At 69.2% G+C, this 40,610-nt stretch carries 43 protein-coding genes and 1 pseudogene; 23 read left to right on the forward strand and 21 right to left on the reverse strand.

The window, feature by feature from the left end; all coding sequences use genetic code 11:
- A partial coding sequence (locus ACH34W_RS53905) for an integrase core domain-containing protein (protein ID WP_395968555.1) occupies positions 1-106 on the forward strand: 106 nt, incomplete at its 5' end.
- 20 nt (positions 107-126) lie between these two features.
- Here the strand turns inward: ACH34W_RS53905 and ACH34W_RS53910 are convergent.
- Positions 127-711: pseudogene (locus ACH34W_RS53910) on the reverse strand (sigma-70 family RNA polymerase sigma factor); the annotation flags it as partial.
- Between the two features lie 142 nt (positions 712-853).
- Here ACH34W_RS53910 and ACH34W_RS53915 point away from each other — a divergent pair.
- From ACH34W_RS53915 to ACH34W_RS53930, 4 genes are all read left to right on the forward strand, one after another.
- Complete coding sequence (locus ACH34W_RS53915) at positions 854-2,002, forward strand: serine hydrolase domain-containing protein (protein ID WP_395969080.1); 1,149 nt, start codon at positions 854-856, stop codon at positions 2,000-2,002.
- Positions 2,003-2,014: 12 nt separating this feature from the next.
- Positions 2,015-2,551 (forward strand): MFS transporter, encoded by a 537-nt coding sequence (locus ACH34W_RS53920; protein ID WP_395969081.1) that lies wholly within the window; start codon positions 2,015-2,017, stop codon positions 2,549-2,551.
- 101 nt (positions 2,552-2,652) lie between these two features.
- On the forward strand, positions 2,653-3,153 hold the full coding sequence (locus ACH34W_RS53925; RefSeq protein WP_395969082.1) for a carboxymuconolactone decarboxylase family protein: 501 nt from the start codon (positions 2,653-2,655) through the stop codon (positions 3,151-3,153).
- 77 nt (positions 3,154-3,230) lie between these two features.
- The gene (locus tag ACH34W_RS53930) at positions 3,231-3,704 is read left to right on the forward strand and encodes a carboxymuconolactone decarboxylase family protein (protein ID WP_395969083.1); all 474 of its coding nucleotides are present in this window, start codon (positions 3,231-3,233) and stop codon (positions 3,702-3,704) included.
- A gap of 375 nt (positions 3,705-4,079) precedes the next feature.
- Here the strand turns inward: ACH34W_RS53930 and ACH34W_RS53935 are convergent, their stop codons facing one another.
- The 4 genes from ACH34W_RS53935 to ACH34W_RS53950 form a co-directional block, all read right to left on the reverse strand.
- Positions 4,080-5,453: an RNA polymerase sigma factor gene (locus ACH34W_RS53935; RefSeq protein WP_395969084.1), complete on the reverse strand. Its 1,374-nt coding sequence runs from the start codon at positions 5,451-5,453 to the stop codon at positions 4,080-4,082.
- A 6-nt stretch (positions 5,454-5,459) separates the two neighbouring features.
- On the reverse strand, positions 5,460-5,798 hold the full coding sequence (locus ACH34W_RS53940) for a YciI family protein (RefSeq protein ID WP_395969085.1): 339 nt from the start codon (positions 5,796-5,798) through the stop codon (positions 5,460-5,462).
- A gap of 41 nt (positions 5,799-5,839) precedes the next feature.
- Positions 5,840-6,241 (reverse strand): VOC family protein, encoded by a 402-nt coding sequence (locus ACH34W_RS53945; protein WP_395969086.1) that lies wholly within the window; start codon positions 6,239-6,241, stop codon positions 5,840-5,842.
- A gap of 242 nt (positions 6,242-6,483) precedes the next feature.
- Positions 6,484-6,945, reverse strand: coding sequence for a MarR family winged helix-turn-helix transcriptional regulator (locus ACH34W_RS53950; protein ID WP_395969087.1), 462 nt, complete (start codon positions 6,943-6,945; stop codon positions 6,484-6,486).
- A gap of 30 nt (positions 6,946-6,975) precedes the next feature.
- On the opposite strand from ACH34W_RS53950, the gene ACH34W_RS53955 reads away from it, so the two are divergent.
- A complete protein-coding gene (locus tag ACH34W_RS53955) occupies positions 6,976-7,359 on the forward strand; it encodes a nuclear transport factor 2 family protein (RefSeq protein WP_395969088.1) in 384 nt (127 codons plus the stop codon).
- Between the two features lie 50 nt (positions 7,360-7,409).
- Here ACH34W_RS53955 and ACH34W_RS53960 read toward each other — a convergent pair whose 3' ends face one another.
- Both ACH34W_RS53960 and ACH34W_RS53965 read right to left on the reverse strand, forming a co-directional pair.
- Positions 7,410-8,030 (reverse strand): aldehyde dehydrogenase family protein, encoded by a 621-nt coding sequence (locus ACH34W_RS53960; RefSeq protein WP_395969089.1) that lies wholly within the window; start codon positions 8,028-8,030, stop codon positions 7,410-7,412.
- Positions 8,031-8,041: 11 nt separating this feature from the next.
- On the reverse strand, positions 8,042-8,866 hold the full coding sequence (locus tag ACH34W_RS53965; protein ID WP_395969090.1) for an SDR family NAD(P)-dependent oxidoreductase: 825 nt from the start codon (positions 8,864-8,866) through the stop codon (positions 8,042-8,044).
- A 73-nt stretch (positions 8,867-8,939) separates the two neighbouring features.
- On the opposite strand from ACH34W_RS53965, the gene ACH34W_RS53970 reads away from it, so the two are divergent.
- Together ACH34W_RS53970 and ACH34W_RS53975 are read left to right on the forward strand one after the other, a co-directional pair.
- Positions 8,940-9,530: a TetR/AcrR family transcriptional regulator gene (locus ACH34W_RS53970; protein WP_395969091.1), complete on the forward strand. Its 591-nt coding sequence runs from the start codon at positions 8,940-8,942 to the stop codon at positions 9,528-9,530.
- Between the two features lie 101 nt (positions 9,531-9,631).
- On the forward strand, positions 9,632-10,435 hold the full coding sequence (locus ACH34W_RS53975; RefSeq protein ID WP_395969092.1) for a maleylpyruvate isomerase N-terminal domain-containing protein: 804 nt from the start codon (positions 9,632-9,634) through the stop codon (positions 10,433-10,435).
- 118 nt (positions 10,436-10,553) lie between these two features.
- Here ACH34W_RS53975 and ACH34W_RS53980 read toward each other — a convergent pair whose 3' ends face one another.
- Together ACH34W_RS53980 and ACH34W_RS53985 are read right to left on the reverse strand one after the other, a co-directional pair.
- The gene (locus ACH34W_RS53980; RefSeq protein ID WP_395969093.1) at positions 10,554-10,784 is read right to left on the reverse strand and encodes a GntR family transcriptional regulator; all 231 of its coding nucleotides are present in this window, start codon (positions 10,782-10,784) and stop codon (positions 10,554-10,556) included.
- Between the two features lie 32 nt (positions 10,785-10,816).
- Positions 10,817-11,071, reverse strand: coding sequence for a GntR family transcriptional regulator (locus ACH34W_RS53985; protein WP_395969094.1), 255 nt, complete (start codon positions 11,069-11,071; stop codon positions 10,817-10,819).
- A gap of 178 nt (positions 11,072-11,249) precedes the next feature.
- Between ACH34W_RS53985 and ACH34W_RS53990 the strand changes: the two genes are divergently transcribed.
- A complete protein-coding gene (locus ACH34W_RS53990) occupies positions 11,250-11,570 on the forward strand; it encodes a hypothetical protein (protein WP_395969095.1) in 321 nt (106 codons plus the stop codon).
- Positions 11,571-11,866: 296 nt separating this feature from the next.
- Positions 11,867-14,419, forward strand: coding sequence for a TPR end-of-group domain-containing protein (locus ACH34W_RS53995; protein WP_395969096.1), 2,553 nt, complete (start codon positions 11,867-11,869; stop codon positions 14,417-14,419).
- 129 nt (positions 14,420-14,548) lie between these two features.
- Here ACH34W_RS53995 and ACH34W_RS54000 read toward each other — a convergent pair whose 3' ends face one another.
- From ACH34W_RS54000 to ACH34W_RS54020, 5 genes are all read right to left on the reverse strand, one after another.
- A complete protein-coding gene (locus ACH34W_RS54000; protein ID WP_395969097.1) occupies positions 14,549-15,784 on the reverse strand; it encodes a hypothetical protein in 1,236 nt (411 codons plus the stop codon).
- Positions 15,781-16,731: a CU044_5270 family protein gene (locus ACH34W_RS54005; protein ID WP_395969098.1), complete on the reverse strand. Its 951-nt coding sequence runs from the start codon at positions 16,729-16,731 to the stop codon at positions 15,781-15,783. Before ACH34W_RS54005 ends, ACH34W_RS54000 begins: the two co-directional genes overlap by 4 nt.
- A gap of 23 nt (positions 16,732-16,754) precedes the next feature.
- Positions 16,755-17,252 (reverse strand): SigE family RNA polymerase sigma factor, encoded by a 498-nt coding sequence (locus ACH34W_RS54010; RefSeq protein WP_395969099.1) that lies wholly within the window; start codon positions 17,250-17,252, stop codon positions 16,755-16,757.
- 528 nt (positions 17,253-17,780) lie between these two features.
- A complete protein-coding gene (locus tag ACH34W_RS54015; RefSeq protein WP_395969100.1) occupies positions 17,781-18,800 on the reverse strand; it encodes a trypsin-like serine peptidase in 1,020 nt (339 codons plus the stop codon).
- A 374-nt stretch (positions 18,801-19,174) separates the two neighbouring features.
- Entirely contained in the window at positions 19,175-20,158 is a 984-nt protein-coding gene (locus ACH34W_RS54020) for a LysR family transcriptional regulator (RefSeq protein WP_395969101.1), read from the reverse strand.
- 112 nt (positions 20,159-20,270) lie between these two features.
- On the opposite strand from ACH34W_RS54020, the gene ACH34W_RS54025 reads away from it, so the two are divergent.
- The 3 genes from ACH34W_RS54025 to ACH34W_RS54035 all read left to right on the forward strand — a co-directional run bounded on the left by ACH34W_RS54025 (position 20,271) and on the right by ACH34W_RS54035 (position 23,570).
- Complete coding sequence (locus ACH34W_RS54025; protein ID WP_395969102.1) at positions 20,271-21,170, forward strand: polysaccharide deacetylase family protein; 900 nt, start codon at positions 20,271-20,273, stop codon at positions 21,168-21,170.
- A 44-nt stretch (positions 21,171-21,214) separates the two neighbouring features.
- Positions 21,215-22,768, forward strand: a complete 1,554-nt coding sequence (locus ACH34W_RS54030; protein WP_395969103.1) for an MFS transporter — start codon at positions 21,215-21,217, stop codon at positions 22,766-22,768.
- A gap of 73 nt (positions 22,769-22,841) precedes the next feature.
- Positions 22,842-23,570 carry a nitroreductase family deazaflavin-dependent oxidoreductase gene (locus ACH34W_RS54035; protein WP_395969104.1) on the forward strand — a complete coding sequence of 243 codons (729 nt, stop codon included), beginning with the start codon at positions 22,842-22,844 and terminating at the stop codon, positions 23,568-23,570.
- Between the two features lie 229 nt (positions 23,571-23,799).
- Here ACH34W_RS54035 and ACH34W_RS54040 read toward each other — a convergent pair whose 3' ends face one another.
- A complete protein-coding gene (locus ACH34W_RS54040; RefSeq protein WP_395969105.1) occupies positions 23,800-24,285 on the reverse strand; it encodes a MarR family winged helix-turn-helix transcriptional regulator in 486 nt (161 codons plus the stop codon).
- 113 nt (positions 24,286-24,398) lie between these two features.
- On the opposite strand from ACH34W_RS54040, the gene ACH34W_RS54045 reads away from it, so the two are divergent.
- Both ACH34W_RS54045 and ACH34W_RS54050 read left to right on the forward strand, forming a co-directional pair.
- The gene (locus tag ACH34W_RS54045) at positions 24,399-25,082 is read left to right on the forward strand and encodes an NAD(P)-dependent oxidoreductase (protein WP_395969106.1); all 684 of its coding nucleotides are present in this window, start codon (positions 24,399-24,401) and stop codon (positions 25,080-25,082) included.
- Between the two features lie 168 nt (positions 25,083-25,250).
- A complete protein-coding gene (locus tag ACH34W_RS54050) occupies positions 25,251-25,598 on the forward strand; it encodes a DoxX family protein (protein ID WP_395969107.1) in 348 nt (115 codons plus the stop codon).
- A gap of 334 nt (positions 25,599-25,932) precedes the next feature.
- Here the strand turns inward: ACH34W_RS54050 and ACH34W_RS54055 are convergent, their stop codons facing one another.
- Complete coding sequence (locus ACH34W_RS54055) at positions 25,933-26,544, reverse strand: glyoxalase (protein WP_395969108.1); 612 nt, start codon at positions 26,542-26,544, stop codon at positions 25,933-25,935.
- 45 nt (positions 26,545-26,589) lie between these two features.
- Positions 26,590-26,946, reverse strand: a complete 357-nt coding sequence (locus tag ACH34W_RS54060; RefSeq protein ID WP_395969109.1) for a VOC family protein — start codon at positions 26,944-26,946, stop codon at positions 26,590-26,592.
- Between the two features lie 159 nt (positions 26,947-27,105).
- Here ACH34W_RS54060 and ACH34W_RS54065 point away from each other — a divergent pair, with 159 nt between their 5' ends.
- A complete protein-coding gene (locus ACH34W_RS54065) occupies positions 27,106-29,883 on the forward strand; it encodes an ATP-binding protein (protein WP_395969110.1) in 2,778 nt (925 codons plus the stop codon).
- A 6-nt stretch (positions 29,884-29,889) separates the two neighbouring features.
- Here the strand turns inward: ACH34W_RS54065 and ACH34W_RS54070 are convergent, their stop codons facing one another.
- Entirely contained in the window at positions 29,890-30,342 is a 453-nt protein-coding gene (locus tag ACH34W_RS54070) for an iron chaperone (protein ID WP_395969111.1), read from the reverse strand.
- Between the two features lie 498 nt (positions 30,343-30,840).
- On the opposite strand from ACH34W_RS54070, the gene ACH34W_RS54075 reads away from it, so the two are divergent.
- Positions 30,841-31,191 carry an STAS domain-containing protein gene (locus ACH34W_RS54075; RefSeq protein ID WP_395969112.1) on the forward strand — a complete coding sequence of 117 codons (351 nt, stop codon included), beginning with the start codon at positions 30,841-30,843 and terminating at the stop codon, positions 31,189-31,191.
- A 13-nt stretch (positions 31,192-31,204) separates the two neighbouring features.
- Here ACH34W_RS54075 and ACH34W_RS54080 read toward each other — a convergent pair whose 3' ends face one another.
- Positions 31,205-32,089: a helix-turn-helix transcriptional regulator gene (locus tag ACH34W_RS54080; protein WP_395969113.1), complete on the reverse strand. Its 885-nt coding sequence runs from the start codon at positions 32,087-32,089 to the stop codon at positions 31,205-31,207.
- 188 nt (positions 32,090-32,277) lie between these two features.
- Here ACH34W_RS54080 and ACH34W_RS54085 point away from each other — a divergent pair, with 188 nt between their 5' ends.
- On the forward strand, positions 32,278-33,051 hold the full coding sequence (locus tag ACH34W_RS54085) for an SDR family oxidoreductase (protein ID WP_395969114.1): 774 nt from the start codon (positions 32,278-32,280) through the stop codon (positions 33,049-33,051).
- A gap of 69 nt (positions 33,052-33,120) precedes the next feature.
- Here ACH34W_RS54085 and ACH34W_RS54090 read toward each other — a convergent pair whose 3' ends face one another.
- Positions 33,121-34,467, reverse strand: coding sequence for a M14 family zinc carboxypeptidase (locus tag ACH34W_RS54090; protein ID WP_395969115.1), 1,347 nt, complete (start codon positions 34,465-34,467; stop codon positions 33,121-33,123).
- A gap of 32 nt (positions 34,468-34,499) precedes the next feature.
- Here ACH34W_RS54090 and ACH34W_RS54095 point away from each other — a divergent pair, with 32 nt between their 5' ends.
- Positions 34,500-35,108 (forward strand): TetR/AcrR family transcriptional regulator, encoded by a 609-nt coding sequence (locus ACH34W_RS54095; protein WP_395969116.1) that lies wholly within the window; start codon positions 34,500-34,502, stop codon positions 35,106-35,108.
- A gap of 223 nt (positions 35,109-35,331) precedes the next feature.
- Here the strand turns inward: ACH34W_RS54095 and ACH34W_RS54100 are convergent, their stop codons facing one another.
- Positions 35,332-36,441, reverse strand: a complete 1,110-nt coding sequence (locus tag ACH34W_RS54100) for a hypothetical protein (RefSeq protein WP_395969117.1) — start codon at positions 36,439-36,441, stop codon at positions 35,332-35,334.
- A 260-nt stretch (positions 36,442-36,701) separates the two neighbouring features.
- On the opposite strand from ACH34W_RS54100, the gene ACH34W_RS54105 reads away from it, so the two are divergent.
- From ACH34W_RS54105 to ACH34W_RS54120, 4 genes are all read left to right on the forward strand, one after another.
- Positions 36,702-37,148, forward strand: a complete 447-nt coding sequence (locus ACH34W_RS54105; RefSeq protein ID WP_395969118.1) for a MarR family winged helix-turn-helix transcriptional regulator — start codon at positions 36,702-36,704, stop codon at positions 37,146-37,148.
- Positions 37,149-37,244: 96 nt separating this feature from the next.
- Complete coding sequence (locus ACH34W_RS54110) at positions 37,245-38,339, forward strand: NAD(P)/FAD-dependent oxidoreductase (protein ID WP_395969119.1); 1,095 nt, start codon at positions 37,245-37,247, stop codon at positions 38,337-38,339.
- Positions 38,340-38,343: 4 nt separating this feature from the next.
- The gene (locus ACH34W_RS54115; protein ID WP_395969120.1) at positions 38,344-39,336 is read left to right on the forward strand and encodes an aldo/keto reductase; all 993 of its coding nucleotides are present in this window, start codon (positions 38,344-38,346) and stop codon (positions 39,334-39,336) included.
- 35 nt (positions 39,337-39,371) lie between these two features.
- On the forward strand, positions 39,372-40,286 hold the full coding sequence (locus ACH34W_RS54120; protein ID WP_395969121.1) for an LLM class flavin-dependent oxidoreductase: 915 nt from the start codon (positions 39,372-39,374) through the stop codon (positions 40,284-40,286).
- The last annotated feature ends 324 nt before the right edge of the window (positions 40,287-40,610 follow it).

The following is a 40,610-nucleotide window of genomic DNA, read 5'->3' on the forward strand; positions in this document are numbered from 1 at the left end:
CAGCAACACCCAACGAGCAGACGCTCTTGCACCCTGGCTGGACTACTACAACAATCGACGCCGCCACAGCGCACTCGGTGGGCACCCCCCGGCCAGCCGACTGTGACCAACCTATTGGCCGGATACAACTAGAGCGTCGAGGTCGCCGCTGCGCGCGGCGGTGAGGAAGGCGTCGACGACGCGGCGCTGGGCGATCGGGTCGGGTTCGGGTTCGGGCGCGGTGCCCTGGACGCGTCGGCGGGCGCGGCTGGCGAGTTTGCGGGCCGCGACCGGGGTGCGGTCGATGATGGGGCCGATCTCCTCGAACGGCATGCCGAACATGTCGTGCAGGACGAAGGCCAGCCGTTCGGGCGGGGTCAGCGATTCCAGCACCACCAGCAGGGCCAGCCCGACCGAGTCGGCGATCAGCGCCTGGTGTTCGGGGTCGGTGGCCGGTTGGCTCACGATCGGGTCCGGCAGGCGGGCCTGCAGTGAGGTTTCGCCTCGTTGCGTGCGTGAGCGCAGCATGTCCAGGCAGACCCGGCCGACGACGGTGGTCAGCCAGCCGCCGAGGTTGCCGATCTGGCCGGTCTCGGAGAGGGCGAGCCGCAGCCATGCCTCCTGGACGGCGTCATCGGCCTCGGTCAGGGAACCGAGCATCCGGTAGGCCACCGCCTTGAGATGAGTGCGGTGCTCTTCGAACCGTTCGGCCAGGAAGTCGTTTTCGTCCATGATCGCCTCTCGTCGTCGGCTGCCGGTGCGGAAGCTCGCGACACTGACGAACCGCACGCCGGAGATGTGACGCACGCCTCCGGTCACATTCGCCGCCGCCCGTTCGTCATGGCTGCGATCAACGGACGAACGGAGCAGCAATATGAGCAAGTTCGAGATTCACGGGACGGTGGCCGACGGTTTCGAGGCGGTGCGCGAGGAGTTCGCGGTCGCGGTCGCCGCCGAGGACGGCGAGTCCGGTGCGCAGCTGGCGGCTTACGCGGGCGGCCGCAAGGTGGTCGATCTGTGGGCCGGGGACGGGGTCACCGGCGACACTGTGACCGGCGTGTACTCCTCGACCAAGGGCGCGGCCACCCTGGTGGTGGCGCTGCTGGTGCAGGACGGCGTCCTGGACCTGGACGAGCCGGTCTCCCGACACTGGCCGCAGTTCGCCGCCGCCGGCAAGGGCCCGATCACCCTGTGGGAGGTGCTGTCGCACCGGTCCGGAGTGATCGGCGTCGACGGCGGTCTGACGGCGGCCGAGCTCGCCGACGACCGGGTGATCGCCGAACGGCTGGCCGGGCAGCGTCCGTACTGGCGGCCCGGCACCGCCTACGGCTACGGCGGGTTCGTGTCGTTCGCGATCGTGGGCGAGGTGATCCGCCGGGTCACCGGCCGCTCCCTGCAGGAGATCTTCGAGGAGCGGGTCCGCGCACCCCACGGCCTGGACGTCCACCTCGGGCTGCCGGAGGCGCTGGAGGACAGGTACCGGGAGGTGTTGCCGGGCCTGGCGAGCCCGGAGGAACTGGCGGCGTTCTGGGCGAGCGTTCCCGGTCCGCACAGCATCACCGGGATCGGGTACGGCCTCAACTCCACCCCGCCGCTGGACCAGATCGCCTTCATCAACACCCGGCGGGTACGCGCACTGGGCCAGGCTTCGGCCGGAGGGGTGGGCAGCGCGCGGGGACTGGCCGCCATGTACGCGGCGGCGGTTTCCGGGCTGGACGGCCACGCCGCGTTGCTCAAGCCCGACACCCTCGGCGAGTTCGCCATGCTCCACTCGACCGGCGGTGACCTGGTCGTCGGTCCCCATGGCCAGTACGCGCTGGGGTTCCAGGCCAAGGGGCTGCGCTACCCGTTCCTGAGCGCGCGGGCGTTCGGCCACGGCGGCTCGGCGGGCTCGGAGGCCTTCGCCGACCCGGTCAGCGGCATCGCGTTCGGCTACACCCGCCGTCGCTTCTCCTTCAACTGGTCCTACCCCGAACACGACCGGCTGGCCGCCGCGGTCCACTCCGCGGCCACCGCCTTCTAAGGGGACGCTGCAATGCCTTCGCACACCCGAAAGCCATCGCCCGCCCGGCCCCGTTCCCCGCGCGGTGGCCTGGCCCTGCCGGTGATCGCCGCCGCCCAGTTGCTGATCGTGATGGACGGCACCATCGTGACCGTGGGCCTGCCGGTGATCGGCTCCGGCCTGGGCATCGCGGCCGCCGATCTGGACTGGGTCCTGACGGCCTACGCGCTGGCGTTCGGCGGGATGCTGCTGGCCGGCGGCCGCGCCGGTGATGTGTTCGGCCGCCGCCGGCTGTTCCAAGCCGGACTGGTGGTGTTCCTGCTGGCCTCCCTGCTGGGCGGCGTGGCCCAGAACGGCGCCACGCTGATCGCCGCCCGCGTGCTGCAGGGCATGGGCGGCGCGACACCGCCGCCCGACGCGCTCACCCACGGCTACACCGCCGGCCTGCTCGGCGCAGGCGTCTTCTACCTGGCCGCCATCCTGGCCACCGTTCTCCTCATGCGGCCACGCCCCGGCCACAGCAGCCCGCAAGCGACCACGCCCGAAAAGGCGCACAGCTCTCCCGTGTGACCTGGCCGCCCACACATTCGGACCCGACCACCGGTCACATCCGCAGCCCACCATCCGTCAGACAAGCGACACACCGCTGAAGATCGAAAGGAAACCCCATCATGACCGCCACCATCGGCCAGGAGACCTCCCAGTCACGGCTGCCCAACCCCGCCGCGCTCGTCCCCGAGCTGGGGGAGATCGGCCGGGCCCTGTTCAAGGCCACGGGGAACGGCTCGGTCCCGCAGGCCACCATCAGCCTCGTGCAGCTGCGCGCCGGCCAGATCGTCGGGAACACCTACCTGACCGTTCTGCACACCGGCAACCTCCGCAAGGCCGGGGAGTCCGAAGAGCGCATCACCGCCGTGGCGTCCTGGCAGGACGCGCCCTACTTCACCGACGCCGAGCGGGTCGCGCTGGCGCTGGTGGAGGCCGTCCTCACCCCCAACCCGCACGGCGAGCGCGTCTGCGACGAGTTGTACGCGCAGGCGTCCGCTCACTACGACGACAAGGCCCTCGCCACGCTCACCATGGCGATCGGCCAGGTCGGGTTCTTCATCCCCCTCGCCCTCATTGGCAAGCCCCTCCCTGGCGTGGCACCCGCCCAGCAGTGGAGGCAGTAACCCCAACCGGCCTGGGGTGAGGGGCCCTCACCCCAGGACCACCCGACACACCGACACACCGACGAGGAAACCCCACCATGCAAGCACGAATGGGCAACCCCGCCTACCTCGTACCGCCCGCGGGCGAGGCGATCGGCGCCCTCATACAGGCCTTGCAGCACGATATGGACCAAGGCATTGTCCCAGCCGCCACGCTCATGCTGGCCGGCATGCGCGGCAGCCAGATCAACGGCGGCAGCGCCTGCCTGTACGCCGACGCGGCCGAAGCCCGCAAAGCCGGAGTCACCGGCGACCAGATGACCGCGGTCGCGGCATGGCGGCAGTCGCCGTTCTTCACCGACGCCGAACGCGCCGCCCTGGCACTGGCCGAGGCCGCCACCCGCATGAACGACCGGTCCGGCCACGCCATCCCCGACGCGGTCTGGGACGACCTCGTCGAGCACTACGACGAGCGACAGCGCGCGACATTGATCCTCTGGATGGCCACCAGCAACCTGTTCAACACCATCAACAACATCATTAACGCCCCAGCCGGCACCACCTGGAACTGAACACGCCTGCCTGTGCGGCTGCCCCGCCGGGCAACCGCACAGGCAGACCTGCCCAACAGCCCCACAAGACAAGCAACGAGAGCCAGCGCCAACGCCCGGCGGCCTGGTTCTCAGAAAGGGGGGAGGGAGGGGTTGTGAGAACCCTGGTCTCGTTCGCGAGCGTGTTCGCAGTCCGGTTCGAGGCTGTCCCGTTCTAGCCGTCGTCCTCGGCGCTGGGGTCGCGGAGCGGTCGGAGGCTGCCGGGGGTCTCGGGGCCGGTGAAGGGGTAGGTGCCGTGGAAGTTGATGTGTTCCCAGACGCCGGGGGACTCGACCCGGCAAGCGGCTCGCGGCGACCGGCGGTGGAAAGTCGCGTCGTCGGTGCGGAGGGCGGTGGTCAGTCCCAGGTGAGGCGTTGGTGGAGGAGGGTTTGCTGGGCCGGGTTTGCGGTGAGGGCCAGGGCGCGCTGGTCGGCGGCGCGGGCGGCGTCGGGTTGGTTGAGGGCACGCAAGAGTTCGGCGCGGGTGGCGTGGTAGAGCGGGTAATGCTCCAGGGCCTTGCGGTCGGCGTCCGGGAGGGCGTCCAGGTCGGATAGCGCGTTGCGGGGACCGCCGCGCGGGCCCGGGTGGTGGTGCAGGGCTATGGCGCGCTGCAATCGGTGGACGGGGGAGGGCGCCAGGGCCAGCAGCATGTCGTACAGCACGACGATCTGTGGCCAGTCGGTGCGTTCCCACGTGGGAGCCTCGGCGTGACAGGCGACGATCGCGGCCTGGAGCTGGTACGGGCCGGGCCGGCGAAGTGCGGCGGCGCGTTCGATCAAGCGGGTCGCGTCGGCGATGGCCTCGTGGTCCCACAGGCTACGGTCCTGGTCGCGCAGCAGGACCAGGCCGCCGGCGGCGTCGAAGCGGGCGCCGATGCGGGCCTGGTGCAGGCGGATGAGGGCGAGCAGGCCGAGGACCTCGGGCTGCTTGGGCATCAGCCAGGCCAGCTGGGCGGCCAGCCATTCGGCATCGTCGGCCAGGTCGCGGGCATGCGGGCGGTCGCCGGAACTGGTCAGATAGCCCTCGTTGAACAGCAGGTAGATCACCGCCAGGACCTCGCCCAGGCGGTCGGGCAGCTCGGTGTCGGCGGGAGTGCGGTACGGGATGCCCGCCTGGGTGATCTTGCGTTTGGCACGGGTGATGCGCTGGCTCACGGTGGCCTCGGGCACCAGGAACGCGGCGGCTATCTGGGCGGTGGTCAGCCCGCACACCGTGCGCAGGGTCAGCGCGATCTGCGCGGTGCGGGGCAGCGCCGGGTGGCAGCAGGTGAAGATCAGCTTCAGCCGGTCGTCGGGGTCGTGGGGGACCGGCCAGGTCAGCTGGGCGAGCTTGTCGCGGTAGACGGCCTGGCGGCGCAGGATGTCGACGCCGCGGTGGCGGGCGGTCGTCAGCAGCCAGGCGTCGGGATGCTCGGGGATGCCTTCGTCCGGCCAGCGTCGCAGAGCGGTCTCGATGGCGTCCTGGACGACGTCTTCAGCGGCGGCGAAGTCGCCCAGCACCCGCACCAGGCACGCCGTCAGCCGGCCCGCGTGCTCACGGACGACACGGGCCAGCTCGGCGCGCACCTGCTCGTGCGGGTGCGCCGGGTCCTGCGGACGCGCCGGGTCCTGCAGGCGCGCCCGGTCCTGCAGGTGCGCCGGGTCCTGCGGGCGCGCCCGGTCCTGCGGGTGAACGGGATCGTGCCCCTGAACGGAATCGTGCCCCTGAACGGGGTCGTGCGGCACCTTCATCACAGGTCAGGTGATCGGCCGGATCTCGACGATCGGGCAGGCCGGCCAGGACCGCGCGATGGCCATCGCCTCGTCCAGATCGGCGACCTCGATCTCGGCGTAGCCGGACACGACCTCCTTGCCCTCCACGAACGGCCCGTCGGTGACGATCGCGTCCCCACCGGTCAGCCGCATCGTGGTGGCCGTCTGCGCGGGCTGCAGTTTCGCGTGGTGGGTGATCTGCGCCGCGTGCTCGATGAACCAGCGCCCGACCGCCTCGAACGCCTCCTGCCGATCGGCGTCGTTCATCGCCTCAAGCTCGCGCGCGAACTCATCGGTCTCAACGAACATCAGTACGTACTTCACTTATCTCTCCTTCCCAGAATTGTGCCTGGTGGACGGCTTGCCTACGCGGTGGGCAGCGGGCAGTACAGGTCGATGCCGTTGCCGTCGGGGTCGAGAACGGTGGCGTACCGCATTCCCCAGAACGCGTCCCAGGGTTCCTGGACGCCGGTGTGGCCGGCTCCGGTGAGCTCGGCGTACTTGGCGTCGACGGCGGCCGGGGTGTCGCACTGGAAAGCCAGGAAGTTGCGCGGATCGCCCGAGGGACGGCTCCATCCCTTGGTCTGGGCGGAGCCGCGGAACTTCTCGGTGTCCAGCATCAGGTGAATGCCGTTCGGCAGGTCGCAGCCCGCGTGATCGGGATAGGCCGGGTCGACGGTGAACTCCACCCCGAGCCGGCCGTAGAAGGCGATCGAGGCCTGGATGTCGGCCACCACGATGTCGATGGTGTTGAGAGTCGGGTTCATGGCCCGCCCCTTCCGTTCTTGGATGAGTCTTCACCCCCCAGACGAACGGGCGAGGGCCCGATCCGACATCATCGGCCACCAATTTCGAAAAGGCCGGCCGACGGCGCGGCACCCGGTTATCGAAGGAAGAAGTTGAGAAGAGCGTCGGTTCGCTTGCCGAATGGGGCGTGCAAGAGGCGGGCGGCGTTCCAGCGGCCTTGCACGTAGATGCCCTTTGGGTGGCTGAGCGTCAGGCCGGGCGGTCAGCGGGGTGGGCGGATGTCGCGGCGGTGGACAGCGGGCAGGGCGTCGAGGTCGTTGAGGATCTGGTGGAGGCAGGCGCGGGTGGTCGCCAGAGCGTCGTCACCGACGCGTTGGAGGAGTTCGGCCTCCAAGGTGGCGCGGGCCTGGCGGGCCGCGTCGATGGCCATGCGGCCGCGGGAGGTGAGGCGGACGCGGCGGATGCGGGCGTCGGCGGGGTCGGGAACCCGCTCGGTGTAGCCGAGGGACTCTAGCTCGGCAATGGTCTTGGAGGCGGCCTGCTGGGTGACGGCGAGCCGAGCGGCCAGCTCGCCGATGGTCGGCTCGCCCTCGATGAGGTGCTGGAAGACGAAGCCGTGGCTGAAGCGCAGATCGCCGTACCCCTGGCGGGCGAGCGCGTCCTGCACCCGATCAGCGGCGGCGAAGCCCACGAAAAGTGCGAGGGTCTGGACGTCCAATTCCACAACTGAGATTGTACAGCTATGGTTGTGTTTATGGAGGCCAACACGGAACTCGCCCTTCGCTACCACGCGGCCGTCGAGAGCGGAGCCACCGGAGCCGACCTCGCCGCCTACCTGACGCCCGACTTCGTCCATCACGAACTGCCGAACCTGTTCTTCCCCGACGGCAACCTCAGCGACCTGCCCGCGATCCTGGCAGCGGCCGAACGCGGACAGGGCAAGCTCGCCTCCCAGACCTACCGAGTCCACAACACCGTCGCCTTCGGTGACACCGTCGCCCTAGAGATCGAATGGACCGGCACCCTCAAGTCCGGCCCGACGCTGCGCGCCCACATCGCGACCTTCCTCGATTTCCGCGACGGCAAGATCTGCGGCCAACGCAACTACGACTGCTACGAGAAACTCCCCGACCTCTGAGCTCACCCCGACCGGTCCGAACCGATCGAAGCAGGCGCAGACAGTCGAGCTCAGAGGCCTTGGACCAAGCCGGCCAGGTAGGCGGCAGCCCGGCCGACGGGGCCGCGGACTGGCCGGCACGCTCGCTCGTACACCACCCCGGTGGACGCAACCGGGAAGGGGACCTCGCTCAGCATCGACGCGAGCACGGTGTTCGTCGCCGGGGTGAACTTCGATGGTTTGAGCATGACGCGGTTGCCGGCGGCGATCGCGGTGACGACCGGCATCAGCGACAGGTTGACGGGGTAGTTCCACGGCGAGATGACCCCGACCACTCCGAGCGGCTGGTATTCGACGCGGTTGGTGCCGAAACGCAGCATGAGAGCGGTGTGGCGGCGGGTCGGGCGCATGAATCGACGGAGGTTGCGCTCCAGGTAGTCGATGCCCTGAACGACGCCCCCAAGCTCCATCATCGCGGTCTCGTGTCGCGAGCGATGTCCGAAGTCGGTGTTGATCGCCTCCTCGATGGCGCTGCGCCGGGCGATCAGCGCCGCCTTGAGCCTGCTGAGATCGCTGCGCCGCGCCGCCATTGAGGGCGCTCCGTCGCGAAGATAGGCGGCGCGCTGAACTTGGAGAATGTGACCGAAGCGCTCCGCGTCGGTGGGCTGTGAGGCGACTTCTGCGATGGTCATGATGTCGTTCCTTAGCCGTTAGTGAGGGCGACAGGGGGCTGCGTGCGCTGACGGCGGGCCATCCGGCCCATGAACCGGACGATCAGGCGGCGCGGCAGGAATTTGCTGGCGACGGCGAGCGGGCGGCCGTTGGTGATCACCGACGGGGGCGCGGAGCGGCGGTCGAGCGTGTCGAGGGCCGTCTTGACGACGTCGGCGGGGGCGGCTCGTTTCGCGCCGTAGTCGGCCGTCTGGCTGCCGGCGGCGTCATAGAACTCGGTTCGCGTGGCGCCGGGGCACACGGCGAGGACGCGTAGACCGGTGTCGTGGTTCTCTTCCCACAGCGCTTCGGTGAAGCTGAGGACGAAGGCCTTGGTGGCGCCGTAGACACTCATGTACGGGGTCGGCTGGAAGCCCAGCAGGCTCGCGACGTTGATCAGGACGCCGGTGTCGGCGGAGGCCAGCGGGTCGATATAGGCGCGGCTGAGGTCGACCAGCGCGCCGACGTTCAGTGCGATCATGCTCTGCAGGCGGTCTGGATCCTCATCCGTGAACGCGTCGTGGGTACCGAAGCCGGCGTTGTTGACCAGTCCGGTGACGTAGATGCCGCGGGATTCGAGTTCGGCGCGCAGCGTGCGGCCGGCATCGGGCAGGCCGAGGTCGCGGGCGACGACGGTCACCGTGACGCCGTGGGCGTGGGTGAGTTCGTCGGCCAGGTTCTTGAGCCGGTCCGCCCGGCGGGCGACGAGTACGAGATCCGCGCCGCGGCGGGCCAGCTGACGGGCGAACTCGGCGCCGAGGCCGGAGCTGGCGCCGGTGACGATGACGGTCTGGCGGCGGTAATCAATCTTGGTCATGCCATACACTCTAAGCACAACTTTGCACTGAGTGCAAGTTGCTACATCACATGAATATCCGTACCATCGATGCATGGCTCAGAAATCGACACCTCTGCGGGAACAGACCCGCTCGGTGGTCCGCTCGCTGCTGGCTCGGACCGCTATCGAGCTGTTCGCAGCCAAGGGGTACGACAACACGACACTCGACGAGGTCGCCGCCGCAGCGGGTGTCTCCCGACGGACCCTGTTCAACTACTTCCGCAACAAAGAAGACCTCGCGCTCAGCGGCCTGGCCGAGCAGGGCGAGCTGATCGCCGCGCGGCTCGCCGAACGCCCGGCCGACGAGGACCCCTGGACGTCACTGCGCGCGGCGTTCCAGGTGCTCGAGGACATCGACACCACGCCCGAGCGCCGGCTCGAAATGGTCACGCTGCTGTTCGGCAACGAGTCTCTGCGCGCCGGGCACGCCGAGAAGCAGGCTCGCTGGCAAGACCTGTTCGCACCGCTGATCGAGCCGCGACTGCCCGACTCCGACCGCCGCGCCCTGCAGGCACGCGCGATCGCGGCCGCGGCGATCACCTGCCTCCAGGCAGCGAACGAGGAGTGGGCGCGCCTGGGCGGACAGGTCGACCTGTTCGACCTCTACGACGCGGCCGTGGGAGCCATCCGCCGCCCGGCCTGAAGCCCGGCCCCACCGCGCGACGAGCCAGAACGACACCAGGCCCGCCGCTGTCTTCGGCGACCGCGGAAACCCCGCACGAGAACCAAAGAGAGGAAGACGACATGACTGAGCGCCTTCCCGCAGCGGACCTGCGGAACATGGTCGCCGCCCTCCGCGCGGAACGCACCGCAATGCTCGGCTTCACCACCAGCCTCAGCGACGACGAATGGACGGCACCCAGTGCCGCGGCGGGATGGCGCATCGCCGACGTCGTCGCCCACATCGGCGTCACAGCGCGTGGCATCTACACACCCGCCGGGCTACGCGCGGCCTTCGCCACCAGCCTCGAACAGCTGAACGAAGACCCGGTCGCCCGGCGACGCGACTGGAGCCGGGCGCGGGTCATGGCCGAGTACCAGCGCGCCAGCCGGCGAGCCACCACGCTCCTCGACGTCGTGCGGCGCACGCCCGCCACCCGGATGCGGGTACGGCTGGCCGAACTCGGCCGCTACCCCCTGGGTCTGGTGATCGGCGGCGCACTCGTCTTCGACCATCACACGCACCTGCGCCACGACATGGCCCCAGCGCTCGGCCGGCTCGTGCCGCCCACCGATGCAGACAGGATGCGCGCGGTCCTGACGTGGATGATCGCCGTACTGAGCAACCAGGTCGCGCAGGCGCCAATCGCCGGACTCGACGCCCGCATCGCACTGACTCTCACCGGCCCCGGCGGCGGGACCTGGTGGATCGACGAGGCAGGCGTCCTGCCTCCATCCAACGGCGCAGTCGCCGCGCACGTCACCGCCCCCGCGCTGACCTTCCCCGATTGGGGCACACAGCGGTCGTCCTGGCGCGACAGCGACGTGACGGTCACCGGCGACACCGAGCTCGCCGCCCGCTTCCTCGACGCCGTCAACGTCATCTGATCAGGGCACGGGAAGCCCGCTCCCCGGCAGCCCCGAACCGCTCGCCCGTACATGGGTGCTGAGCGATCACGGGCGACCTGGGAATCCGCCGCTGCAGCCGATGCGCCGCTCGGGCACGTTATCCGGTACATCGTCGCCATCGTCGTGGAGCAATGATGGGATGGGCCCCGGCCTCGCGGAGGATGGCCAGCGCATCCGTCACGGTTCGCGCGGAGATGTCGAATTCGTCGGCCAGCTCGCGTGCCGTGGGCAACTTCGTGCCAGGAGGGTACGTTTCGCTTTCGATCCGCTCGCGGACCACCGCGACAAGCTGATCTCGCAACGGTGCGATGCCGTCCAAGCTACCCATGGCGCTACGTTACGTCGCTGCACAAGCTCGGGTTAATCGCCGTCCGGCTGTGCCTGCTCGGGTGCGGGGCGCTGTACGAACGTGCCGCGTCCGGGTGTCGTCTTGACGATCCCTCGCTGCGACAGTTCTTGCACGGCGTGCGCAGCGGTGGCGTGCGCTACGCCGTAGGTCTCGGCAATGGTGCGGACGCCTGGCAGCCGTCGCCCGATCTCGTCCGCCGCGATGCGCCGCTGTAGGTCGTCCGCGATCTGGACATACAGCGGTTCCGGGGCGTCGAAGTCGATCACACGTACACCATAGAACGTGCTCTGACGTGCTAGAACGCTGCATACTGTCCGAACTGGCCAGCACAGAGTAGAACGGTATGGAACGCTGTGGGGTCCAGGCACACAAGCGCCCCGCCCGGACGTCGCAACCGCCCGGACGGGGCTAGGACCGAACGCCCTCTAGGGAGGCGAACGACCCATGACCCCAGAGCGTAGAGCGCAGTTGGAAGCGCTCGGTACCGTCCTGCGAGCGCACATGTTCCGCGCGCGCATGACCTGCGGTGGCTTGTACGTGGAGAACCCGGACGTACCCGGTTGCCGCGTGGTCCACCCGGACGCGTGGTGGTGCGGGGAAGAGCACCCGTCCGCCCGGCTGGTCGTCCGGCCACGTGAGGACGACGCGGGGCGAGAGTGGGTCTGGACGTCGTGGGGGTACCCGCTGGCGGAAGCGCGCCGCGTCATGGATGTCGTGATGGCGGTCAAGACGCTGCTCGACGGTAAGCCGGGGGTGACCCTGTGACCGCACTCGGCGCCGCGATGATCGGTACTTGCGTGCTGCTGCTGGCAGGGTCCGTAACTGCGTACACAGCCGACCGGCGGGCCGACCGGCGCTATGTCGGCAGGCATCGCACGCCGTTCTGACACTTCCCCGTCGGGGCGCGAACGCGGCCCCCGGCCTTGCGAGGTTGGGGTCGTTTGGAACCCGTGCCTGGCCGCCGGCCTTCGAAAGGCCGGCCGCGGCAGCTCCCCGGTGTCGCGTCCCCGCCGTTCGGCATCCCGCACCCATGCGTGATCTTGATGTCCATAATGGGCGTCATGACGGACGCGAGGGTGCGCGAATTGCTGGCGGCGGCGGGCTGGGAACCGTGCGCGGACGGGACGATGGAGCGCGTCTGGCCGGACGGGACGCGCTGGCGTTGCGTTTACGGGCCCACGAAGGCCGGACGGTGCGAAGGTGACATCGCGGAAGGGCTGATCTTCGAGACGGACGAGGACGTCTACATCGTCGACGTGCTCGGATTCACCGATCCGGAGGGCATGGTGCTCGACCGTGCGGACCGGACGGCCGTCGTGCTCGACTTCCTCGCTGCGGCATCGGCGGGCAGGAGCTTCGTCAGGAACGTTCTGAAGCCGCTGATGGTCCATGCGGCGGTGTTCAGGGAGCGGTCGTTGCGGCCCGTCGGGCTCATAGTGGAGGGAATGCCGCGCCGCCCGGCGGGTCCCCTCGGCGCGGCGGTCGCCGCCGCGGACGGGTCACCCGATCGCTGGCTGGACGTCGCGTTCTCCGCGCTGGATGCGAGGTTGCTGCATGTGGCGCTTGAGGCGTTCGACCGGGCGCTGGCCGCCGGGGCGGAGCCCGGGCTCGCCGAGCTGTGGAGGGGCTGGCTGCTCATGGAGGCCGATCCGGCGAAGGCCGCCGAGGCTCTGGAACGGGCCGCTGACGGCGGCATGGCGGGCCCGGCGATCTGTCTCCTGGGGAGCATCCGGCCGGTGGACTGGGAGCGCGCCACTCGGGAGGACCCCGCGTTCCTGGCCGGCTGGCTGACACGAGGGCTGAGGCTCGCCAAGTCCGGACATCTCGACGACGCGCTGCGGGTGCTCGACCAGGCCGCGTCCCTCCACCCTGACGCCGAGGTGCGCTACTACCGTGGCTACGTTCGGACTTTGCTCGGGGACGATGACGCCGCGCTCGACGATCTCGCCGAGGCGATCCGCCTCGACCCGTGCATCACCGAGGAGATCCTCAGCGACCCTGACCTCGACGGCCTGCGCGGCCATGAAGGCTTCCAGCGGCTGACCCGTCCCCGGGCAGACGAGAACGAGCAGGATCCCCAGGCCACCGGCGTGCTGCAGCGGTTCGCGGCGAAGGTCGCCGCTCAAGCCCCGGACGGCTGGCGCCGAGCCGAGCTCGCTCTCGACTGGAGCATTAGCGACTGGGGAAGCGGCTGGGGCGGAAGCGGCAGTTTCATACTGGCCGACGGCACCAAAGATCACAGCGCCCTCCCGTTCGATGTCCTCCACAAAGGGCTGCCCTCCACGCATGGCCGGGCAGGGGTGATCAGGATGGCCGTGCACGCCTCGGGCTGGTTTGAGGCCTCCTTCGGCCTGGACAAGGATTCGGGTGCGGCCTTCGTCCTCGACGAGGAGGCACTGCCGAACGACCCCGGCAATGATCAGGAAGGACCCGCCGATGCGACCCAGGCGGGCGATCCCGACGAGGCCGTCCGGCTGCTGGGCACCTACCTCCAGCGCCGCGAGGCGATCCTCGGCCGCCCCGAGGAACTGCCCCCGCCGGCGGAGGATCGCGAGGAGGAGTTCGCCGACCTGGGCCACTCGCTCCCTGCCGACCTGCGCGCCCTCTACGAGGTGGCGGACGGCGACGGCGACGCCGGGCTCATCGACAACGGCTACGAGTGGTTCTCCGCGTCGGATCTGTCCTTCCTTCACATGGGCGGCGACCACTACTGGATGGACGGCGTGCTGCCCGACACCCGCCCGTGGAGCACCATCCTGGACCCAGGCCCGCCCTGGTCGGTCCGGCGCTCGCTCGACCGGGCCGGCTGGATTCCGTTCGCCGACGCCGGCAACAACGACTACCTCGCCGTCGACATGGACCCCGGGCCGGGCGGGCGGCCCGGCCAGGTCATCCGGATCGGCCTGCGGCGGAGCCACCCCGCCTACGTCGCCGACTCGGTCACCTCGCTGCTCCGCCGCCACGTCGAGGCGCTCGACCGGGGCGACTGGGTGCACGAGGACGGCGATCTGAGGATCGATCTGGGCGAAATGTCCTACGAGCGGGAGCGCGAGAACGAACCTGGCGAGGCCACTCTCTGGGGCGACCGCGACGCAGTGAATCCCAGCGTGAACACCCAGGTTCTGGGTGTGACGGGCGGGGGTGACATCGACCTCGAAGCCGTCCGCGGCACCCGGTTGCTGCAGATGAAGCTGGCCGAGTGCCGGTCGGCCGACCTCAGCCCGCTGCGGGACACACCCGTCGAGGCACTGACCCTCCTGGACATGGAGGCCGTAGACCTGTCGCCGCTCGCGGGCCATCCGACGCTGCGCGCGGTGACCGTGCGCGTGCATCACGCGGTCGACCTCGAACCGTTGGTCACCGCTCCCCGGCTCCACACGCTGGATCTGGGCGGAGCGCAGGCGCTAGACCTGGCTGCGCTGGGCCGGATTGACCGTTTGCGATACCTGTCGATGTCGTACGAGCAGTGGCTGGAGCTGTGGCGGCGAGACATCACACTGCCCGGCCTGGCGATGGCCGTCCTCTCCGGCTCCCCATCCCCGAGCACAGTCGCCCAGTGGGCACAGCGTCTTCCCAAGGGAGAACGCGTCCAGCACTACATCGGCCAGTACTGACAAAGGCCAGCCGCACCCGGCGCGATCGCTCGCACCGGTCCGGCCAGCGTCAACGGTAGGGCTGCGGCGCGTGTCGTCTGGCACCCGCGCGTCGCTGCGGTTTCCGCAGGTTGAACGGGGGCTCGGGCTTTACTGTCTGCGGGCGATGAACGGGCGCGGGTGCGGGTCTTCGCCGACGCTGCCGACCGTCCAAACACCGCCACCGGGGATGGCGGTCACCGACGAGAGCGTTCCGGTGCCCTGAGCGGGTACGGTGTCGCGGGTCCACCGCTTGCCGGTCCAGTGCAGCGCGTACATCCCGTAGGACGGCGACGCGGGGGAGAAGGTGTCGCCCACGGCCAGCAGCCCGCCGTTCCAGCGGGTCAGGCCCGACAGTTCGCCCTGTCCGTCCGGGAGGGCGGCGGTGGTCCAGGCGCGGCCGTCCCAGTGCAACGCGAGCGGACGGCGGGGTTCGTCGCCGTCGGGACGGAGCTTGGTCCAGCCGGTCACCCAGACGTCGTCGGAGGCGAGGATCCGTACCGAGGTGGTCCGCTTGGTCCACTGGCCGGAGGCCGGTTCCGCCAGCCGCTTCCAAACGCGGCCGTTCCAGTGGAGCAGGATCAGGCGTTCGGGGTGCTGGTCTTGGCCGCTGTAGTCCACTCCCACGGCCCAGACGTCGCCGGGCCCGCGGACGTCGAGCTTGTACAGCGTGAAGTCGTTGCCCAGAGCGGGCAATGGAATGTTCGTCCAGCGTCGCCCATCCCACCGCTGGACGAACGAGCCGAACTGCGTGCCGCTGAAGAAGTCTCCGACCAGCCAGGTGTTCTCGGGTCCGGACGAGGCGACGGCCCCGACTGCGGTCTGTTGCGCGCCGGGGACGGCGGCATGAGGCGCGGCAGCCCACGTTTGGCCGTTCCAGCGCGAGAGGCCACAGTCCGCGGCGGCCCACGCGTCGTTCCGTCGCGTTGCGCTGACAGAGTTGATCCTGCCCAGGCGGGGTACGGCGATGTTCCGCCAGGTGCGGCCGTCCCAGCGCAGCATGAGCGAGGGGAAGCTGTCGGCGGACCAGCACTCCTCCGCGCTCAGCGACTTGCGCATCTCAGCACGCAGCGGCATGCGTGCCGAGCGGCGGGCCGATTCGGTGTCGGGGCCGGTGTCGGGGACCGTGAACCCTGCGGCCCATGCGTTGTCCCTGCCCGTCGCCGCGACGCTCGTGAGGGTCGCGTCCCCCTGCACGGGCGTCTGGTGGGGACGCCATACGGACGAGTGGGCGGCGGCCGGCGCGGCGGAGGTGGTGGGCGCCCCGGACATGAGAGCCGCCCCGGGCACGATCGCCGCCGCGGCCAGGCCGCCCGCAACGACCGTCCTGCGCTTGGAGATGATCACCGCTGGCCCGCCTTGTCCACGACCTTCACGGTGAGCAGGGTCAGGGAGTAGGTGACGGTGCCCGGCGGCACCGCGAACCGGCGATCGACGGTGCCGTTCTTGGACTGCGGTGCGTTCCGTCCGTTGCTGACGGTCCGCTGCCCCACCATCTGGTACGTGGCGGGATCGAGGAGGAACTGGTCACCGAACCCGCGCGAAATCGCTATGGCGGGACGGCCCGCGCCGTCCTTGACCTTGGCGTCCATGCGCACGCCTGGAATGCCGGCGAGCACACGGTAGAGCGCGGCCTGAGTCTTGGGCGCAAATCCCAGCGGCGCGTCCCAGAGCATCTGGGTGGCCGTCCGGAACGCCTCGCCGTCGCGGTCGGGACGCTGCCGGTCGCGCTGTGGGACGGCGTCGACGTCCTTGTAGATGACCGCGCGGAGCGCGCCGGGGTCGGTGGGGAGCGTCCCGAGGCGCGCGTACCGGCGGCTCGCGGACGCCGCCACCTGTTCTGGTTGCCGGTGCACGGCCAGCTTCCCGTCCTTGAACGACGCGTCCTGCGTACCGTCGATCCGGGTCCAGGTCTCCTCGGTCACGGGCCGCTCGCCGTGTTCGGTCGCGACCCCTTGCTCCAGGGTCTTCGCGTATGCCCACTGGTCGGGACGCGGGCGCGTCTCGGGCCGGGCCTGCGCCTTCTCGGCCGCCCGCTCCAGCACCTGCGTCGCGCTCGCCAGCCGCAGCCTGGACGGATCCGTCGCGCCCAGGCCGCCGTCGCCTCCCGCCATGCCCAGCCCGGTCATCACGGAGGCTGCGACGGTGACCGCGGTCACCGCCGACACGGTGGCCACCCTGCGCCGCCGCACCCGCCGCCGCCCCTGCCGCACGCCCCCGTCCACCAGATCCGCGACCTGGGGGGCGACCGACTCGGCCGTCCGGCGCAGTGCCTCGGCCAGTTCCATTTCCATGTTCGTTCCCTCAGTTCTCTTCGTCATCGCGCGAGCAGCACCAGTTCGTCCCCGAGCACCTCGCGGAGCCGGTCCATCGCACGCATGCTCCGATTGCGGACAGCCCCGCTGCTCAGCCGCATCGCCCTCGCCACCTCGGCCACGCTCTGGTCGTCCCAGTAGCGGAGGATCAGCACGGCGCGGTCCTGGGGCTGCAACTTCGCCAGCGCGGTCAGCAGCGTGACCCTCAGTGCCTGGTCGGCTTCGGCCCCGGCCGCGTCCGGCAGCCGTTCGCTGGGTGCCTCCTGGCTGCTGCGCTTGCGCATGTGGGACAGATAGGTGCGCGTCAACACCGTCCGCGCGTACGCCTCGGGGCTGTCCGCGCGCTGCACCTTCCGCCAGGACGCGTACAGCTTGCCGAACGTCGTCTGCACCAGGTCTTCCGCCAGATGCCAGTCGCCGCACAGCAGCCACGCGGTGCGGAAAAGGCCGGGACCTCGCGCAACGGCGAACTCTTGAAACCCATCCGGTTCCTTGACCATCGGCCTTCCCAAAACGTCGTCGTTCGCTCTCCTACACCTCAGACGCCGCGACAGGCCCATCACGTCACACAACAAATGAACGCAAAGGAGGGTTCGCTGAGTCACGGCTGCCGACCTGGGACAAGGGCCTTCGAGGAGGATCGGACAGGATTAGGCGGTAGTGCCGACGCGGTCGGTCAGCACGTTCGGCTTCGGTCAGCACGTTCGGCTTCGGTCAGCGTGTTCGGCGTCGGGCTGCAGGGTCGGCGTCGGCAGTGACATTGGCTGAGGTCTGTTCGCCGAGGCGGACGTAGGCGCCGAGGCTGGCCCGGTGGGCGTGGCGGGACTTGGCTTGGGTATCGGCGGCGGTGCGTCCGGCGGTCGCCAAGGTGCTGCAGCGCGGAGTGGCGAAGCTGGTGCAGCGTCCAGCCGTGACGAACTCGCCACAGCCGGCCCGGTTGAAGCGCCCGCCGGCGAGGCCCCGGGGCCGGGGCCTGGGGCAAACCTCCCCGGGCCCTGGGCCGGCGTGGCGGTTGGTTCGGGTGACGGTCAGTCTCGGTGGACGGCGTTACGGACGTTGATGGCGGCTGTTCCGAGGGTGGGGCTCCACTCCCGGGCGACGCCGGTGCCTTCGTTCCAGCCCTGATGACCGACGATGTAGCCCCAGCCGCGGGAGAGGGGCATGCCGGTGATCCATGGCCCACCGCTGGAGCCCGCGCCCATGTCGCAGCCGATCCGCCGGTAGAGGGCGTCCGGCGTGGCTGCGCCGACGCAGAACCTCAGCTTCTGGCTGCTGATGCCGTCGCGGGGCGGATGGGTCTTCGACGGGTAGCCGAACGCCCGGACGTCGTGAAAGGTCGTCTCGTTGTGAGCCTCGCCGAACCGGTAACCCTGGTAGCCGACCACGTCGCCGACCTTGCGGCCGCCTGAGGTGTTCAGCGCGATGGCGGCCATGTCGTAGCGGTGCTTCTTGCCGTCGTGGTAGCCGTTCGGCACCGACCAGCTCTTGCCCGTCCACGTGCCGTGAGGCCGCTGTCCGTCGTGGTAGTCGGGCACGAACGCGAAGTTGGTGTACCAGCGCTTGCTGCCGCTGCTGACGCAGTGGCCAGCCGTCCAGATCGTGTTGCGGTTGGACGAGTTGATCACTGCGGCCGAGCAGGAGTAGCCGGTGCCGTTGTTGGTGTAAAAGAGCTTGCCGATCGTGCTGGCGGGCATCTTGCCGTGACCCGACCAGAGTTTGGAGGCGGCGAAGTAGTCAAGCGCCATCGTCCCCGGTGTGGCCTGAGGGGTGACCGCCGCTGGGATGAAGCCGTCGCCGCTTTCGCCGCTCGTGCTCGGAGGTGCAGGGCTGTCGTCCGCCGTCGGCGCGGGGGGCTCGACCGGAATTGCGGCGGCCATGCGTTCGGGTGTCCAGTACGCCTCGACCTCGACGGAGGAGTAGGCCGATATCGCGCCCTGGGTGCCGGTGATGGCGGCCCAAGGATCGGTGGCGTCGAGCGCGTGGGCGGGGGCCGCGGTGAGCGGGGCGGCCACGGCCATCGCGAGCAGGACGGTGCCGCGTCGAGTCATCAAGGTGGGTCCTCATCTCGGAAGACAAAGATCATCGCGGGTTGGTCGGGAGAAAGAGAATCACGATCTTGGTAAACGAGGCCCGTCCCGAAGATGATCTCTTGGGGCCAGAATTTCTCCGCCCCGGGCAAATGTGCCCTAAGTAATCCCGCAACCCCGTGACGTGTTGTCCTGCGTCATCCGGTTGTGAGGAGCGACCAGCTATGCGTGATGACGAACGAGCAGAGCCAGGAACCGTGATGTCCCGATCTCCGTGCCGGTGGCGGTCGAAGCAATACGATCGCGGGTCTGCGCACGTTTCCGTCGTCCACACGGTCGACGTGCGCACGGGCGCGGTCGTCATGCCGCCGCGGGCGGGTCCTTCCCAAGGAGGGTCAGTGAGCCCCTGCCACGGGCCGTGTGGATCGCAGTGCTGACACCGATTCAGCGCGGGTTCGCTGCGGCGTCGCTACCGCGTGGTCTTCAACCGGGCGGGCGGCAGCAATCCGCACGAGGGTTTCGACGAAGGCACGCACTCGTGCCGTGCAGCCGTCGCGCCGCCAGATCAAGCCGTACTCCAGGGGCGGGGCGTCGGTGAACGGCACGAAGGTGAGGCCGGGGCGGGCGTGGTATCGGGCGGCGCGCAGCGCGGCGGGGGATACGCCCAGCCCGGATGCGACGAGGGAGAGTACTTCGCCCCAGTAGGTCGCGGTGAGGCCGTGGGTGATCGGGCGGCCCTGGGGAGTTGCATGAGGATAGATGTTGTCGCGCCAGTACTGCGGGCTGCTGCCCGACATGACGATCAGCGGGGTGCGCGCGAGATCCTCGGTGCAGACCGATCCACGCCGGGCGAACGGGTGGCTCTCGGCCACCAGGAGCGCGCGCGGCTCGGAGAAGATCACGGGCCCGGCGACCAGGTCGGGTTCGTCGACGGGGAACTCGGTGAGCTGCAGGTTCAAGGACCCCGCGCGCAATGGGCCGAACGTATCGGCGAGTTGCACCTCCTGGGTCTCGACCGCGCAGTCCGGGTAGTCGCGGCGAAACTCCTCGGCGGTCTTGAGCAGGATGTCGCTGGCCCACTGGGACGAGAAGCCGACGCGCAGCGTGCCAATCACCCCTTTGCCGACAGCCTTGGCCCGAGCGATCCCTTCCAGGATCTGGCGGTACGCCGGCGCCAGATCGTCGTGGAGACGCCGCCCGGTGGCCGTCAGCTCGACCCGACGGCTCGTGCGGTCGAACAGCTGCACGCCCAGGCGGCGTTCGAGCTTCTTGATGATCTGGCTCACCCGCCCCTGGGCCAAGCCGAGGCGTTCGGTGGTGCGCCCGAAGTGGAGTTCCTCCGCCAGGACGAGGAACGCCTCGATCTCATGACGTTCCATGATCGCCGTACCCGCCCTTCGGTCTCGCCCTGACCTCATCGGTGAATTCCGCTCACTGATCGTAGAGCGATCCGGCCTCGTTGTCCTGTGTCTCGTCCTCAAGAGTGGACGCATGCCATCCCATGACCATCTCCACGAGTCCGCCCGGAAGCCAGACGGCCAACCGTTCGGCTACAGCCCGATCGTCGAGCGTCCCCCTCTTTCCTGGCCGCGCCGCGCGAAGGTCGCTGTCTATATCGGCCTGAACATCGAGCACTTCCGGATCGACCGCCCGTCCACCAGCATCTGGCCCAACACCGCAGGCTTGGTGCCCGACCCGCTCAACTACGGCTGGCGCGACTACGGCCCTCGCGTCGGCGTCTGGCGCATTCTCGACATCCTGGACCGACACCGGATCCGGGCCAGCGCGCTGCTCAACTCCGAGGTGGTCCACCACTACCCGCAGATCATCAAAGCGGGTCTGGAACGCGACTGGGCCTGGCTGGCGCACGGGCGCACCAACTCGGTCCTGCACACCGGCATGACCTGCGACGACGAGCGGGCCGTCCTCGCCGACGTCCTCGACACGATCGCCGCGGCGACCGGCCACCGACCGCGCGGGTGGATGGGTCCGGGGCTGACCGAGACGTTCGACACGCCGGCGCTGCTGGCGGAACTCGGTGCGACCTACGTCCTGGACTGGACCAACGACGACCAGCCGTACGCGTTGAACGTGCCCGGGATGCTCAGCGTCCCGTACACGGTCGAGCTCAACGACCTGGGTCTCTTGGGACAGGGGGTCACCGGGCCGCAGTTCGTGCAGATTGTCAAGGACCAGTACGAGCAACTGCGCGCCGACGCCGCGTCCGGCGGCGGGCGGGTCATGGCCCTGGCCCTGCACCCGTTCGCGATCGGCCAGCCGTTCCGAGCGAAGTACCTGGACCAGGCGCTGGCCTATCTCACCGCGCAGCCCGACGCCTGGCTGACCACCAGCGACGACATCGCCGAGCACTACGCCCGCCTCGTCGCCTGACAGACCGGCCCTTGGCCGATCTCCGCCAACCCTGGAGTTGTGATATGCCCACGCGCCCAACCGCCGCCGCACCCCGTGCCGGGGCACGGGAGTGGCTCGGCCTGTCCGTGCTGTTGCTCCCGACGACCGTGTTGTTCCTGTCCATGACAGTGTTGTTTCTCGCCACTCCCCAAATCGCCGCCGACCTGAAGCCCAGCAGCGGGCAACTACTGTGGATCAACGATGTGTACGGCCTGGTGATGGCCGGACTGCTGGTCGCCATGGGGACCGCGGGGGACCGCATCGGTCGGCGCACGGTCCTGCTGTTCGGCGCCGCGGCGTTCGGCGCCGCCTCCGCCGTGGCCGCGTTCGCGCCGGACGCGGCCACACTCATCGCGGCACGCGCCGCGATGGGCGTCGGGGCCGCGGCGGTGATGCCCTCCACGCTGTCACTGATCAGCACCATGTTCCGCGATGGACGGCAACGCGGCACCGCGATCGGGCTGTGGGCGGCGTCGGTCTCGGTCGGCGTGGCGATCGGACCGCTGGTCGGCGGAATGTTGCTGGAGTCGTTCTGGTGGGGTTCGGCGCTCCTGGTCGGGGTGCCGACGATGGCGCTGCTGCTGATCGCCGCTCCGATCTTGGTCCCCGAGCACCGCACCGACGACGCGGGTACGCTCGACGTGCCCAGCGTGATGTTGTCGATGGCCGCGCTGCTGCCGATCGTGTACGGCATCAAGGAATTCGCCAAGCACGGGCTCACCGCCACAGCGGTCCTGACCGCCTTGGCCGGCGTGCTGCTGGCCGTGGTGTTCGTCCGTCGCCAGCTCCGCCTGGCGACGCCACTGCTGGACGTACGGCTGTTCGCCTACCGCACCTTCAGCGGAGCGCTCGCCGTCTTCCTCCTCTCCGCGATCGCCCTCGGCGGCGTCTACCTGTTGTTCACCCAGTACCTGCAACTGGTCGCCGGGCTGTCGCCGCTGGAGTCCGGCCTGTGGATCCTGCCCGCCGCGCTCGCGCTGGTCGCGGTGTCCATGGCCGCACCAAAGATCGCCCGCCGAGTCCGCCCCGCATACGTGGTGGCCTCCGGGGCCGCGCTCTCGGTTGCCGGGTACCTCGTCCTGACCCAGGTCGAAGCGGCCGGGCTACCCTTGCTGATCACCGGCTTCTACCTGCTCTATCCGGGCATCGCCCCGACCATGGCGCTGGCCACCAACCTGGTGATCGGGTCCGCCCCGCCGGACAAGGCCGGCGCGGCGTCCGCGGTCAACACCACCGCCAGCGACCTGGGTGTATCCCTCGGCATCGCCGTGCTGGGCAGCCTCGGCGCGGCCGTCTACCGATCACAGATGCCCGACGACGCCCCCGCCACATCAGCCGAAACCCTGCCCGACGCCCTGGCCGCCGCGGAAACACTGCCCCCGCAGCAGGCCACCGCGCTGGTCGACCAAGCCCGCGACGCGTTCACCCAGGGCCTCAACGCCGCCGCCGCCGGGGCCGCACTCCTCACCGCCCTCGCGGCAGTCCTCGCCATCACCCTGCTCCGCCACATACCAGCAGCCGACACCTCCGCACCCACGACCGAAGCCTCGAAACAGGAAGAACTCGCGGCAGCCTAACGAGCTTCCAGCCTGCGCCACATCGCCCAGGACGACGTGGCGCAGGCTGTGGCGCATGAGCGGAAGGTGAACTGTGCAGTTCGCTGGCGACCTCGCCGAGCCGGAACGCCCGGACCTCACGTCACACGAGATCGTCTCCGCGAACGACCGGCCCCGAAATACCAGGCCTGTTAGTGCCGGGCACAACGACGGGCCCGCGCTGGCCGGCTACTTCGCCCAAGGCGTACGACAACGTGGCCACCACGATCACCGCCCCTGCCCCGGCAGCTCCGCCCGAACGGCCATCCCACCTGCGGCGCGCCCGCGGATCCACGACGAAGACGAATGTGAAGAAGAGGCCTCAGCCATGCCACCGACGAACTCGCCAGAACCAGACGTCCACGACAGTCCCGACCACTCGGTCGCCGAACACGTCCGCCGCTACCTGGCGACCGATGGCCGTGACGGTTATCTGGAAGGCGGGATGACCAACCTCGTACTGACCACACGCGGGCGAAAGTCCGGCCGACTGATACGTACCGGACTGTTCTTCGCCGAGGACGACGGCCGCTACATCTTGGTCGCGTCCGGCGCGGCCATCACGCACACGCACCCCTCGTGGTACCTCAACATTGTCGCCGACCCGGTCGTGCGCGTGCAGATCCTCGGCGAGAAGTTCACCGCCCACGCCCGAACGGCGGAGGGCAGCGAGCGGGACGCGTTGTGGCAGTTGATGACGCGTCAGGCGCCGGTGTACCACCGCTACGAGGCGCAGACCCGGCGGATCATCCCCGTAGTAGTCCTGGAACGGGTCCAGGTGTGACTTGATCGCCGGTATCGCCGTCGCGCTGTGCCCCTGTGGCGGCGGCGATCCGGTCGGCGTAGCACCTCCGGCGCCGGCCGCGATGCCGGGGCGACAGAGTCCGTCAGGCCCGGGGCGCCGCCGCACAGCCGTTGCCGGTGGGGCAGCTGCGGCGGAGGGCCCGGACGCTTCGCCGTGACTCGCGCGAACCAGCGCAACCTGGGCTCGGTGGCAGACGTCCTGGGCCGAATCAGCCGTCGGCGAGTTGGTCGGTGGCGTGGCGCCCGGCTGCTGTGGTGCGGCGGAGGAAGCTTGCGATGAGTTCGAGTTCGGTGTCGGTGTAATCGGCGCAGAGCTGGTCCATCTCGGTGTTCATGCCCGCGTAGAGGCGGTAGAGCTCGGCGTTGCGTTCGCGGCGCGCCCGCACGATGACGGCGCGGCGGTCGGGGTTGTCGGGGTCGCGTTCGCGGACGATCCAGCCGTCACGCTGGAGCCGGTCGAGGATGCCGGTCATGGTGGCGGGGCGCAGCCCGGCCGTGTGCGCCAGTGCGGTGGGACTGAGGGGCCCGTGCCGGGTGAGCAGGTCCAGGCAGTTCCAGTCGACGTCCTTGAGGTCGACCTGCGTACCGAACCGGCGACTGAGCAACGCGAGCTGGAGGTTCAGGTCGCGCAGCGCCTCTTTGACCGCGCGGATCCGCTGGCGACGCCCACGCCTCGCCTCTTGTTCGGAACTCATATTGCACGACTTTCGTATTAGATGTTACGGTACTCGAATTATACGACATCCGCATTAGATGTGGGTGTGATCGCCCCAACCGGCACGCCGACATCAAGAAAAGGCAAGTCCCAATGAAGCTCACGATCGTCGGGCCGACCGGACGCATCGGACAGCATCTCCTCACGCAAGCCATCGCCGCCGGGCACCACGTCACAGCGGTCGCCCGGACTCCGGGCAAGCTCCACGCGGACGCGCACACCGCCCCGAACGCACGCATCGTCACCGCCGACCTGAGTAAACCCGACCTAGTGACGCTGAAGACCGCGGTCGACGGAGCCGACGCCGTGCTATCGGGTCTGGGTCCGCGCAAGAAGGCCGAACACGGCATCGTCTCCTCGGGAACCCGGGCCATCGTGGCCGCGATGAAGACGACCGATGTGCACCGCCTGATCGTCGTCAGCGGCGTCGGCGTCTCGACCGTCCCCACACCCGGCCGCCCGAACCCGCCCAAACGCGAGCCGGGCGCAGGCCCCGTCATGCAATACCTCACCACTCCGCTCGCCAAGCACGTGCTCGGCCAACACTTCGTCGACGTCGCGATGATGGAGGACTTCCTCCAGGGCTGCGGCCTGGACTGGACCGCCATGCGGGTGCCACTGATCGTCGACAAACCACAGACCGGCACCTACCGCACCGCCTACGGGCACAACCTGCGCGCCGCCTTCCGCATCGGCCAAGCCGATGCCGCCCACTTCATGCTCAAGCTCATCGACCAGCACCAGGCCGTCGGCAAGATCGTCACCATCGCCTACTGAAGCCCGCCCAGCTGGCAGCCCGGCCGGACAACGGCCCAAGCCACCACATGCAATCAGCACGCGCCCACATCGCCCACCACATGCTCGAGACCTCGACCAGCCCAACACGATCAACCAAGCCATCGGCATCGCCAACCGACATCCGCGTCACGAACTGAAGGAGCCCCCGTGTACACCGCCTATGTCATTGCCGTCGTCCTGGCCATCGCCGTGAACACCTTCTCCGCCACCTGTGACTTCATCCGCTACCCGAAGGTCCTCAGCCAGATGGCCAAGGCCAACGTCCCCGAGTCGCTGCTGCCCACCCTGGCGGCGCTCAAGGCCGCCGGCGTGGCCGGCCTCGTGGTCGGCTTCTTCGTGCCCTGGATCGGCATCGCCGCCGCCACCGGCCTCGTCCTGTTCTACTTCGGCGCGTTCATCGCCCACATCCGAGCGCGCTTTCACCAGTACAGCTTCCCAACCGCCTACCTCTTGGTAGCCGCGGCCGCGCTCGGCCTCAGCGCCGCCGTCCTCTGAAAGGCACGCCGCGGCCTCCACCGAATCATCCGAACCTGTCATTCGGGTTGCAATACCCGTTCCTCCTCCTGGCAGTCGCCACCTTGACCCTAGCCCTCACCACCACCTGAAACACCGCCTTCCGGCCCTGCCCATTCGACGCCGCAGGCGGGGTTTGCCACGCCACACCCGCAACCCACAGCGCCACGAGGTAGGCCTTTGGCGGCCGGCAACCCGACCCGCTCCATCCCGCCGGTTCCTCCGCATGGACCTGGTCGCAGGTTGACGATCAGCATCCAGCCCGCGCGGCCCGCCTCAGGCTGACGATCAGCGTCACGCGCGCGGCCTGGCTGCCTCAGGCGGAAGCGGTCTCCCACACGAAGCCGTCGGGGTCGGTGAAGGGCCCGGCATCGCTGCCGATCACGATCCGGTGTGATCCGCTGCCCTCCTGGGAGACGCCGGTGTCCTTGGCGAGCGCACGACGCGGGTAGAGCGCCAGTGTGACGGTTGATGACGGGGTGGCGAACTCGACGTACTTGCCGCCGAAGCTCTTCGCCACGGCCAGGCCGCGGTCGACGTAGAACCGCTTGCTGGCTTTGACGTCCGCCACTCCCAACAGGAGCGCGACCTGATCGATCTGCTGGGCGGCAGGGCCGGTGTCCTTCTTCTTCGAGGTCGCGATCTTGCAGACCGTCCCGTCCGGGGCGCGTACGGCTCCGCCGTAGCCCCAGAATCCCTTCGTGGCCGGCTTCAGCGTCGTGGCGGCGGCGTCGAGGGCGGTGGCGATGAAGGCGTCGACGTTGCCCGGCTGGGACACCACGAGTGACAGCGCGAACCCGCGGAAGCCGGTCGTTGTCGCATCCGAGGCGCGGACGTTCACGTACGAGTCCAAACCGAAGGCCTTGTAGAAGGCGTTCGCGGCGGTGGGGTCGGGAACTTCCAAGGTGACGGATTCGAAAGTGGTCATGGCAGATCCTTTGAACGAGGTGGGTTCGTCGGCTGGGCGGCGCGTTCAGCGGTCTTGCAGGAGACCGAGGACATTGCCATCGGGGTCGATGACGGTGGCGACAATGCGGCCGCCGCCGACTTCGTGCGCGGCTTCCTTCACGGTGGCTCCCGCGGCGGTCACCTCGGCCAGCTTCGCCTCGATGTCCGGTACGTGCCAGAAGGCCACCGGCGAGGTCATGCCCTGCGGTCCACCGCCCGGCACCAGCCCGATGTGCTGGCCCTCGACCTCGAAGCCGACGTAATAGGGCGAGTCGGTCTGCGGCGGGATGCCGAGCAGGGCCGCGTACACCGCCTTGGCCTTGGCCAGGTCGGACACGGGATGCAGAAGGGTCTTGATTCCGGGGGGAGAAGAGCCAGTCATGGTCACTCCTGTAGTCGTGAGTCGCATTGACCCGCTGAGTGCGTGTTCAAAGCTTTGCTCCCGGCGTGGGCAGTCAACATCCGTGGCGACCACGGAATCGGCCACTGATCGACGCCACGGATCGATGGGGGAGCGGATGGGATGCGGCAAACTGGGGCGGTGGTGACAGGAGTCGACATCTCGCCTCGTGAAGCCGAGGTGCTGGAACTGGTCGGGGCCCATCTCAGCAACGCCGAGATCGCGGCCCGGCTGTACATCTCGGTGCGTACCGTGGAGAGTCACGTCTCCTCGCTGCTGCGCAAGCTGGAGGTGCCTGATCGGCGGGCGCTCGCCCAGCGTGCGCCCGAGCCGGTCGGCGCCGGCCCGTCCCGTCCAGCAGCGGTTCTGCCGGCCCCGCTGACCTCGTTCATCGGCCGGGTGAACGAGCGGGCCGAGCTGACCGAGATGATCAAGGCACACCGTCAGGTGACGGCGGTCGGCCCCGGTGGAGTGGGCAAGACCCGGCTCGCGCTGGCGGTGGCCGCGGAGGCGGTCGGCGAGTACGCCGACGGCGTGTGGTTCGTCGACCTGGTCCCGGTCACCGATCCGGGCATGATCGCCACCGCGGTCGCCGGTGCGCTCGGCCTCGGTGAGCAGCCCGGCCGCGACATGACCGAGTCCGTGGTCGCCGCGCTGGCCGACCGTCAGGCGCTGCTGGTGCTGGACAACTGCGAGCAAGTGGTGGACGGGGTGGCGCTGTTTCTCGAGCGGCTGCTGGTGACATGCCCGGGGGTGAGGGTGCTGGCGACCAGCCGGGCACGGCTGATGGTGCCGTTCGAACGGGTGTATCAGGTCGCGCCGCTGTCACTTGAGTCGGACGCGGTCGCGTTGTTCATGGAGCGAGCGGCGGCGGTCGGCTGGCCGGTGGATCCTCCGCTGCGCGACCAGATCGCCTCGATCTGTGAGCGACTGGATGGGATGGCGCTGGCAATCGAGCTGGCCGCCGCCCGGTATCCCACGCTCGGGCTGGACGGCATCACCGCCGCTCTGTCCCATCCGCTGCGGATGCTGACCGGTGGCTCTCGTGCCGATGACCGGCATCGCTCGGTGCGGGGCGCGCTGGACTGGAGCCATGCCCTGCTGGAGCCGGCCGACCGGGCGTTGCTGCGCCAGGTGTCGGTGTTTGTGGCGCCGTTCACCGCCGCCGCTGCGGCGGAGGTCGCCGGGTCTGAGGAAGGCATCGTCGCCGAGGGGCTGGCACGGCTCGCCGAACAGAGCCTGCTGGTGGTGACGGTGTCCCCGAGCGGGACCAGGTACCGGGCGCTGGAGACCATCCGCCAGTACGGGACGGAGCGGCTGGCCGAGACCGGTGAGCTGGTCGACGCCCGCTCCCGCCACGTTCGCTGGTGCCTGGCCAAGGCCGACGGCCTGGCGGTGGTACGGGAGGACTGGCGCGCCCGGTTCGGCGCGGTGGCCGACGATCTGCGCGCCGCCCTGGCATGGGCGGCCGACCAGCCCGAACAGCGCACGGACGCGTACCGCCTCGCCAGGCGCCTGGCGGAGCTGACCTTCACCCGTCACCTGATCGGCGAGTCCCAGCAGCGCTATGAGCAGGCCGCCGCGTTCGCCGACAACCCCGCCGTCACCGCGTCGATGCTCCGGCAGGCCGCCGCCGTGGCCGGCTGCCGGATGCGTGGCGATGACATGCACCGCCTGCACAGCGCGGCCGCGGAAGCCGCCCGCCAGGCTGGGGACACCGCTGGCGCGGCCTGTGACTTGGCGACCATCGCCACCACCGCGTGCCGGTTCTCGAGCAAGTTCGTGCGGAAGCTGCCACCGGAGGAGACCGCCGCGCTCATCACCCAGGCGCGGGAACTGGCCGGCGATGACCTGGCGGCACAGGCCGCGGTGGCGTTGGCCGAGGCCGGGCGTGCCCTCCTCGACGCGGTCGGCGCCGCTCAGGGCCAACCCGACGACTCCGTGCCAGAGACGATCGCGCGCGCCGAACGTGCCGTCGAACTGACCCACCGTACGGGTGATCCACTCGCCGAATCCGCCGCGCTCGATGTGCTGACCGGCGCGCTGAGCTGGGCCGGTGACAGCTTCGCCGCCGCCGCCACGGCCCGACGCCGGATCACGTTGCTGGCGGCCAAACCGGAAACGCCGGCCGCCACCCACGAGCTGATCGAGGCGCTCGGTGAGGCCACCGAGGCCAGCCTCGGAACCGGCGACCTGCCTGGGGCCCGCCGGTGGGGACGACAACTCGCGGATCATCCGTTGCTGGCCGAGGTCGGGCACCGCGCCATCAGCTGGCTGCTGGTCGCCGACGCGTTGTCGGGCAACGTCAACCAGGTGCTCACCGGCAGCATCCGGTTCCTCGACGCGTGGCGGCGGGCCGGCAGCCCGGCCAGATCGGCCCTCGGCCCGGCGGTGGCCGCAGTGCTGATGATCCACAGCCTGCGCGAAGACCACGACGCCCAGCGCGAATGGGGCGCGGTCCTGGACCAGTTCGGTACCTCACCGGAGCGCACCTATGGCTACGGGGCGGTCTTCGACGCGACGCTCCTGCTCCACCATGGGCGGGCGACGGAGGCGCTGGAACGGATGGCTCCTGAGCCCGGCGAAGTCTGGAAGTGGGTCACGTGGATCTGGCTCCACTGGTACGTGGCGCTTCGCGCGGAGGCCACCGTGCTCGCCGGGAGTCCCGACGCCCGCGACCGCCTGACCGAGGCTCGAACCATCACGGCCGGAAACCCGGTCGCCGGTGCCATCGTGGAACGGGCCGAAGCGCTGCTCGACAATGACCAGGAGCGGATCCTCGCCACGACGGAGGCCTTCGACGCGGCCGGCTGCCACTACCAGTCCGCCCGCACGCTGGTGCTGGCCGGGGGCGATCACGCCGCCGCCGGCGAGGCCGCGCTCGCCGGCCTCGGCCTCGCCCCCACAGCCGCCCGGTAGCGCCGGTCAGCTCACCGCCTGCTTCACCAGTGCGGCGATCCGCGCCTCGACCTCGGCCGTCACGTCGGTCAGGGCGAATGCGCTCGCCCACATGGCGCCCTCGTCCAGCTTCGCCGGGTCATTGAACCCGAGCGTCGCGTAGCGCGCCTTGAACTTCGCCGCGCTCTGGAAGAAGCAGACCACCTTGCCGTCCAGCGCGTAGGCGGGCATCCCGTACCAGAGCTTCGGCGCGAGGACCGGGGCGCTGGCCGTGATGACGGAGTGGACGCGTTCGGCCAGGATCCGGTCCGAGTCCTGCATCTCGGCGATCTTCGCCAGCACGTCCCGCTCGGCCTCCGCCGTCTTGTCCGCGCGAGAGCCGCGGCGCGCCGCCTTCTTCTGGTCTTGGGCGTGCTCCTTCATCGCGGCCCGCTCCTCGGCCGTGAATCCCTCGTACGTGCTGGTAGCGGTGCTGGCCATGATCACTCCTTGGGTCCTGGGTCACGATCGCCGCGGTGTTCGCCGCCGGGCTGATCGCCGTGGTCACAACCTCTCCCAGCAGGAGTGCGGGCCGCCTCCGTGCTGACCACGGAAACCATCACGGATCACGAGTCCGTGCGAGCCGCGCACGCGTGCGAGCGCCGTTCACGCGTGGACGCCGTCCGCGCCGTCCGAGCGCCGTTCACGCACGGCCGCCGTCCGAGCGCCGTTCACGCACGGCCGCCGTCCGAGCGCCGTTCATGCCTGGACGCCGTGCAAGCGCCGTTCACGCATGGACGCCGCGCGGGAGTTCCTTGCCTGCGCGGCGGCTTGTCGGCGGCCTCGAACAGCCCGCTTGGGGCCGCCTGGCACGGCATGGTTGATCAGCAGCTGGCCGCGCCCTACGGTGACCAACCCAAACGGAACCGCCGTTCGGCTCTACTTCAACCGCCGACCCCGCACCGCCCGTGACGGCGAGATCCCCGAGGGATGACCACGATGGGGCCTCTGGATCCAGGCAAGGACCATGCTGTCGTCGCCGTCCGCAGCATCCTCGACGTCACCAAACAAAGCGAGTTCGACAACGTCCTGGCCACCGCCCGGCAGGACTCCAAAGATCTGATCGTCGACATGACCGAATTGACGTTCATGGACACCCGATGCATGGCTGTGCTCATCCGGCATTGGAAGCGCCTGACGAACAGCAGCCAACGCCTCGTCTTGGTCCGCGCAACCTACAAGACCGTACGGGCGCTATGGGTCACTGGCCTGGACGGGCACATCCCGCACGCCGACACCCTCGACCAAGCCCTGCTCACCCTCGCCGCCAAAGACAACAGGACCCCTTAACGGGGCCGTCGTGTCATGGCGTTTCGGTGGGCGGGGTGGTGGGTTCCGAACGAGCGTGGGGCTCTTGCTCAGGCGCCGTCCAGTTGGCGAGGAGCTGGAGGGCCTCGGCAGTTGGGGAGCCCGGCTCGACGTTGTAAACGCACAGAGTCTGGTCGGTGTCGCCGGGAGGCTGCAGTGCCTCGTACGAGAAGTGCAGGTCGCCGACGAGGGGATGGTGGTAGTGCTTGGCGCCGTGGGTGCGGCGCAACACGCGATGGTCGTTCCACCAGGTCGTGAACTCGGGGGAGCGCACGGTGAGCTCGCCGATGAGATCGGAGAGCCGGCGGTCGTTGGGGTAGCGGCCGGCCTCAAGGCGGACCATGGCCACGGTCTCGGCGGCGATGCGCTCCCAGTCACCAACCCGTTCGCGGGCCTCGGGATCGAGCAGGTAGTAGCGGGCCAGGTTCCGGTGGGGCGCGGGGAGCGCCTCGAAGTCGGTCAGCACCTCGCGGGCGAGGCGGTTGGAGGCCAGGACGTCCGTGCGGCGGCCGAGGATGAACGCGGGCACGTGCTCGAGGGTCTGCAACATCAGATACAGACCCGGCCGGACCCGTTGGGGGCTGATCGGGGCACGCCGGACGGGACGTGCCAGCAGATCGGTGAGGTGCTCGCGTTCGCCGAGGTCGAGCTGGAGCGCGCGTACGAGACCCTCGGTGACCTCGGGAGAGGGGTTGCCGGCGCGACCCTGTTCCAGGCGGGTGTAGTACTCGGTGCTGACTCCGGCCAGTCTGGCGACCTCGTCGCGACGCAGGCCGGGCACGCGACGGGGGCGGCCGTCAGCGGGCAACCCCGCCTGGTCCGGGGTGAGCCGGGCACGGCGGGTGCGCAGAAAATCGGCGAGCTCGCGAGTGCGGTCCATGTGTTCCAGTGTGCATACCCACGCGTGCTGCGCCTCTTGCGGGGGTGGTACTGCCGGTACCTGCCTTGCGGTTACCTGCCCGGTCAGGGCACTTTCCGGTGCCTCGCAGGGGGTGTGACGGCTGGTTTCGTAGTGAACGGAACGCGGCGATCTGCCGCGGGATTTACTTCACCCGGAAGGTGTGCACTATGACCACGCAGACCCTTGCTCGTCCCCTCGCCGACCGCGTGGCGGTCGTCACTGGCGCCTCCAGCGGAATCGGCGAGGCTTCGGCCGAGCATCTGGCCGAGCTGGGTGCCCGTGTCGTCGTTCTGGCGCGGCGTGCGGAACGGCTGGACGATCTGGTCGCCCGGATCGAGAAGAACGGAGGCCACGCCCTGGCGCTGGCGGTCGATGTGACCGATGTGGCCGCGGTACGGGCGGCCGCCGAACGTGTGGCGAACGAGCTGGGCGGCGCTGATCTGCTCTTCAACAACGCGGGCGTCATGCTGCCCGCCCCGGTCGAGGAGCTGGCCACCGACCAGTGGCAGCGCCAGATCGACCTCAACATCACCGGTTTGATGAACATCATCGGCGCTTTCACGCCTCAGCTGGTGGCCGCAGGGGAGCGGGGGGTGGCCGACCTGATCAACACGTCGTCGATCGCAGCGCAGAACATCTTCCCGACCTTCGCCGTCTACTCCGCCACCAAGGCCTACGTCACCCACCTCTCCCGCCACCTGCGGACTGAGCTCGGTGCGAAGAACGTACGCGTCTCGGCGATCGAACCGGGCATCGTCGGCACCGAGCTGCAGAACCACGTCACCGATGAGGGCGCGCAGGCATGGCTTGAGGGCTCTCGGCAGACGATGGAATGGCTCACCCCCGAGGATGTCGCTCAGACCGTCGGTTTCGTCGCGTCCCTCCCGCCGCGGGTGAACCTCCAGCAGGTCACCATCATGCCCACCGGCCAACCCAGCTGAGCCCACGCCGTCGCCGCACGCCGCTGGAGGTCCCCCGAGACTCGGGGGACCTCCGACCGTTCGTGGCGCTTATGATTCGCGGCGCTTATGAGGCGCCCCTCCTGCGGCGGCAAGGAGGATGGCGCCCAGTTGTACCGCTACCAGCTTGCGGATCTCGGTCGCCGGGCTCGGGGAGTCGGCTTCGGCTTCCTGCACCCAGCGGTCGAGACGTTCGGCGAGCAGGCGGCGCTGCGTATGGATGGCTGGAGTGGGATTGCCCGCGGCGATCTCGGCGTCGAGCATGCGCAGGAACGTTCCGAGCAGGCGGAGCCGGAACAGGTGCACTGACTGGCGGTGGTCGAACCGTTCGGCGACCGTGGCGGGGCGGTCGAGGCGGTCGGGGCCGGACAGCGATTCGCTGTGCTCGTCGGCATGCTCGGTAAGCGTGCGGAAGGTCCGCAGGGTCGCCTCAGTCGAGCGGCGGAACGGCGATCGTACGGTCAGGTCGTCCGCGACGGCGCTCAACGCGGTCTCGAGTGTGTCGATCAGCTCTCGCCGGGCCGCCATCGCGGCGGCGACGATCTCCTGGTAGCCGGTGCCGGTCTCGGTCTTGTCGGACACCCGTTCGTCGGCCCACATCGGGACCTCGGTCACCAGGTGCAGGGCGCCGAACCGGGCGGCGTAGTCGGCGCTGCTGGCGCCTGCTCCGAAGGCCGCGCCAACCCTTGCACCGCTAGGCGTGGCGTAGACGGCGGGGACGATCGGCTGCGAGCCGGGCAGTTCCGGCTCACCATAATGCAGCGGCAGGCCCTCCAAGCCGGGCAGCTCAGCCAGCCGATGGGCGAGCGTTGCGTCATCACGGTTGAGATAGAAGAACGCACCCTGATGCTCCCCGTTGTGCAGCGAGCAGACGAACGACGGCTCCACTTCGTCCATCAACCGCATCAGCGCCGCCGTCTCCGGCAGAGTCCGGTCGAAGCGGTAGTCGCCGGCTGTCAGCGGGAAGGTCCATTCGACCTGGTCGGCGAGGTCCGGGCGGTAGAAGTGCTCGGCATAGGCGCGGCGGTCACCGGGCCTGCCGTACCAACCCTCGTTGAGCCGGGCGCCGTCCGGGTCGGCGCACGCGAGGAAATGCCAGCGATACCCCAGCCTCGTGCGCAGTGCGGCGTCCTGGCACAGCAAGGTGATCAGGGTGGTGACGGTATGGAAGCCGACCGGTTCGTTGGGATGCGGGCCGCCGATGACCACCGCGTCCGCCGGGCCGTCCCCGACGGTCAGCACGCGCAGAGGCTCGGCCAGCCGCGAGGCACCGATGTGCCGGACCTTCACCAGGTCAGGGTGGGCGGCAGCCGCCGCGTCGAGCTCGGCATACAAGGCGTCCACGGACGGGAAGGCCGCGTAGCCGGGCACCCGGCTCATGTACTCCGCTACGTTCATAACACGGTTACTGTAATAATGAGATTATGAGAATGACAAGGGCGGAGGCCAAGGAACGTAACCGCCGCGCCCTGCTGGAGGCCGCACGGCGGATCGTCGCCCGCGACGGCCACCGCGCCCGGCTGGACGAGATCGCCGAGCAGGCCGGCCTGACCACCGGTGCCGTCTACTCGCTGTTCGGCAGCAAGAACGGCCTGCTGATCGCGTTGGTCATCGACTACCTCGGCCCGCACTACGAAGGGATCGAGCAGGCCGTCCCTGCTGAACTGGACCTGCTGGAGGCCATTGACGCCTTCGCCCGCTACTACCAGCGCACCTGCAAAGACCCCGAGGCGCTGCGGCATCTGGCGTTCGAGATCAGTTTGCAGGACATGGCCCTGCGTGACCCCGACCTGCAGGCCAAGCTGGCCGCGTCCATCCGGGCACACCAGCAACGGCTGGCTGAGCTGTTCACCGGCAGATCACATCACGAGGCCGTCGTGACGGCGCGGCAGGCGGAGCGCGTGGCGACCGCGCTGCGGGCACTCATGGTCGGCCTCAGCCAGGGGGTCATTCTCGGCTTGGCCGAGCAGGCATCAGAGCAGTACTTCGCCGAAACCGCCCGCGCCCTGGCCACACCCGAGGTGCTCGGACCGCCCTGACCTGACCCATCCCCACCGAAACTGACAGGTCTCGGCAGGAGAAGCACCGCAGCCGACGGGTGTCGGCAGGAGCACCGCAGGGGACAGGTGTCGGCTGGAGCAGCCACGGCAAGACGGGCGCCGGAACGGTCTCCGGCGCCCGTCTGTGTCAGCAGTGCCTTTGGTCAGCGGTGCCCGTCTTCGGTCACCGGCGCCCGCCTTTGATTTCGGCGTCCGTCCGTGGTCAGCGGCCGTAACGGAAGACGATGCTTCCCTGGGGAGGACGCCAATTGAAGCCGGCGGCCAACGCCGAATCGGTCTTGGGAACGGCGACGAGATCCGTCCACTGGAAGCCCGTCGCGACAGGGGTGAGGTTGCGCCGGGTCAGCTTTCCGCCCGTGTGGCGCAAAGCGTCAATCGACAGGGTCGTGTAGGCGTAGGGATCCTGCCCATCAGGTGTGGCGGTGATGGACTGCTGGTAGGACGCGGCCCAGATACCGCCCTTGCCGTCGCCCGAAAGTGTGTTGACGACGTCCTTGGGCAGCCGGTTCTGGTGCCACTTGCCCTTCGTGCGCCGAAGCAGGACCGTGCCCGGCTGGGACCAGTCGCCCTGCTGGAATCCGACGGCGATCCACACGTTCCCGGCGACGACCTGGACGGCGTTGATCCGCGGCCGCACCGGCCCGTACGCGGGGTTGGGCGCGACGGGCACGGTGATCTTGGGCAGTGCCACGGTGCGCCAGGCCTTGCCGTTCCAGTGCAGGACCGAGGAACGTCCGAGACCCCAGATGTCGTTCGGTGTCCGGACGCTGATCTCGCGCAACCCGCCGGGCGCCGGGAGACCGCCCCACCGGCCGTTGCGGAAGTGCTTGAAGAAGGCCTTTCCCGTCCGGCTGTCACGCCCGACGATCCAGGCGTGCCCGGCACCGAGCACGTCGAGGTCGGTGACCGTCGTCCGGCCGGTGGCCATGAGCTGCCAGCGCTTGCCGTTCCAGCGCGACACCACCGATCGCGTGCTGGACCCGATGTCACCCGGTCCCTTCGCCACGGCGGTGCCCGCGGTCCACACGTTGGACGGCCCGGACGCTTCGATCAGGGAGAGCTCGCGCAGCGGGAATCCCTTGGGCCCGGCCGGGTTCTTGGCCACGGCCCACCGGCTGCCGTTCCAATGCCTGATCTGGGGGGCGGTGAAGTAGGACCCGTTCCTGGGGTCGAACTCCTTGGTCGTGCGTGCCCCCGCCGACCAGGCGTTCTTCGTGCCGGTGCTCGCCAGGTCATTGACAGAGACCTCGGCCTCGCCTCGGAAACCGACCCGCCACTTGGCCGGGGCGGCGGCGGCAGGGGGAACCGCCACGAGGCCCGAGCCCGCCGCGACAGCGGCTGCAACAAGAATGCGATTGATCTTCACATGAACGAGACGGACGTCATTCGACCACGGTTGGCCCTCCGAAGATGAACATCTCATGGCGCGGAGGCGACGCCGATTCCCGAACGGCGTCCTGCGGCCGGCCGTCCTCGATCGCCTCATAGAGGGTAGTTCGTGGCGCGAATTATAAGGGCTTCCGGTGTTACCCTGGGCGAGTGGGTAAGCCTGAAGATGGCCAAATCGGGATTGTGTCCGCACTGGTGCGGTCCTCGTTCTTGGTGAACGCCGTGTACGCCGAGTCGGGGCGGGAGTACGGAGTGACCCCTCAGCAGGGGCAGTTGCTGTGTGTACTGATGGCCCGGCCGCATGGCATGAGCGAACTGGGAACGATGCTGAAGTTGGCCAAGTCGAGCCTCACAGGCCTGGTGGATCGCACCGAGCGCAACGGCCTCGTCCAGCGTGAACCAGATCCCCAGGACACCCGTGCGGTGCGGGTCGCGCTCACTGCGCAGGGCGAACGGACGGCAGAGGAATTCTACACAGAGACCTGCAGGCGGATCGAGGAGTTGCCGGCGTGCCTCAGCCCAGCCGAACGCGACACGCTCTCCGACCTGCTCAGCCGCATCGTGCTCGACAACGAGGTCCCGGTGGTCTTCCAGGAACCGGATGAAGGAGTTGCCGCCCACAGGCACTGAGGCGCCGCACTCTCCCCGAGGGTTGCAGTTCGTGCCACGAACTAATACAGTTCGTAGCACGAACTGCAACCTTCAACTCGTGGGAGCGTTAAAATCATGAACCGCACAGTCGCGATCGTCGGTGGAGGTTACGGGGGCGCTGCCGTCGCCAAGGCCCTGGAGCCCGAGGCCGACGTCATCCTCATTGACCCCCGGGACGCGTTCGTCAACGCGGCCGCATCGTTGCGGGCCCTGACCCAGCCCGACTGGGCGAGCAACATGTTCTATCCCTTCGAAACGCTGCTTTCGCAGGGCAAGGTGATCCGCGACCGCGCCGCCTCCGTTAACCCCAGTGGCGTCACCCTTGCCTCGGGCGAGCATGTCGCAGCGGACTACGTGGTCCTGGCCACCGGCTCCAGCTATGCCTATCCGGCCAAGCCCACGTCCGATTCGATCGACGAGGCGCTGGACGACCTCCGCCAGACGCACAAGGAACTGCGCCAGGCCGACAAGGTGCTGATCCTCGGCGCCGGCCCAGTCGGCCTGGAACTGGCCGGGGAGATCAAGGAGGTCTGGCCGGACAAGCACGTGACCATCGCCGACCCGGCCGAGCAGCTGCTCCCCGGCTTCAAGCCGGAAGTGGTCGAGGACCTGCGCGGCCAGCTCGACGCCGTCGGTGTCGAGGTGCGCCTTGGCACCGGTCTGGTGGCGCCGCCGAGCACCAAGGCAGGCCTGGTCGACGCCTTCACCGTCACCACCACCGACGGTGACGAGATCTCCGCCGACATCTGGTTCCGCGCCTACGGGGTGAGTACCAACAGCGACTACCTCGGCGACGGCAAGCTCACGACCCGTACGCCGGAGGGACGGGTGCCCGTGACCGAGTTCCTCAACGTCAAGGGGCACGATCACGTCTACGCGGTCGGCGACATCACCGATGTCGCGGAGACCAAGATGGCCGCCTTCGCGATGCAGCACGCGGAGGTGGTCGTCAAGAACATCACCGCTCAGCTGAACGGTGAGCGGCCCACTGCCACCTACCAGCCGCTGCCCTTCCCCATGATCCTGCTTCCGCTCGGTTCGAACGGCGGTGTCGGACAGCTGCCCTCTCCCGATGGCCCCTTCGTCCCCCCGGCCGCGACGGTCGCCGAGTACAAGGGCACGGATCTGTTCACCGGCCGCTTCGTCGAGCAATTCGGCCCCACCGCCTGAGCCCGTGGACTACACCCGCCTCGGCCGCAGCGGCCTCTCGGTGTCCCGGCTCGTACTAGGCACCATGAACTTCGGGCCGGAGACATCCGAACACGACAGTCACGCGATCATGGACCGCGCGCACGAGCACGGCATCAACTTCTTCGACACGGCCAATGTGTACGGCGTGACGCCGGGGGACGGCGTCACCGAAGAGATCATCGGCCGGTGGTTCGCCACGGGCGGCGACCGGCGTGAGAAGACCGTGCTGGCCACCAAGGCCTACCTCCCGACGGGCAATGGGCCCAACGAACGATTCATGTCCGCGCTGAACATCCGGCGTGCGGCAGAGGCGTCGCTCAAGCGGCTGCAGACCGACCACATCGACCTGTACCAAATGCACCACATCGACCGGAACACTCCGTGGGAGGAGATCTGGGAGGCGTTCAACGTCCTCCGCCAGCAGGGAAAAGTCCTCTACTTCGGCTCGTCCAACTTCGCCGGCTGGCACATCGCGCAGGCGCAGGAGGCCGCTCGTTCCCGGCACTTCCTCGGCCTGGTCTCCGAGCAGTCGATCTACAACCTGATGACACGCTGGGTCGAGCTGGAGGTGCTGCCCGCGGCACGGGCATACGGGCTCGGCGTGATCCCGTGGTCGCCGCTGAACGGCGGAGTTCTCGGCGGCGTCCTGCGCAAGCACAAGGAGGGCGGCGCCGCCCGCGGCAGCTCAGGACGTTCGGCCGCCACGCTCGCGAAGCACCGGGAGAGCATCGAGGCGTACGAGAAGTTGTGCGCCGATCTCGGCGAGGACCCGGCCCATGTCGGACTGGCGTGGCTGCTCGCGCAGGACGGCGTGACCGGGCCGATCATCGGCCCGCGGACGGCTGAGCAGCTCGACGGCTCGCTGCGCGCGCTGGAGATCACGCTGGACGACGACACATTGGCGAAGCTGGACGAGCTCTTCCCGCCGCCCGCGCCGAACGGGGCCAAGCCTGCCCCCGAGGCGTACGCCTGGTGATCACAACCTGACCCATCGAATGAAAAGGCAGAGCAATGTCTGTAAACGACGTCGTCTTCGGTTTCGGGGCGCACAGCGTTGTCAACGACGGGCCGGAACTGCTGCACATGGTGCAACAGGTCGACCGTGACGGGCTCGACCACTTCTCACTGTCGGACCACCCGTACATCGGCGAGCGCCTGGACGCCTACGCCTCCCTCGGGTTCCTCCTAGGACGTACGCAGCACATCGCTGGCTTCGTCAACGTCACCAACCTGCCGACCCGGCCTGCCCCCATGCTGGCGCGGACGGTGACGACGCTGTCGGCGCTCTCCGGTGGCCGCGTCGTGCTCGGCATGGGTGCGGGCGGGCTGTGGGATCGGATCTCCGACATGGGAGTGCCGCGACTCTCACCGGCCGATGCCGTGGACGCCTTCGAGGAGGCGATCGTCCTGGTCAAGAAGTTGTCGGGTGGCGGCCCGCCGGTCACCTACCAGGGCCGCCACTACCAGGTGAACGAGATCGAGCCGGCTCCGGTGGCCGCACCCCCGGTGTGGACGGGATCGGTCGGCCCGAAGTCCCTGGCCGTCACCGGCCGGGTGGCCGACGGCTGGATCCCGGGCCACGCGGCGGACTGGCTTAGCGAGCGCTACCGAACGTCGCGGCCGGTCATCGACGAGGCGGCAGCGACCGCAGGCCGCGATCCGCGCGACATTCGCACGATCTTCAACTTCCCCGGACGCATCACCGACCAGCCGCTGACCGCCACGCGCAACCGTGACGGGCGCTGGGTCGGCGGTTCCGTCGCCCAGTGGGTCGAGGAACTGACCGGCGCAGTGCTGGAGCACGGCGCGTCGGGTTTCACGCTCTTCTCACCCTCCGGCGGAACCCAAGACATCGGCACCCTCAGCCGCTGGTCAAGCGAGATCGTCCCGTCCATACGCGAAGCACTAGCGAAGGAGAACGCCTAGCGGTTCGCCGTCCGCCGAGATGACCAGTACGGACAGGAACACAGTCCTCCCGCCGACCGTGGTGCTCTCGGTGTGGCCGCCACGGCGGCCCACATCCGCGCGCCGGGGGCAGCCGCCGCTAATGGGGCTGCACCCGGCCGTGACGGCTACGGACCGTTCAGTGTCCGCGACGACGAGCCGGATACGGGGCCGACGAGCATCGGAACTGTGATTCTTGATCCAGGTGATCCGGCTGGGTTGGGTTGCTGCCAGGCTGTCGCCGGTACTCGGGCATGACCCGCATCGGAACTGGCGCCTACGGGCTGCCTTGTTTTCGAGATGTCT

The organism is Actinomadura sp. 6N118, from assembly GCF_044326415.1.
In the GTDB taxonomy this organism is placed as follows: domain Bacteria; phylum Actinomycetota; class Actinomycetes; order Streptosporangiales; family Streptosporangiaceae; genus Spirillospora.

Bases quoted from the DNA above. Each gene is read 5' to 3' on its own strand.
- ACH34W_RS54120 (WP_395969121.1), top strand. From the start codon at position 39,372: ATGTCTGTAAACGACGTCGTCTTCGGTTTCGGGGCGCACAGCGTTGTC.
- ACH34W_RS54090 (WP_395969115.1), bottom strand. From the start codon at position 34,467: ATGAACGTAGCGGAGTACATGAGCCGGGTGCCCGGCTACGCGGCCTTC.
- ACH34W_RS54085 (WP_395969114.1), top strand. From the start codon at position 32,278: ATGACCACGCAGACCCTTGCTCGTCCCCTCGCCGACCGCGTGGCGGTC.
- ACH34W_RS53930 (WP_395969083.1), top strand. From the start codon at position 3,231: ATGCAAGCACGAATGGGCAACCCCGCCTACCTCGTACCGCCCGCGGGC.
- ACH34W_RS54005 (WP_395969098.1), bottom strand. From the start codon at position 16,731: ATGGAAATGGAACTGGCCGAGGCACTGCGCCGGACGGCCGAGTCGGTC.
- ACH34W_RS54060 (WP_395969109.1), bottom strand. From the start codon at position 26,946: ATGACTGGCTCTTCTCCCCCCGGAATCAAGACCCTTCTGCATCCCGTG.
- ACH34W_RS54045 (WP_395969106.1), top strand. From the start codon at position 24,399: ATGAAGCTCACGATCGTCGGGCCGACCGGACGCATCGGACAGCATCTC.
- ACH34W_RS53970 (WP_395969091.1), top strand. From the start codon at position 8,940: ATGGCTCAGAAATCGACACCTCTGCGGGAACAGACCCGCTCGGTGGTC.
- ACH34W_RS53925 (WP_395969082.1), top strand. From the start codon at position 2,653: ATGACCGCCACCATCGGCCAGGAGACCTCCCAGTCACGGCTGCCCAAC.
- ACH34W_RS54095 (WP_395969116.1), top strand. From the start codon at position 34,500: ATGACAAGGGCGGAGGCCAAGGAACGTAACCGCCGCGCCCTGCTGGAG.
- ACH34W_RS54070 (WP_395969111.1), bottom strand. From the start codon at position 30,342: ATGGCCAGCACCGCTACCAGCACGTACGAGGGATTCACGGCCGAGGAG.
- ACH34W_RS53965 (WP_395969090.1), bottom strand. From the start codon at position 8,866: ATGACCAAGATTGATTACCGCCGCCAGACCGTCATCGTCACCGGCGCC.
- ACH34W_RS54015 (WP_395969100.1), bottom strand. From the start codon at position 18,800: ATGACTCGACGCGGCACCGTCCTGCTCGCGATGGCCGTGGCCGCCCCG.
- ACH34W_RS53920 (WP_395969081.1), top strand. From the start codon at position 2,015: ATGCCTTCGCACACCCGAAAGCCATCGCCCGCCCGGCCCCGTTCCCCG.
- ACH34W_RS53980 (WP_395969093.1), bottom strand. From the start codon at position 10,784: ATGGGTAGCTTGGACGGCATCGCACCGTTGCGAGATCAGCTTGTCGCG.
- ACH34W_RS53955 (WP_395969088.1), top strand. From the start codon at position 6,976: ATGGAGGCCAACACGGAACTCGCCCTTCGCTACCACGCGGCCGTCGAG.
- ACH34W_RS53995 (WP_395969096.1), top strand. From the start codon at position 11,867: ATGACGGACGCGAGGGTGCGCGAATTGCTGGCGGCGGCGGGCTGGGAA.
- ACH34W_RS53915 (WP_395969080.1), top strand. From the start codon at position 854: ATGAGCAAGTTCGAGATTCACGGGACGGTGGCCGACGGTTTCGAGGCG.
- ACH34W_RS54075 (WP_395969112.1), top strand. From the start codon at position 30,841: ATGGGGCCTCTGGATCCAGGCAAGGACCATGCTGTCGTCGCCGTCCGC.
- ACH34W_RS54030 (WP_395969103.1), top strand. From the start codon at position 21,215: ATGCCCACGCGCCCAACCGCCGCCGCACCCCGTGCCGGGGCACGGGAG.
- ACH34W_RS53960 (WP_395969089.1), bottom strand. From the start codon at position 8,030: ATGACCATCGCAGAAGTCGCCTCACAGCCCACCGACGCGGAGCGCTTC.
- ACH34W_RS54010 (WP_395969099.1), bottom strand. From the start codon at position 17,252: ATGGTCAAGGAACCGGATGGGTTTCAAGAGTTCGCCGTTGCGCGAGGT.
- ACH34W_RS53935 (WP_395969084.1), bottom strand. From the start codon at position 5,453: ATGAAGGTGCCGCACGACCCCGTTCAGGGGCACGATTCCGTTCAGGGG.
- ACH34W_RS53990 (WP_395969095.1), top strand. From the start codon at position 11,250: ATGACCCCAGAGCGTAGAGCGCAGTTGGAAGCGCTCGGTACCGTCCTG.
- ACH34W_RS54110 (WP_395969119.1), top strand. From the start codon at position 37,245: ATGAACCGCACAGTCGCGATCGTCGGTGGAGGTTACGGGGGCGCTGCC.
- ACH34W_RS53975 (WP_395969092.1), top strand. From the start codon at position 9,632: ATGACTGAGCGCCTTCCCGCAGCGGACCTGCGGAACATGGTCGCCGCC.
- ACH34W_RS54020 (WP_395969101.1), bottom strand. From the start codon at position 20,158: ATGGAACGTCATGAGATCGAGGCGTTCCTCGTCCTGGCGGAGGAACTC.
- ACH34W_RS54055 (WP_395969108.1), bottom strand. From the start codon at position 26,544: ATGACCACTTTCGAATCCGTCACCTTGGAAGTTCCCGACCCCACCGCC.
- ACH34W_RS54025 (WP_395969102.1), top strand. From the start codon at position 20,271: ATGCCATCCCATGACCATCTCCACGAGTCCGCCCGGAAGCCAGACGGC.
- ACH34W_RS53945 (WP_395969086.1), bottom strand. From the start codon at position 6,241: ATGAACCCGACTCTCAACACCATCGACATCGTGGTGGCCGACATCCAG.
- ACH34W_RS54040 (WP_395969105.1), bottom strand. From the start codon at position 24,285: ATGAGTTCCGAACAAGAGGCGAGGCGTGGGCGTCGCCAGCGGATCCGC.
- ACH34W_RS54080 (WP_395969113.1), bottom strand. From the start codon at position 32,089: ATGGACCGCACTCGCGAGCTCGCCGATTTTCTGCGCACCCGCCGTGCC.